The sequence below is a fragment of the Aquibium sp. ELW1220 genome, assembly GCF_030398385.1.
In the GTDB taxonomy this organism is placed as follows: Bacteria; Pseudomonadota; Alphaproteobacteria; order Rhizobiales; family Rhizobiaceae; genus Aquibium.
In genome coordinates, this window is record NZ_JAOAOQ010000025.1 from 1 (window position 1) to 56481 (window position 56481).

The following is a 56481-nucleotide window of genomic DNA, read 5'->3' on the forward strand; positions in this document are numbered from 1 at the left end:
CATGCGCTTCTTCAAGTCGACGCTCCCCGAGAAGTGGAAATCCTTCCGGGACACCGTCAACGACAACTTTCACATCGTCCGACCCGACGAATTTCGGGTTATCGGGTAGACGGGGTATTACTTAATTAGGCAGGTATCGACGCAGTCTACAGGCGTTCCGGATCCGAATTAAGTAAACTGTCCCCGTATTTCCGGCGCGCGAGAACCCCGGGCGGCGGTCGTGCGGGGTGGCGGTCGGGTTCGGCCGAAACGACAAATGCCGCCCGGAGGCGGCATTTTTCGTGGGCGGGTCGGGGGAGGCTCAGTTGAGCCTGGTCTTGACGTCCTGGACGGAGGATTTGAAGAGCTTTTCGGCGACGGTCGCGTCGACCTTGTCGGCGAGCAGCTTGCGGGCCGCGGCGACGGCGATGTCGACAGCGTTGGAACGGACCTCGTTGACCGCGTCGCGCTCGGCCTGGCCGATCTTCTGTTCGGCAAGCGCGGTGCGGCGGGCGACGTATTCCTCGGTCTTCTGCTTGGCCTCGCGGACCAGCATGTCGGCCTCGTGCCTGGCGGATTCGACGATGTCCGCCGCCTCCTTTTCGGCTTCCTTGCGCTTGCGCTGGTACTCCGCGAGAAGCTGCTGGGCTTCCTCGCGCAGCCGGCGCGCCTGCTCGAGTTCGTCGCGGATCTTGCCCGCCCGATCGTCGAGCGACCGGGTGATCATCCCCGGCACCTTCACGTAGACCATGAGGGCGAGGAAGATGACGAGGCCGACGAGTGCCCAGAATGTGGCGTCCATACCCGCTCTCCTATTCCGAAGCCGCGCGCACGGCGGCCGAAACATCGCCCTGGGCGACAGAATCGCCGATCAGGGCCTGAACGATGGCGCCCGCGGTCTCCTCGGCGATCGCCCCGACATCCTGCATGGCCGAAGCCTTGATCTCGGAGATGCGCGCCTCGGCGGTCGCGAGCCTGACGTCGAGCTCGGCCTCGATCCGCTTGCGCTCGGCATCGGCTTCAGCCTTCGCCGCATCGCGCGCCTTCTGGCCGATCAGACCGGCCTTCTTGCGCGCATCCGCCAGTCCCTGCTCGTAGGCGGCGATTGCCTCGTCCGCCTCCTGCTTGAGGCGTGCGGCCTGGTCGAGATCGCCGGCAATGCGGTCGCGCCGCACTTCCAGGATACCTGCGAGGCGCGGCAGAGCGACGCGCTTCAGGAAAACATAGAACAGACCGAACGTGATCGCCAGCCAGAGGATCTGGGAAGGGAAGGTATGGGTCTCGAAGGGCGGAAAGGGTGCCTTGGCATGGCCGTCATGGGCCACCTCGGTGGTGCCTTCGACGACCGCGCCCCCCGCCTGTCCGGCCGGGGCATCCTGGGCAAATGCCGTAGAAACAAACATCATCGCGTCCTGTCAAATCCAGCCGGCCGCGACTGTCGCGGCCGGACGATCCTGCTCGTGCGAGACGCCAGATCTTACGTGAAGAGCAGCAGCAGCGCGATGAGAAGGGAGAAGATGCCGAGCGCTTCCGTCACGGCGAAGCCGAACACGAGACGGCCGAACTGGCTGTCGGCCGCCGACGGGTTGCGGAGCGCACCCGACAGGTAGCTGCCGAAGATGTTGCCGAGGCCGAGCGCGGTGCCCGCCATGCCGAGGCAGGCGATGCCGGCGCCGATCGCCTTTGCTGCTTCTACTTCCATGAAAGATCTCCTTTTTGAAGCCTTGAAGAGGGTCGTTGTTGCCGCGGCGGCAGAGCCGCCGGAACTCAGTGTCCGCCCGGGTGGAGCGCGTCGTTGAGGTACATGCAGGTCAGCACCGCGAAGACGTAGGCCTGCAGGAACGCGACGAGAAATTCGAGACCGGTCAACGCCACGGTCATGAAGAGCGGCAGGATCGACCCGGCGATGCCGAGCGCGCCCATCGAGCTCATCGAGACGATGAAGCCGGCGAAGACCTTGAGCGTGATGTGGCCGGCCAGCATGTTGGCGAAGAGACGGACCGAGAGGCTGATCGGGCGCGAGAGGAACGAGACGACCTCGATCACGACGATCAGCGGCACCAGCAATCCGGGCACGCCGCTCGGCACGAAGAGCTTCAGGAAACCGAGGCCGTGCTTCATGAAGCCGTAGCCGAGCACCGTGCCGATGACGAGGAGCGCCAGCGCGAAGGTGACGATGATGTGGCTCGTCACCGTGAAGAAGTAGGGGAACATGCCGAGCAGATTGGCAAAAAGCACGAACATGAAGAGCGAGAAGACGAAGGGGAAGAACTTCATGCCATGCGAGCCGGCGGCGTCGCGCAGCATGTTGGCGACGAATTCGTAGGAAATCTCCGCGATCGACTGCATGCGGCTCGGCACCAGGCCGCGGTTGGCGGTCGACAGGAACAGGAAGGCACCCGCGCCCACCGCCGACGCGACCATGAAGGCCGAGGAGTTGGTGAACGAGAAATCGAGGCCGCCGATCTCGATCGGCACCCAATTCTGGATCTGGAACTGGTGGATAGGATCGTTTGCCACCGATTACTCCGCCTTGCCTCTGACGCCGAAGCGCCGTTCAGTTCTTGCCGGAATTCCCGTCGTCCCCATCGGGCTTCCGGGTTCCGAATTCCGCCATCATGCCGGCCGACCGCAGTGCGTTGACCACGCCGGCGGCAAATCCGAGCAGCAGGAACACCACGAGCCCGAAGGGCGAGGTTCCCGCAAAATAGTCGATCGCGAAGCCCAGCGCCGCGCCCACCACGATGCCCGCGATGAACTCGCTGGACAGACGCAGCGCATTGCCGACGCCGGCCATGCCACCGGACCCTGACGGCCCCCTGTCGCTGACGACCGGGCGGCGGGCCGTCAAGGCCGCGTCGAGTTCCCTGCGCCTGCGATCGAGATCGTCCGGTCGGGCATTTCCGTCGTCGTCCTGCCCGGGCCTGCTACCGCCGGTCTCGCCTGGCCTCTTCGACATGGCGATCCAACCTCCTGCCCGGTCAATCCTGCACGGACTGCCCGCTTCAAAGTCGGGCGCACCATAGTGAGGGGCGTTCGGGCAGTCAAGCCGATGAACGCCCCCTTTTGGCATGTGCTTTCATTATGAGATTCAATGGGTTAGCCGAGTGCGACAGAACGTCCGCCCGCTTCTCCCCAGGATGTGCGGCGAATCCCCGCCCCTGCGGCCGCTTTCGCGCCTCAGTTCCAGCCGCCGCCATGGGTGCGGTAGAAGACGTGGAGGCCGATCTTCTTCATCTTCTCCATGGTCCCCGCCCAGCGCGGATGGACGTAGGTGGCGTGGTAGTGGGTCGACGAGCCGACCTCGGGGATGAAGATCTTGCCGGCGGTCACCGCCATGCCGACATCGCGGGCCATCGCCCAGTGCGACTGGCTCGCCACGCGGTCGCGGATGCCGTCGCAGGCGAAGGAGAACTGGCAGCGGTTGCGCCAGTGGTCGTTCTGGTAGACGACGCCGCAGATGGTGTCGGGGTAGGCCGGATTGCGGACGCGGTTGAGGATGACCTGCGCCACCGCAGCCTGGCCCTTCAGGTTCTCGCCGCGCGCCTCGAAATAGACGCCGGCCGTCAGGCACTTCTGCTCGGCCTCGGAGAAGACCTCGGGCGGCAGCGGCTTCTTCATCCAGGCATGATCGCCCTCGCCCATCGGCGGGATGAACCGGCCTTCGTTCGGATCCACCTCGCCCTTGAGCAGGGTGGCGAAGGGCGACAGTTCGGCATAGTCGGGCGTGGCCGGCGCGTAGGCCGTGGCGAGGATGTCGGGCCTGTCGTTGGTGACGAGGCTGGCCAGCATGGCCGGGACCGCCGGGTCGGGCTTGCGGCCGACGCGCGGGTGGAAGGCGGCGGCGATGTCGATCTCCTGGCCGAGGATCTTCGGCCGATCGAAGGCCATGACGACTTCCTCGCCGCCGATCGTCGGATGGACGAGCATCGAGGTGCGCTTGAAGACGGAGCCGGCGTTGAAGGATTTCGGCGGCGCGACGGGCGCGACGTTGACGACGCGGCCGCGCTTTTCGCTGCGATTGACGCGGTCTTCGTCCGGCGTGTCGGCGACCGAGCCGTTCTTGGACCGGAAGGCGACGGCGCCGACGCCCGGTGCGGTCATTCCCGCGCCGGAGACCGAGCCGGTGACCGTGGAATCGACGAAACGCATCTCGGCGGCATGAACCGAACCGGCGACCGACTTCTCCAGCACCGCGCCCCAGCGGACGGCGGGCGCCTCGGTGCCGGCGACGTAGCTCGCCATGTCCTGGTAGGCGACGGCGGACGGGAAGCCGAACAGGAATCCGGCACCGACGACGACGATGGACACGAGGGAGGACTTGCGGGGCGGGGCAATGCCTCGCCGCGACTCGAAAACTGGTTTCACCGGGTTACTCTCCAGGACGCCACTCGAACGACACAGAGAGCGACAATGCGGCATTAACCTTGAAGGACGGTTAACGGCGGCAATGTGGCCAGCTCACAGTTGTCCACGGCCGTATCGACGCGCGTTCAGCGTGCGTGCCTGGCCTTGCCCGCATAGGGATTCTCGGGTGCGCGCAGCATGATGCGGATCGGCACGCCGGGCATCTCGAAGCTCTCGCGCAGCCCGTTCGTCAGGTAGCGGATGTAGGATTGCGGCATGGCGTCCGGGCGCGAACAGGAGATGACGAAGCCCGGCGGGCGCGCCTTGACCTGGGTGAGATACTTGATCTTGAGGCGCCGGCCGGCGACCGCGGGCGGCGGATGATGGGCGAGCACGCCCTCGAGCCAGCGGTTGAGCTTGCCGGTGGAAATGCGGCGGTTCCAGACCTCGTGGGTGGAAGCCACCGCCTCCATCAGCCGGTCGAGGCCGCGCCCGGTTTCGGCCGAGACGGTGACGGCGCGGATGCCGCGCACCTGCGGCAGGAGGCGGTCGGTCTTCTCGCGCAGTTCGGCCAGCAGTTCCTGCGGATTGTCGATCAGGTCCCATTTGTTGAAGGCGATGACCGCCGCCCTGCCCTCGCGGATGACGAGATCGGCGAGCTGCAGGTCCTGCTTCTCGAAGGGGATGGTGGCGTCGAGGACGATGATGACGACCTCGGCGAAGCGGATGGCGCGAATGCCGTCGGCCACCGAAAGCCGCTCGAGCTTCTCCTGCACACGCGACTTGCGGCGCATGCCGGCCGTGTCGAAGAGCTTCATCCGCCGGCCGCGCCACTCCCAGTCGACGGAGATGGAGTCGCGGGTGATGCCGGCCTCCGGCCCCGTGAGCAGGCGCTCCTCGCCGACGAGCGCATTGATCAGCGTCGACTTGCCGGCATTCGGGCGGCCGATGACGGCGATGCGCAGCGGCTTGGTGGGATCGTAGGAGGGAACCTCCTCGGCATCGGGATCGGCGATGTCCTCGCCGACCAGGACTTCCGGGACGAAGGCCTCGGGCTCTTCTTCCTCCTCGGGCGGGAAGACGCGTTCCTCGCCGAGCGCGGCGATGATCGCCTCACGCAGGTCGGGCATGCCCTGGCCGTGCTCGGACGAAATCGGGATCGGCTCGCCGAGGCCGAGTTCCCAGCTTTCGAGCATGCCGCCCTGGGCGCCGCGCGCCTCGGCCTTGTTGGCGACGACGACGACGGGCTTGCTTGCGCGGCGCACGATGTCGGCAAAGGCGCGGTCGTTTGGCGTGAGCCCGGCCTTGGCGTCGATCATGAACAGGATCAGGTCGGCCTCGGCGACCGCAAGCTCGGTCTGGGCGCGCATGCGGCCTTCGAGCGAAGCGGCTGCGGCTTCCTCGAAACCGGCGGTGTCGATGACCTCGAAGCGCAGGTCGTAGAGCTTGGCGTCATGCATGCGGCGATCACGCGTGACGCCCGGCGTGTCGTCGACCAGCGCGAGCTTCTTACCGGCGAGGCGGTTGAAAAGCGTGGACTTGCCGACATTGGGCCGGCCGACGATCGCGATCTTGAAGGTCATCGGCTCTCGCTACGACGCATCGCCCGAACCGCGGATCAGTTCGGACATGAGGGTGGCGCGTTCGCGCAGGTTGCGCGGCGCGAGTTCGTCGGCGGAGATCTGCTCGAAGAGCGTCAGCGCATCGGCGCCGCGGCCTTCCTTCCAGGCCGCGAGGCCCAGCGCCTCGCGCGCCGAGTGGCGCAGCGGGTTGGTGTCGGCCGCCAGCGCCTCGACGCGCGACGACACGTCGGCATAGGAGCCGCTGTCGACCAGGATGAGGCCGGCGCGCAGGCGGGCCATGTCTCGGACCGGCGCGTCGACGCCATTGTCGGCGGCGACCGCATCGAACGCGGCGACTGCGGCAGCCTTGTCGCCCTTGGCGTCAAGCACGGTCGCGGCACGCATGCGGGCAAGCACCGGATAGGCGCCGTATCCATCGGCCTGCAGCGCCTCGAGCGCGGCGAGCGCCTCGTCCGGCTTGTCCTGGCCGGCGAGAACGAGGGCCTGCGAATACCGATCGCCCGAAGCGTTCGCCCGGTTGGTGGTCCAGTACTCCCAGCCGACCCAGGCAGCCGTGGCGAGGACGACGGCGACGGCCAGCCCGATGGCGATGGGTCCGAAACGGTCCCAGAGCGCCCGCGCCTGATCCTGGCGCATCTCCTCGTTGACCTCGCGGATGAAACTGTCGTCCGACATCTATTCCAGTACCGTCATTGTGTGGCCCATCCGGCGGACGGGGCTCCCATGCCTGCGCCTTTTATCCGAAAATAGGGCTTATGGAAGGCCAGACGGCAAAATAGGCCGTCATCCGCGCGCCAGCGGATCGGCGCCGAAGAGCCACAGATGCAGGCCGGAGACGAGGAGCACGTAGAGGACGACGCCGAGCGCCACCGCAGCGACGTCCCACAGCACCGGCCCGGCGACCGCCGGCCCCATGTCGCCGCGCCGCTTGAGCGAGATGCGGTCGACCACAGCCCAGGCCAGGAAACCGCCGAACAGCAGGACCGAGGCGAGTTCGCCATTGGCCAGGAGATGGGCGAAGGCCCAGATCTTCACAGAAAGCAGCATGGGGTGCTTCAGCATCTTCTTCAGCTTGCCACCGGGCAGCTGGCTGACGGCGAGCGCGATCAGGGCGAAGAGCATCAGCAGAGCTGCGAGGTGCCTGGTCCAGACCGGCGGGTCGTAGAGGACGGGGCTTTCCGGCCAGGCCAGCGAATAGCCCCAGACGATGAGGACGAGGCCGACGGCCGAGACGATCGAATAGAGACCCCGCCAGCCATTGCCCATCGAGGCCGCCCTGGCGTCGCGCCAGCCGGGCACGACGATGCGGACGGAGTGGATGCCGAGAAACAGGATCAGTCCAAGAACGAGTACGACCATCGGTGCCCCCAAGGTGCCTGGACGGGAACCTATCCCGCCCGCCCCGGGTTTGGAACTGCAATTCGCCGGGCATCCCATGCTCGCCACATTTGCGGGCGACCTCTGCGTCTCCTCCCCCAGCCATCGAGTCGCCCGTCCGCATGCTTCGCCTCCGCAGTCTCCTCGCTTCCCTCCCGCTCCTCGCCACGACGGCGATGGCGGCCGACATGGCGGAGCCGCGCCAGGTCGTGGTGATTTCCTTCGACGGCGCGCAGCACGTGCCGCAATGGAAACGCAGCCGGACCCTGGCGGAGCGGACCGGCGCGCGGTTCACCTATTTCCTGTCCTGCGTCTACCTTCTGGCGCCCGAGCACCGGGGTCTCTACCAGGGGCCGGCGCATCGGGCCGGGCGCTCGAACGTCGGCTTCGGCGGGTCGAAGGCGGAGGTGGCCGAGCGGCTGGGCGAGATCTGGAGCGCGCGGCAGGAGGGCCACGAGATCGCCAGCCACGGCTGCGGCCACTTCGACGGCAAGGACTGGTCGGCATCGGACTGGGCGAGCGAGCTCGCGGCCTTCACCCGCATCGTGCGCGACGCCTATGCGATCAACGGCATCGACGGCGAGCCCGAGGGCTGGCGGCGCTTCGCCGAGAGCGACATAGGCGGCTTCCGCGCGCCCTACCTGTCGACGAGCGAGGCGTTGTTCGAGGCGCTGGCGGACGCAGACATGGCGTATGACGCGAGCGGCGTCTCGAAGGGACCTGCAAAGCCCGCGATGCGCAACGGCCTGCGCCGCTTTTCGCTGCCGATGGTGCCGGAGGGGCCCGCCGCGCGGCCGGTCATCGCCATGGACTACAATCTGTTTGCCCGGCATTCGAATGCCGAGGAGACGGAGGACCGCGACGGCCGGTTCGCGGAGCGTGCCTACCGGGCCTTCAAGGCGGCCTTCGACGAGCAGCACGACGGCCGGCGCCTGCCGCTGCAGATCGGCTACCATTTCACGCTGATGAACGGCGGCGCCTACTGGCGCGCGCTGGAGCGCTTCGCGGAGGAGGTCTGCGTCCTGCCCGACGTCGACTGCATCAGCTACGACGACCTCCACCGGCGGCTCGGCGCGGCCGCCGACGGCTGAAGGCTGCCGACCGCCGGCGGATCACGCCGCCGGCTGCTCCTGCGGCGGGACGCCGGCCTGCTCGCGCTGCATGTAGCGGCGGTCGATCTCCGGCAGCGGCTGGCCTTCCAGCACGGCCTCGAAGGCGCGCAGGCGCTTGTAGACCGACAGAAGCTCGACGATCGTCGGCCAGGAGCTGACCAGATACTGGAACGAGTTGGTGACCTGGGTGAAGGCCGAGACGGTCTGCTGGAAGACGCCGAGCGTGATGGTGCCGGCGGCGACGGTGGGCACCATGATGAAAGTGGCGAAGACCGCATCCGACTGGAGATAGAGATAGCGGGCGACGTCGAAATAGACGTAGTGCGCATAGAGGGTGAAGTAGTTCTTGCGGACGTTGGCGAACAGCTCCGACAGGGTGATGGGCCGGGCGCGGTCCGGGTCGTCCTCGCCATAGACAAGTTCCTTGCGGAAGGCGGCCTCGACCCGCTGGTTGCGGAACTCCAGGCCCGGCAGCTTGATGCCGACGATGGCCAGCAGGAGGGTTCCGAACAGCGACCAGACGATCGCCGCGGTCATGAGCGGCGCCGGAATCTGGCCGACGAAGGGCAGATGGGTGACGTTGGCCGAGAGCGCGTAGAGGATCGGCAGGAAGGCAATCAGCGTCATCACCGCGTCGATGAAGCGCTCCCCCAGCCCCTGGACCGTCGAGGAAAAACGCATCGTGTCTTCCTGAACGCGCTGCGAGGCGCCTTCGATGCTGCGCAGCCGGCCCCAGTTCGCGACGAAATAGTCGTTCATCGCGGTGCGCCAGCGGAAGATGTAGTGGCGGATGAAGAAGACGTTCAGCACCGCAACCGTGATGCCGACGAGCGCCAGCGTCAGGAACTGGACCACGCCGAGATAGAGATCGGCGGTCGAGACCGAACCGGGCGTGCCGAGCGCGCGCTGCACCATGTCGTAGAAGACGCCGCGCCATTCGTTGAGGGCGACCGTCACCTGGACGTTGAAGTGGGTGACGATGACGATCAGGCCGGAGCCGAGGATCGACCAGCGCTCCCAGGGATGCGGCGCGACCGTGCGCCAGAAACTGTAGAAGGCCAGGATGCCCAGGGCGAAGTAGCCGTAGAACCATAGGAAATGCGGCTGCAGGAACCGCGCGGGGCTGATGATCGGCGGCGCGTCGGGCAGGGGCTGGGCGACGCCCAGCCATTCGCCCAGCCGCTCGCCGACGGAAAACCACAACAGGACGAGGACCACGCTCCATCCAAGGGCGGACAGGAAGAACAGCTTCGGCTTCGGGAAGAAGGAAACGAACACGGCGGGGAACCTCGGATGGAAAGGCGGCGGGGCGTCTGTCGGACCATTTCGCGCGATCGCCCGCGCAAACGATGGCCATCCATCGATAACCGTCTTTCCGTATCGCGCAAGTTACAGTTTGGTGGGGATACCGGCCGTCCAGGCGTTCAGCGCGGCGCCCGCCGGCCCGTCCAGGCGATGGCCGCGGCGGCGGCGAGCGCGAGTGCGGCGCCGGCCGAGGGCGCGGCGAAGCTGCCGCTCCAGACGGCGCCGTAGCCGGCGAGGATCGGGCCGACGATCTGGCCGGTCCCGAAGGAGGCCGTCATGAGGGCGAAGACCCGGCGCGGTGCGGCGGCGGCGAGCTGCCGCGCGGCCTGGAGCCCGTAGGCGGTGATGGCGATGAAGGTTCCGCCGAGCAGGATGCCGCCGATGACGGGACCCGAGGGTCCGGAAATCGCGACGCTCGCCAGCACGCCCGCCGCCTCGACGAGGCAGCCGACGGCAAAGGTGGCCGTGAGGCCGATGCGGCGGACGACCTTGCCCCAGAGCCAGACCGACGGCGCGCCGGCAAGCCCGGTGACCAGCCACACCGTCGATTCGAACAGGGGACCCTCGCCGCCCTGGCGCACGATCGCCACGAGGAAGGTGGCCGTGACGATGTAGCCGGCGCCGAAGAAGCCGTAGGCGAGGATGAGGCGCGTCAGCGCGCCGCTTCTCGGCAGGCCCGGCTCGCGCGTCGCGGCCGCGCCGCCGCCGGCCGGGGCCGGGCCGCCGGTGGCGAGCAGGTAGACCACCGAGAAGGCGACGAGCGAGATGACGGCGGCGCCGAGCCAGCCGGCGCGCCAGCCGGCATCGGCCAGATAGAGGCCGCCGGTGAGAAGCGCCGAAATCGCGATTCCGCCCCCGACACCGCCGAAATGCAGCGCCTGCAGATCGGAACGGCCCGTCAGGGCGAGCCGCGAGAAGACGATTGAGCTCATGAAGATCATGACGAAGGCGCTGGCCACGCCTGCGAGGAAGCGCAGGACGAGGAACACCGGGAGCGTGTCGGCAAGGCCCATCCAGGCCAGCAGCAGACAGTTCACGGCGAGCCCCGCCAGCATGAGGCGGCGGTCCATGCCATGCGCCCAGCCGCCCGCCGCCAGAAGCGCGCCGACGAGATAGCCGAGATAGTTGGCCGAGGCGATCAGCCCGGCGTCGGAGACGCTCATGGAGAGCCCCTCCATCATGCCGGGCAGGATCGGCGTATAGACGAAGCGGCCGATGCCCATGGCCGCCGCCATGGCGATCAGTCCGGCGATGGCATAGCGCTGCGGCGCGGCGGTCTCGGGCGTCATGGGCGGAGCATATGGCCTCGCCCGCGACTTGGAAATGCGGCGGAGGCGTCAATCCGGTGGACCAACGCCTCCCGGGCGATCAGGCCGCCTCGGCCGTGCCGCGCGGCTCCGACCGCAGTCCGACGAAGGTGGCATACATCATCAGGAGCAGGAGAAGCGCGAAGGGGAAGCCCGTCGCGATGGCGCTGGCCTGCAAGGCGGCGAGACCGCCGCCCAGCAACAGGACGATGGCCACCAGCCCCTCGAAACAGGCCCAGAAGACGCGTTGCGCCACCGGCGCATCGACCTTTCCACCTGCCGTGATGGTGTCGATGACCAGCGAACCGGAATCCGACGAGGTGACGAAGAAGACGATGACGAGGACGATGCCGATGAGGGACGTGAGACCGGCCAGCGGCAGCGGTTCGAGCATGCGGTAGAGCGACAGTTCCGGAACGTAGTCGATCACGGTCTGCTGCACGCCGGCATAGCCGCCGACGAGATACTGGTCGAGCGCCGTGCCGCCGAAGGTGGTCATCCACAGGATGGAGACGAGCGTGGGAATGAGCAGCACGCAGGTGATGAATTCGCGCACGGTGCGGCCGCGCGAGACGCGGGCGATGAACATGCCGACGAAAGGCGACCAGGATATCCACCAGGCCCAGTAGAAGGTCGTCCAGCCGTGCAGGAAGGCGTCGTCCTCCCGGCCGATCCAGTTGGAGAGTTCGGGCAGCGCGGTGACGTAGTTCCAGGTATTGGTGAAGAAGCCGGACAGGATGGCCAGCGTCGGGCCGAGCACGATCACGAAGGCCAGCAGAAGCACGGCCAGAACCATGTTGAGCTCCGACAGGCGCTTCACCCCCGCGTCGAGCCCGGCCACCACCGAAACCAGCGCGATGCCGGTGATGGCGGCGATCAGGATCACCTTGGCGAAGTCGGTGTCGGGAATGCCGTAGAGATCGTTGAGGCCGGCGAGCGCCTGGGACGCGCCGAAGCCGAGCGAGGTGGCGAGGCCGAACAGCGTGGCGAAGACGGCCATCGTGTCGATGACATGGCCGGTCCATCCACGGATACGCTCCCCGAAGATCGGATAGAAGGCCGATCGCATGGAAAGTGGCAGGCCCTTGTTGTAGGTGGCGAGCGCCAGCGACAGAGCGACCACCGCGTAGATGGCCCAGGGGTGCAGGCCCCAGTGATAGATGGTGGCGGCCATGCCGGCTTCCCGCGCCGCGGCGACCCGGTCGGGCTGGATCACCCCGTCGACCACCGGCGGCGCGATGCCGAGCGGCGGATTGTTGAAGTGGTACATCGGTTCGAGCACGCCGAAGAACATCAGCCCGATGCCCATGCCGGCGGCGAACAGCATCGCGAACCAGCCGGCATAGGAATAGTCCGCCCGCGCATCGGGGCCGCCGAGGCGGACCTTGCCCAGCGGCGAGACGACCAGGACGAGGCAGAACAGCACGAACAGATTGGCCGACAGCATGAAGAGCCAGTCGAAGGTGGAGGTGAGCCAGTCGCGCAGGCCGCCGAGCACGGACGCTGCCTGCTCCCCGAAGACGAGAGCGACGACGACGAAGAGAATGATGGTGCCGGCCGAGATGGGGAAGACTGGGTTGTGGATGTCGAGGCCGAGAAGCTGGACATTGTCCTGGCCCGCTTCGAGGCCGTGCTCCTCGGATGTGGAATCGGTGACTGAAAGGTCGGACATCGCTGCCTCCTTCTTCTTTTTTCGAGCCGCGCGCTGACGCAACGGATCCTGGTATCCGGGCGGGGAAAAGGACCTCGCATCGAGGTGGGGCGAAAGGCACGCCGGGGCGCCCGGATGGGGCGAAGGCAGAGGTCTAGCCCAATTTCCGCCGCAGTTCAAAACCGGATGGCCCGCAAACGACGAAAGCGGCATCCGGACCCGCTTCAGCGCGGCCCATGGCGGGCGACCTGCGGGCGCGGCGCGCGGCCTTCGCAAAGGTTGCGCGGAAACGGAAGGTCGGCCAGCTCGCGCTCGCTCATGGCCGCGATGGCGGGGTGCGCGAGGAGGTCCGCCGACTGGCAGGACGGCAGGCCGCCCGCGTTGGGACGGCGTCCCCGGGCGCGGAGCCCGAAGCGCCGCGCAATCGAGAAAAACTCCAGCATCTTGTGCTCTCCACCTGGATACGCAATGCTTGATCCATATGGCCTTCGTCGCTTCCCATCGATCGACAACTTCTGTCTTCGGATTTAGATTATCTTGATGCGTAACCTGAACAGCATGCACCTGAACGGGCTTCGGGCGGTGGAGACCGTGGCGCGCACGGGCTCGCTGCAGGCCGCCGGCGAGGAACTGGGCGTGTCGGCCAGCGCGGTGAGCCAGCAGGTGAACCGGACCGAGAAGCAGATCGGCAAGGTGCTGTTCCGCCGCACGTCCCGCGGTCTGGCGCCGACGGAGGCGGGCGCGGCCTTCTTCACCCGGCTGTCGGCAGGCTTTCGCGAACTCGACGCGGCGGTGGGACAGGTGCGCCAGAGCAATGCCGACACGCTGGTCGCCTCGGTGGCGCCTTCCTTCGCAACGAAGTGGCTGGTGCCGCGGCTGCGCCATCATTTCGCCCGCTATCCGAACGTGCTGGTGCGCGTGGATGCGACCGAGCGGCTCGTCGACCTTTCGGGTTCCGACGTCGACGTGGCGATCCGCATGGGCGACGGGCGCTGGCCCGGCGTCGACGCCGAGCTCATCTTGCCGCAGCAGGTGTTCGTGGTGGCCGCCGCCGCCAAGGCAGAGCGTATCCGGAGCGTTGCGGACCTGGCGCGCGAGACCTCGATCGATGACGATTCCTCGCGCATGGTGACCTGGGAGCGCTGGTTCGAGGCGGCGGGCGTGGCGCCCGTGCGGCCGCTGCAGGGCGCCCGGCTGAACGACCCGCTGCTGTGCATCGACACGGTGATCGCCGGCCAGGGCATCACGCTCGCCTGGCAGCTGATATGCGCCGACGCGCTGGCCGACGGGCGGCTGGCCGCGCCGCTGCCGATCCGCGCCGACCTCGGCTTCGGCTTCTGGATCTGCACGGCGGCCGGCGCGCGGCCGCCACGCAAGGTGCGCGATTTCATTGCCTGGGTGCGCGAGGAGATGGCCGAGACGGCAGCGCTGCATGCGCGGCTGCCTTCGGGCTGACCGCTCGAGCGCGCGGGCGACCGTCGCCGCGGCCAGGCTTCGCCGCGGGCGACGGCCGCGGTGGAAACCGGCGCGCGGCGGGTCTATGTTCCAGCCGAACCACGAGCGACCGCACCAGCACAGGATCCCTTTCATGACATCGCATCCGCGCGCCGTTTCCGCCTCCATCGACCCCGTCCGGCTCGACCGGCTGGCCGAGGTGGCCGTCAAGGTGGGGCTGCAGCTGCAGCCGGGGCAGGACCTGGTGATGACCGCGCCGGTGGCCGCTCTGCCGCTGGTGCGCCGCATCGCCGCGCATGCCTATGCCGCGGGCGCGGGCATCGTCACGCCGTTCCTGGCCGACGAGGAGGTGACGCTCGCCCGCTTCCGCCACGGCCGCGACGAGAGCTTCGACCGCGCCGCCGGCTGGCTCTACGAAGGCATGGGCAAGGCCTTCTCGGCCAACGCGGCGCGGCTGGCGATCGCGGGCGACAACCCGATGCTGCTTGCGGGCGAGGACCCGGCCAAGGTGTCGCGCGCCAACAAGGCCAATTCGATGGCCTACCAGCCGGCGCTGGAGAAGATCGCCGGCTTCGACATCAACTGGAACATCGTGTCCTATCCCAACCCGTCCTGGGCGAAGGTGATGTTTCCGGGCGAGGCGGAGGACGTGGCGGTGGCAAAGCTCGCCGAGGCGATCTTTTCCGCCTCTCGGGTCAACACCGACGATCCGGTGACGGCCTGGGCCGAGCACAATGCGGCATTGCGCAAACGCACGGTCTGGCTGAACGGCAAGGCCTTCGCCGCGCTGCGCTTCACCGGGCCGGGCACCGACCTGACGGTGGGGCTGGCCGACGGCCACGAATGGCACGGCGGCGCCTCGACGGCGAAGAACGGCATCACCTGCAACCCCAACATCCCGACCGAGGAGGTGTTCACCACGCCGCATGCGATGCGCGTCGACGGCCACGTGTCGAGCACCAAGCCCCTGTCCTACCAGGGCACGCTGATCGACGAGATTTCCGTGCGCTTCGAGGCCGGGCGGATCGTCGAGGCGAAGGCGTCGAAGGGGCTGAACGTGCTGGAGAAGGTGCTCGACACCGACGAGGGCGCGCGGCGGCTCGGCGAAGTGGCGCTGGTGCCGCATTCCTCGCCGATCTCGCAGAGCGGGCTCCTGTTTTTCAACACCCTGTTCGACGAGAACGCGGCGAGCCACATCGCGCTCGGCCAGTGCTACTCGAAATGCTTCCGCGACGGCGCGACGATGACGCCGGAGGAAATCGCGGCCGTCGGCGGCAACAAGAGTTTTATTCACATCGACTGGATGATCGGGTCCGGGGAGATCGACGTCGACGGCGTGCATGCGGACGGCACGGTGGAACCGGTGATGCGCAAGGGCGAGTGGGTGTAGCGGGCACGAGCGGCTTTCCCGCTCGCGCATTGGACGACCGGAGCCGGGGACCACGCATCCGCGAAGGAGCGCTCGCCGGCGTCGGGCGCAGCCCCCCTCACCGTCTCGGGCTACGCCCGATCCACCTCTCCCCCCGGAAGGGGGAGAGGAAGGGCGCTTCGTTCTGCCCGCTACAGATCGGGCCGAAACCGTGCTAACGGCCCCACGAACGATCAAGGAGCATCATCGTGACCGAACCGACCGTGGCCGAGGCCACCGACCGCATCTACGCCTCGCTGCAGGCCGACAATGCCGAACTCGATACCCACATCGCCTCACTCAAGGCCGCAATGGCGCGCGAGGGCGTGAAGGAGGCCGTGTTCGACCCGGAAAAGCTCGCGCAGAACAACCGCTCGGGACGCAAGCTGATGCAGGCGTATTTTCGCCAGCGGGGGGTGAAGGTGGGGTTCGAGAAGGGGTGAGGTCTCGCGCGGGCGTGCCTAGCAATTTCGATTTTTGATAGGCATGATGTGCCAAGCAAAAATCGAAAGTGATAGGCATGATCCCGCTCAGCAGCATCGCGGCGAGCGGAGCGGGTGCCGCTAGTCCAGAGCGGGGGGCGTACCGAGGAATGCGACACTCCGCTTCAGACCCTGCCTGACGATCTCCTTCCAGACGAACGGGCTGCGTCGCTCCATGAAGGCGTCCGTCCACTCTCCCAGGCGCCATCGGTCGAAGTCGAACGTCCGATCGTCCCTGAAGCGCTGCTGGTCAAGACCCAGGCGAACGATCGTCTGCTCGGCATGCTTCTTTTTCTCTTCGTCATTTATCTCAGGGTTGACGTAGATTCGTCCCGCCGCCAATTCCAGGAAGAACGTATCGGCCCCGACTTCGAAGGGATCCATGACGTCCTCGAAGTCTTTCTTCTTCGAATTGATGGTCAGACACGCCAGCCGATAGTTCGACCACTCGTAGGCTAGGCGCAGCCTGCGCGACTTCGGTGCGAAATGCTCGACCGCCGGATTGGCCGCGCCCTTGCGCGTGAAGATACAGCTGTAGGCGCAGACGCCGTCGTAGGCGTTCCAGAGATCATCTGCGCAATGCCTCCAGTAGGGACTGATTTCTACACCCGTGGGGACGGGCGCATCCGGGTCGAGCTTCTTGCGCAGGATCCAGGCGTTGCCGGGCCGGCGGACCCGGACATCGAATTCCGCAGGTTCCGGAGCCGGCCTCACGCGAACCATGTTCAGCGCCTTTCTTCGGAAGCCATGTCGTAAAGGGCCTGCCAGCGCCTCCAGAACGGATCGTTCTCAGGCAGCATGGAGGCAAGACGCATTTCGATGTCCTGAAGCGACTTCGTATCCGCTCCCGCCGCGACGCTCCTCGAAGCCTGCTCGATCAGTTGCTCGGCTTCGCGGCTGCGCGCAGAGGGAAGCCCAAAAGCCTCGCTCGTCAGCCAGTTTGAGACATCCCCCTGCTTGACGAACGGGCGCCGCACGACATCCACGATGTAACGCCCATCGCGTTCCGCGAGATCGATGTCGAACCAGGCGTCCCTCGCCTCGTCGAAAACCGGTTCGACCGACGTGAGGACGAGCGGCGAGTGGGTCGAGGCCAGCAGCTGGGCCTTCGCCTTGCTGCCCACGGCGATGCTCTCGCAGACGTCGATGATGGCCTTCAGGATCATCCGCTGCCATTTCGGGTGGAGGTGGGACTCGATCTCGTCCATGAGGAAAATGATCTCGCGCGCCGGCGCCAAGGAGAGGAAGCGCGCACTTTCGAGATGGTTGTGCCAGGCCCAGACGAGCAGGTATCCGATGGCGACGATGCGTCGCATTCCGGCGGAGAGGAACGTGACGGGGACATCCTGCCCGTAGGGCATCGCAATTGTCGGTACGAGACGCGCGTCGTCCAGGTCGATCCTGGTCGGCTGCCCGGGACGAAGCTGGTCCAGCGCGTCGGGCGACAGCCCTGCGAGGATGTCACAGAGGCGATCGAATTCGGGGGATTTCGTGCTCTGCCAGCTGACCCAGTCGCGCAGCAGGCCGTTCGACACGACCTTGCCGTCGATCTCCAGGCCGTTCCAGATATCCTGCATGGAAAAGTGAAACGCCGGAGGCCGATCGGGGGTCTCGCGACCCTCCAGGTTACGCCAGTAGTTTCTCGCGGGATCCCAGACTGAGAATCCGCCATCCACCCGGGCGTAGAGAACGAGGCCGGGATTGGCGGGACGCCCGGGCCTGCTCGTCCACCGCTGGTCCAGCCTGTCGAATTCGCTCTCGAACGAGACTTCGCGTGACACACTGTCGAAGGAGAAGGCGATCGACGCAGCATCGCCGGACCCGGGCATGGGAATGGCGGGACGACCGGCCCATGTCCTCGTCAGCGCCCACCACGCCACGTCCAGCAGGAAGCTCTTGCCGAGCCCGTTGTCGCCCGTGAAGACATTCAGCCGCTCGGCCAGTTCGAGCCGGACCGACCGGGCCGGACCGACGTTCCTCGTTTCCAGCAGCTTGAGCATGATGGATCACCTTTGCGGAAGCGGCAGTCGCCATCGAACCGCGCCTGCGGTTGCGATCGGCGGAAGCGTGACGGATAGACGAAAGCGGCGCAAGTGCGTTCGCATTGCCTTGACTGTCTTCCCCTACCCGAACACCCCCGCATACACCTCCGGCCTGAACCCCACCGTCAGCCGCCCGTCCACGTCGAGCACCGGGCGCTTCACCATCGACGGCTGCGCCAGCATCAGCCGCTTGGCCTTCTCCGCGTCGAGATCGGCCTTGTCGGCGTCGGGGAGGGTGCGGAAGGTGGTGCCGGCGCGGTTCAGCAGCGGTTCCCAGCCGAGGACGTCGATCCAGCCCTGGAGGCGGGCCTCGTCGAGGCCCTGGGTCTTGTAGTCGTGGAAGGCGTATTCGACGCCGTTCGCGTCGAGCCAGGCGCGGGCCTTCTTCATGGTGTCGCAGTTCTTGATGCCGAAGAGGGTGACGGGCATGGGCGGTTCTCCTGGAGTGGCGGTGAGCGGCCTTCGGAAGCGGCGCGGCGGCGGCAAAAACCCGGGGACAGTTTACTCAATTCGGATCACAGGTGGCGCGGACGGGTCGGACGGCGCCCCGAATTAAGTAAACTGTCCCCGGGTTTCTCGCGCTCAGTCCTTGCTTTGCCAGGCCTTGAAGGCGGCGGAGTGGTCGATGGTGGGGCCGAGGCGGTCGAGGGCGGCCTGCCACCAGCGGTTGGTTTCCTCGACGATCGGCAGCGGCTTGCCCATGGCGTCGGCGAGATCGGCGGCGATGCCGACGTCCTTGGCGAGCAGGCCGAGCGCGAAGCCGGTGGCGAAATCGCCCGAGAGCACGTGCTGGGCGAAGACGTTCTCGGTGGAGAAGTTGCGGCCGGTCGACACGTTCATGATCTCGACGGCCACCTTCGGATCGAGGCCGAAGCGGCCGGCCACGATCAGCGCCTCGGCGACGGCGGCGAAGCCGGCGGCGGCGACGAAGTTGTTGAGCGCCTTCATGGCATGGCCGGTGCCGAGCGTGCCGGTCTCGAAGACGCGGTTGCCCATGGCCATCAGCACCGGGCGCGCGCGCTCCGACAGCGCCGGATCGTCGCTGCCCAGCATGATGGTGAGCGTGCCGGCGACGGCGCGCGGCACGGCGCCCGACACGGGCGCGTCGACGAAGCCGATGCCGCGTCCGGCGAGAAGCGGGCCGAGGTCGCGGCTGCCGATCGGGTCGGACGAACTCATGTCGATCAGCATCGATCCTGGCGCGAGCGCTGCGGCCAGGCCGCCGTCGAGCATGACCTCGCGCACGATGCGGCCCGTGGGCAGCATGGTGACGACGACGTCGCAGGCCGCGCCGAACTCGGCCAGCGTGGCGGCGGAGGCGGCGCCGATTGTGGCCGCGTGGGCCTTCGCCGCCTCGACATTGGCGTCGTAGAGCGTCAGCGGGAAGCCCGCCTTCGCCAGATTGGCCGACATCGGCCGTCCCATGTTGCCGATGCCGACGAAACCGATCCTGTCCATCTCAGGCCCCGATCTCGGTGAGCACGGTCTCGGCGGCGCGCAGGCTGCCGACCATGGCGGGGATGCCGCAATAGAGGAAGGAGTGGATCAGGATCTCGCGGATCTCCTCCTTCGTGACGCCGTTGGCGATGGCGCCGCGGACATGGACCTTGAGTTCCGGCTCCTTGCCGAGGGCGGCGAGCATGGCCAGCGTGATCATCGAGCGCTCGCGCGTGGCGAGGCCGGGGCGCTGCCAGATCTCGCCGAAGCAGATGCGGGTGACGATGTCCTGCATCGGTGCGGTGAAGTCGCTGGCGTTGTCGATCTGCTTTTCGGCGCCGGCGGAGCCGAACATCTTGCGGCGCAGCTCGATCCCGAGATCGTCGGGTGTCGTGGTCATGGTGTCCTCCCATCCGTGGCGCGATGCCGGAGCGGAATCGCGTCGTGGGGAAGACGTAACATCATGGGGTTGCAGCCGAAAGCGCCAGCTGCGAGGACGGCGCGAACCAGAGGGGCGCGGGTGGATGGACCTGCGGAAATACGGGGACGGCCCGAACTCGGAGGGCGCGCGGGTGGCCGGAAATACGGGGACAGTTTACTTAACTCGGGCAGAAAGCATCGCGTCAGGAAGACTGCCTGCGATCCGAATTAAGTAAACTGTCCCCGCATTTCGCGTGGCGCCATGTGTTTCGGCCGGAGGCACCAGATGCAAGGACGGCGAGAACAAGGGGAGCGCGCGGGTGGGCGGAAATGCGGGGACAGTTTACTTAATTCGGGCAGAAAGCATCGCGTCAGGAAGACTGCCTGCGATCCGAATTAAGTAAACTGTCCCCGTATTTCCCCCGCATTTCCTAGTTGCCGAGGATGGCGGGGAGGCGCAGGCCCTGGTCTCGGGCGCAGTCGAGGGCGATGTCGTAGCCGGCGTCGGCGTGGCGCATGACGCCGGTGGCGGGGTCGTTCCAGAGCACGCGCTCGAGGCGGCGTGCGGCGTCGGCCGTGCCGTCGGCGCAGATGACCATGCCGGAATGCTGCGAAAAGCCCATGCCGACGCCGCCGCCATGGTGCAGCGACACCCAGGTGGCGCCCGACGCGCAGTTGAGGAGCGCGTTGAGCAGCGGCCAGTCGGAGACGGCATCCGAGCCGTCCTTCATCGCCTCCGTCTCGCGGTTGGGCGAGGCGACGGAGCCCGAATCGAGATGGTCGCGGCCGATGACGACCGGCGCCTTCAGCTCGCCCTTCGCCACCATCTCGTTGAAGGCGAGGCCGAGGCGGTGGCGGTCGCCGAGGCCGACCCAGCAGATGCGGGCCGGCAGGCCCTGGAAGGCGATGCGCTCGCGGGCCATGTCGAGCCAGTTGTGCAGATGGGTGTTGCCCGGGGTCAGCTCCTTCACCTTCGCGTCGGTGCGGTAGATGTCTTCCGGGTCGCCCGAGAGGGCCGCCCAGCGGAAGGGTCCGACGCCGCGGCAGAACAGCGGGCGGATATAGGCCGGCACGAAGCCGGGGAAGGCGAAGGCGTTGTCGAAGCCCTCGTCCTTCGCCACCTGGCGGATGTTGTTGCCGTAGTCGAGCGTCGGCACGCCGGCGTTCCAGAAGGCGACCATGGCCTCGACATGCTCGCGCATGGAGGCGCGGGCGGCGGCCTCGACCCGCTTCGGATCGGTTTCGCGCGCGGCCTTCCACTCGGCGATGCTCCAGCCCCTCGGCAGGTAGCCGTTGAGCGGATCGTGCGCGGAGGTCTGGTCGGTGACCATGTCGGGACGCACGCCGCGGCGGAAGAGCTCCGGCACGATCTCGGCGGCGTTGCCGAGCAGCCCGACCGACTTCGCCTCGCCGGCCTTCGTCCAGCGGTCGATCATCTCCAGCGCCTCGTCGAGCGAGGTCGCCTTGGCGTCGACGTAGCGGGTGCGCAGGCGGAAATCGATGCGGGTCTCGTCGCATTCGATGGCGAGGCAGCAGGCGCCGGCCATGACGGCGGCGAGCGGCTGGGCGCCGCCCATGCCGCCGAGGCCGGCGGTGAGGATCCAGCGGCCCTTGAGATTGCCGTCGTAGTGCTGGCGGCCGGCCTCGACGAAGGTCTCGTAGGTGCCCTGCACGATGCCCTGGGTGCCGATGTAGATCCACGAGCCGGCGGTCATCTGGCCGTACATGGCCAGCCCCTTGCGATCGAGCTCGTTGAAATGGTCCCAGGTGGCCCAGTGTGGCACGAGGTTGGAATTGGCGATCAGCACGCGCGGCGCATCGGCATGGGTGCGGAAGACGCCGACCGGCTTGCCCGACTGGACGAGCAGCGTCTCGTCGTCCGACAGCGTCTTCAGCGTGGCGACGATCTTGTCGAAATCGCCCCAGGTGCGGGCGGCGCGGCCGATGCCGCCATAGACGACGAGCTCATTGGGATTCTCGGCCACGTCGGGGTCGAGATTGTTCATCAGCATCCTGAGCGGCGCTTCGGTGAGCCAGCTCTTCGCATTGAGCTCGGTGCCACGCGGGCTGCGCACTTCGCGGAGATTGTGGCGGGGGTTGGCGGTCATGGGCGGGCTCCGGCAAGGTCGAAGGCGATGGTCTCGATGGATTTCAGGATGGCGGCGAGGTGCGGCCGCAGGCGCGCGGCGCGGGCCGGATCGTAGGCGAAGGCGTGGTCCGCCAGATGCGTCGACTGGGTCAGCTCCATCTGGATGGCGTGGACGCCGTCGGCCGGGCGGCCATAGTGGCGCGTGGTCCAGCCGCCGCGGAAGCGGCCGTTGAGGATCGAGGTGTAGCCTTCGGCCGCCCGGCATATGCCGATCGTCGCCGCCTCGATGCGCGGATCGCAGGTGGCGCCATTGTCGGTGCCGACGTTGAAATCGGGCAGAACGCCGTCGAAGAGATACGGGATGACCGGCCGGATGGAGTGGCAGTCGTAGAGCACGGCGATGCCATGCAGCGCCCTTACCCGCGCGATCTCGGCCGCCAGGGCTTCGTGGTAGGACTTGTGGAAGAGCGCGACGCGGCGCGCGGTCTCGGCGGCATCGGGTTCCTGGCCCGGCCGCCAGATCGGGTTGGCGTCGAAGTCGATCTCCGGGATCAGCCCGGTCGTGGTCTGGCCGGGATAGAGGCTGGTCCCCGACGGATCGCGGTTGGCGTCGATGCAATAGCGGTGGAAGGTCGCGCGCACGGTGGTCGCGCCGGGCAGCAGGCCTTCGTAGAGGGTGTGGATATGCCAGTCTGTGTCGCGCAGCTTGCGGCCTTCCTCGTTGAGGCGGGCGGCGATGTCGTCGGGCACGTGCGTGCCGGTGTGCGGCAGGCCGAGGATGACGGGCGAGGTGCCGCGGGCGATTTCGACGGGGGTCATGGGGAGATGCTCCGCGTAGGGTGGGCGGGATGAGCCCGCTCACCGGAAGATCGCGCGAGGCACCCCCATCCTGCGGAAGATAGCGCGAGGCACCCCCACCCCTTACCCCTCCCCACAGGGGGGAGGGGGGCGCCGACGCCGCAGAATCCCCCTCCCCCCTGTGGGGAGGGGTAAGGGGTGGGGGTCCTTTGCTGGGTGGGGCTTCTGCCCGATAGAATTCGTTCCCGGTCCATCGGATCTCCTCTCACCCCTCCAGCCCCGGCAGCATGCTCTCGCCGACGCTGGCGTTGAGCGCGCCGGAGCGGACCAGTTCCGCCGCCGCCTCGAGGTCGCCGGCCATGTAGCGGTCGACGTCGAGCGTCGGCACGACTGCGCGGATGGCGGCGTGGGCCTTCCCGAGCAGGGCGCTGGTGGTCAGCGGCGCCCGGAAGTCGATGCCCTGCGCGGCCGTCACCGCCTCGATGCCGACGATGCCGGCGAGGTTGTCGGTCATGGCGAGGAGGCGCCGGGCGCCGTGGCAGGCCATGGAGACGTGGTCCTCCTGGTTGGCCGAGGTCGGCGTCGAATCGACCGAGGCCGGGTGCGCCATCTGCTTGTTCTCGCTCATCAGGGCCGCCGAGGTGACCTCGGCGATCATCAGGCCGGAGTTGAGGCCGGGCTTCTTCGCCAGGAAGGCCGGCAGGCCGAAGGAGAGCGCGGGATCGACCAGGAGCGCGATGCGGCGCTGGGCGATGGCGCCGATCTCGCAGACGGCGAGCGCGATCTGGTCGGCGGCGAAGGCGACCGGCTCGGCGTGGAAATTGCCGCCGGAGACGACCGATCCGTCGGACAGCACCAGCGGGTTGTCGGTGACGGCATTGGCCTCGATCGTCAGCGTGTGCGCCGTCATGCGCAGGATGTCGAGGCAGGCACCGTCGACTTGCGGCTGGCAGCGGATGCAGTAGGGATCCTGGACGCGCTCGTCGCCTTCCAGATGGCTTTCGCGGATCGGCGAGCCGTCGAGCAGGCGCCAGAGCGCGGCCGCCGTGTCGATCTGGCCACGATGGCCGCGCAGGGTATGGATCTCGGGGTGGAACGGGGCGGACGAGCCCATGGCAGCGTCGGTGGACAGCGCGCCGGTGATGAGGGCGGCATTGGCGGCGCGGTGGGCGCGAAACAGGCCGGCGAGCGCCAGCGCGGTCGAGACCTGGGTGCCGTTGATCAGCGCCAGGCCTTCCTTGGCGGCGAGCACGACGGGCGCGAGGCCGGCCTTCTGCAGCGCCGCCGCGGCCGGCATGCGCTGCCCGTCGAGGAAAGCCTCGCCCTCGCCGATCATCGCCGCGGTCATGTGGGCGAGCGGCGCGAGGTCGCCGGAGGCGCCGACGGAGCCCTTTTCGGGGATGACGGGGACGATGCCACGCGCGAGCATCGCCTCGATCAGCTCGACGGTTGCCGGCCGGATGCCCGAAGCCCCGCGGCCGAGCGAGACGAGCTTCAGCGCCATGATCAGCCGCACGATGTCGGCCGGCAGCGGCCCTCCCACGCCGCAGCAATGCGACAGGATGAGATTGCGCTGCAGGGTCGCCACGTCCTCGGCCGCGATGCGCACGCTGGCGAGTTTTCCAAAGCCGGTGTTGATGCCGTAGACGGCCGCCGTTCCGCCGGCGATCTCGGCGATGCGGGCGGCAGCGGCGGCGATGCCGGGACGGAAGGCATCGTCGAGGCGGGCGGGCTCCGGCGAGCGGTAGAGGCGTTCGAGAGTGGCGAGCGGAACGGTGCCGGGGTGAAGGGTGATCATGATGGGACTCCGGCCGCTGATCGACAGCGATCGAACCCTCTCGTTCCTTCGCGCCCCCCTCTGCCCTGCCGGGCGGGGCGAGCCACTTGTCTCGCCCGGCAGGGCAGAGGGGGGCGCGACAGAGCGCTACCGTCATTCATGTTCAACGATCCTCCGAAACAGCGGATTGAACCCGATCCGGTAGGCGAGTTCCGCCGGGTGCTCCACGTCCCAGATGGCGAATTCGGCGCGTTTGCCGGGGGCGATGGTGCCGATCTCGTCGGCGAGGCCGAGGGCGCGGGCGGCGTTGCGGGTGACGCCGGCGAGCGCCTCTTCGGGGGTCAGGCGGAACAGCGTGCAGCCCATGTTCATGGCCAGAAGCAGGGAGGTCATCGGCGAGGAGCCGGGATTGCAGTCGGTGGCGAGCGCGATCGGCACGCGGGCTTCGCGCAACGCGGCCACGGGCGGCAGCCTCGTCTCGCGCAGGAAGTAGAAGGCGCCGGGCAGGAGGACGGCGACCGTGCCGGACGCCGCCATGGCGGACACGCCGTCGCTGCCCAGATATTCGAGATGATCGGCCGACAGCGCGCCGCAGAAGGCCGCAAGCCTGGCGCCGCCGAGGTCGGACAGTTGCTCGGCATGAAGCTTGACGGGCAGGCCGAGCGCTGCGGCCCGGTCGAAGACACGGGCGATCTGGGCGGGCGAGAAGGCGATGCCCTCGCAGAAGCCGTCGACGGCATCGGCGAGGCCTTGCGCATGCGCGGCCTCGAGGCCAGGCAGCACCACCGCGTCGAGATAGGCGTCGGGGCGGCCCCTGTATTCGACCGGCACGGCATGGGCGCCGAGGTAGCTGGTCTTCACGCGCACGGGGCGCAGGCTGCCGAGACGGCGGGCGGCGCGCAGCATCTTCAGTTCGTCGGCGACGGTGAGGCCGTAGCCGGACTTGATCTCGACGGTCGCAACGCCTTCGGCGATCAGGCGATCGAGCCGCGGCAGCGCGGCTTCGACGAGGTCGTCTTCCGACAGGGCGCGCGTGGCCGCGACGGTCGAGACGATGCCGCCGCCGGCCCGCGCAATCTCCTCGTAGGTCGCGCCTTCGAGCCGCATCTCGAACTCGCGGGCACGGCTGCCGCCGAAGACGAGATGGGTGTGGCAATCGACGAGCGCCGGGGTCATCAGCCGGCCGCCGAAAGATTCCGTCTCCACGCCGCGCCAGTCGGCCGGGACGTCGTCCGCGGCAGCGACCCAGGCGATGCGGCCATCATCCACGCCGACGGCGCCGTGTGCCAGCAGGCCGTACGGCGCACCGTCCGGCTGCATGGTCGCGATGGCGAGATCGGTGAGGATACGACGCAAAGGCTCGTCCGATTTTGGCTGTTTTCAATTCCTGCGATCAGGCTATTATGTATAGACATAACGAGTCAAGGGACGACCATGCGATCCATGAAGGACACCGCGTCACCACAGTCGACGCCGTCATCGCCCTCCTCTCGGCCGTCATCCTCGGGCTTGTCCCGAGGATCTGCCGCGGGTTGCGACCCGGGCGCAGCGAGCGATGCGGGCCGTGGCGGGCGCCATGCGGCGGACGCGTCGCAGATCCTCGGGACAGGCCCGAGGATGACGGCGGAGGGGGCATGGAACGGGGCGACAATCCATGCCGCCACGGCGCTCCTGCCCGACGGATGGGCGGATGAGGTTCGCGTGTCGATTGGTCCGGGGGGACGCATCGCGAACGTCGAGACGGGCGCGGCGGCGCTGCCCGGCGACCACCGCGTGGCCGCGCTGCTGCCCGCCCCGTCGAACCTGCACAGCCACACCTTCCAGCGCGCCATGGCCGGGCTGTCGGAATCGCGCGGGCCGTCGGAGCGCGACAGTTTCTGGACCTGGCGGGCGATCATGTACCGCTTCCTCGACGTGCTGACGCCCGACGAGATCGAGGCGATCGCCGCCTTCGCCTTCCTGGAGATGCAGGAGGCGGGATATTCGGCGGTGGCCGAGTTTCATTATCTGCACCACCAGCCGGGCGGGACGCCCTATGACGATCTCGGCGAACTGTCGGCGCGGATCGCGGCGGCGGCGGAGGCGACGGGGATCGGGCTGACCCTGCTGCCGGTGCACTACCAGCAGGGCGGCGTCGACGGGCGGCCGCTGGCGGGAGGGCAGCTGCGCTTCGGCAACGGGCTCGACCGCTACCTCGCCCTGCACGAGCGGGCGCGGCAGATCCTGCGCAGCTTGCCTGCCGACACGGGTCTCGGTACCGCGCCGCACTCGCTGCGGGCGGTGAATGCCGGCGATCTCGCCGCGCTGGCGCAGGCGGCAGCAGGCCCGTTCCACATGCACATTGCCGAGCAGGAAAAGGAGATCGAGGAGACGCTGGCGGTGTTCGGCGCGCGACCGATGGACTGGCTGCTCGACAATCACGACGTCGATGCGGACTGGTGCCTGATCCATTGCACTCACATGACGCCGGCCGAGACCCGGGCACTGGCGGCCACCGGCGCCGTGGCGGGGCTCTGCCCGGTGACCGAGGGCAATCTCGGCGACGGTATCTTCAACGGCGCCGACTATCTGGATGCGGGCGGACGGTTCGGCATCGGCTCGGATTCCAACATCCGCATCTCGGTCGCCGAGGAACTGCGGCAGCTCGAATACTCGCAGCGCCTGCGTGACCGGGCGCGGGTGGTGCTGGCGGGACCGGGCCAGTCGGCGGGGCGGAACCTCTACACGAAGGCGCTCGCCGGCGGCGCGCAGGCGCTGGGGCGGGACTCGGGGGGCGTTGCGCCCGGCCTCTTCGCCGACCTGGTGGCGATCGACACCGCGCGCGACGGACTGCCCGGACTGGCGGCCGACCGTCTGCTCGACGGCTTCGTCTTTGCCGGCTCGAACCGGGCGGTGACGGACGTCTGGTCGGCGGGACGCCATGCGGTTCGCGATGGCCGCCACGTGGCGCGGGACGCCATCGCCGGGCGCTACGCCGCCACCGTCCGCGCGATCCTGGCGCGGCTGTGAGCTCCGTGCGGCGCACCTCCTTCAGGGCCATCAGGGCGGAACTGGAGATGCGCATCTCGAAGCGGCTCTGGCTGCCGGGCGAGACGATCCCCGGCGAGGAGGCACTGGCGGCGGAGTTCGGCGCGGCGCGGGCCACGGTGAACCGCGCGCTGCAGGAACTCGCCCGCGCCGGGCTGGTGGAGCGCAAGCGCAAGTCCGGAACGCGCGTGGCGCTGCATCCCGTCCGCGAGGCGCGCTTCGTCATCCCGCTGGTGCGCGCGGAGATCGAAGCGTCAGGCATGGCTTACGCGTACAGGCGGGTCAGCCGCAAGGAAGACGCCGTGCCGGATGCGGTGGCGGCGCGGCTGGAGATCGCGACGGGCTCGCGCTGCCTGCACGTGACCTGCCTGCATTCAGGCGACGGGCGACCCTACCAATACGAGGATCGCTGGATCAATCTCGAGACCGTGCCGACGGCGGGCGCGGAGAGCTTCGAAACCGTCAGCCCGAACGAATGGCTGGTCTCCAACGCGCCCTTTTCGCAGGCGCGTTTTTCCTTCCGCGCGACGACAACCGACCGGGCGGAGGCTGCGATCCTGGGGCTTGCGGCGGACTCGGCGGTCTTCGTCGCCGAGCGCGTCACCTGGCTGTCGGGACGGTCGATCACCTTCGTGCGCATGCTTCACCCGCCCTCTCACACAATGGTGATGGACATGTAGATCCGACCAACGGCCCCCGCGAAGGGGGCTCGAGGTGTGTGAGGCGTTCAACAGTTCCTTGAGGCATGTCAAGGCAAGGTGTCTGCGGGGCCATTAGGGTTCGATTCTCGACGCGCCGACCTGCGCCGGACTTCGGTCCGAAGCATGCGAATGGAGCAATTTGACGCGTCCCGAAGGGAAGACAAAGGCGGCGCGGAAGGTTAGAACGCCTCCAAGGAGAAAAGACGAATGGACTTCGAAGCCTTTTTCGCCACGAAGCTCGATGGCCTGCGCGGCGAGGGTCGCTACCGGGTCTTTGCCGATCTGGAACGGCAGCGGGGGACGTTTCCGCGGGCGACCCGCCATGTCGACGGCCAGACGCGCGAGGTCACCGTCTGGTGCTCGAACGACTATCTCGGCATGGGCCAGCATCCCAAGGTGATCGCCGCCATGCACGAGGCGATCGACCGCTGCGGGGCGGGCGCCGGCGGCACGCGCAACATCTCCGGCACGAATCACTACCACGTGCTGCTCGAACAGGAACTCGCCGACCTGCACGGCAAGGAAGCGGCGCTGCTGTTCACCTCGGGCTACGTCTCGAACTGGGCCGCACTCGGCACGCTCGGCTCGACGATCCCGGACTGCGTCATCCTGTCGGATGCCGGCAACCACGCCTCGATGATCGAGGGCATCCGCCAGTCGAAGGCCGAGCGCCGCATCTGGCGCCACAACGACGTCGAGGACCTCGACCGCATCCTGTCGGAATACGGGCCGGAACGGCCGAAGATCGTGGCTTTCGAGAGCGTCTATTCGATGGACGGCGACATCGCGCCGATCGCCGACATCCTGGCGGTGTGCGAGAAGCACGGCGCGATGAGCTATCTCGACGAGGTGCATGCGGTCGGCCTCTACGGGCCGCGCGGCGGCGGCATCGCCGAGCGCGAGGGGCTGATGGACCGCGTGACGCTGATCGAGGGCACGCTGGGCAAGGCCTTCGGGGTCGTCGGCGGCTACATCGCAGGCTCGGCGGCGCTGTGCGACTACATCCGCTCGTTTGCGAGCGGATTCATCTTCACCACCGCCCTGCCGCCGCATGTGGCGGCCGGCGCGCGGGCCTCGATCCGGCACCTGAAGGAGAGCCAGATGGAGCGCGCCCGCCACCAGGAGCGGGTGCGCAAGGTGCGCGCAAGGCTCGACGCGATCGGCATCCCGACGATGGCGAACCCGAGCCACATCGTGCCGGTGATGGTGGGCGACGCGGCCAAGTGCAAATGGCTGTCGGACCTCCTGCTCGACAGCCACGGCATCTACGTGCAGCCGATCAACTATCCGACCGTGCCGCGCAAGACCGAGCGTCTGCGCATCACGCCGACGCCGTTCCACACCGACGCCGACATCGACCACCTCGCCGGCGCCCTGTCGGACCTCTGGTCGCGCTGCGCGCTGGCCAGGAAGGTGGCGTAGCCCGAGCGCGCCGCGCCGCGACGGCGACCGTCGAAGGGTTCGAATGCAACGGAGGCCCGGATCTTGCGATCCGGGCCTCCGTGCTTTCAGCCGCCACGCGGAACGTGGTGGGCGCTACTTCACGCCGGTCTTTTGCGAGATCCAGTCGCGAACGCTGGAGACGCGCGTGTAGACGCCATAGGCGTTTTCGTGGCCGCAGGCGATGTTGGAATCGAGCGGGCCTTCGCCCCAGCTGACGATGCCGACCTGAACCGGGCCGCCCTCGCCCGCCATGAAGAGCGGGCCGCCCGAATCGCCGTTGCAGGCGTCACGTGCACCGCTGGTGGTGCCGGCGCAGATCATGTTCGAGGTCAGAGGGTCGCGCATCGTCTGGGCGATCAGCCGGGTGGCCTGGTCGATCCCGTCCTCGGTGATGCGCATGCGGCGGCCATAATCGCTGAGGACGAGCTTCAGGTCGCGGGCATAGATTTCCTTGATGCCGGCATTGCAGGCGTCGTTGGGGAAGAGCTCGAGATCGGCCTGCATCAGCGTGTCGGGAAAGCCGCCATCGGCCATCTTGCCCCAGCCGGTGACCATGGCGGCACCGGCCTGGACGTCTCCCGCCGTCATCCCGATCACGGGCTGGCTGGCCGGCCGCGACAGCCGGATCAGGCCGACATCCTTGTCGAAGGCGCGCGGATCGTAGCCCTCGTGCACGATGACCTCGGCGGCCGGAATGCGCTCGCCATCGACCAGCGCGGTCGCGCCCACGAGAACGACCACGGTGGCCGGATCGACCGCCTGGCCATAATCGTAGAGGCAATGCGCGGCGGTGAGCACCCATTCCGGCGCAATCAGGCTGCCGCCGCAGAACTGCGCATCGAGCTGGGTCGCCGGATCGTCACCGAGATAGTCGGCGGTCAGCAGCGCCACCTGGAACGGCCAGGCGCCGTTTTCCGCCGCGGTGCCGCCGATGACGCGATCGCCCTCGCCGCTTTCCCGCGCCGCCTTGCGTGCTTCCGGGACGCGGCTGATCGGCGAAGCCTCGGGCTTGGCCTGCGGCTCGTCGGCGCTGGCCGGCTCCTGGGCGTTGGCCGTCGCCAGCGGCTTCACGCCGGCCGCCAACGGCGTGATGCCAAGCGCGAGCCCTGCCGCGACCGCGGCTGCGACCGTCCTGTTCATGAGCATCGATGTACCTCCTGAGACTGTTGTCGTGCCCGGACCCCGACCAACGGCGCCCGTCGTTTCGCCATCAAACCCCGGCCGGTGACGAAACGGAAGCGGTTTGTCGGGTGGAATAGTGGAAGATTTGCGGCGGTCTATCGCGATGCTCACGCGAGGGAAGGTTGGAGCGGACAACTGGCGGTGAAGACGGCACAACTTGCAGTCCGTGTCCGGCCGATCACGAATTGGTCATGATTTGACTGTTCTGTGCGATCGCTCAATGGGCTTGGGAGAACTACTTCATGAACAGACTGCATACGACCTTGATGACGGCTGCCCTGATTTCGGCAGTGGCCATCCCCACGACGTCCTTCGCGCAGAGTGTGTCGGGCAATGCCGGTTCCGGCGAATCGCCTCGCGCCTCGATCGAGGGGCCGGACCTGTCCGGCCGCAAGGTCATCGACCGCACGCCGAAGATCGAGGAAGGCGAAGCCAGCCGCGACCTGGCGATGCCGACCGAAGAGGACCTGCGCAAGGGTTTCGTCACCCGCGCCCGGTCCAAGGACGGCTCGGTTCGCGAGATCGCGCCCGATCCGGAACTGATCGAGCAGATCAAGTCCTACATGCAGGGCACGTCGGCGATCGTCGAGAAACCCGGTTCGGCTCTCGAGCAGGAACTCGAGGAAGGCTCGCGCCAGGTCTTCGGCGACGACGACCGCATCCAGATCACCGACACCAAGAAGTACCCGTTCAACACGATCGGGCAGATCTGGTCGAAGAACAGCAAGGGCGAGTGGAGCATCTGCTCCGGCACGATGATCGGCCGCAGCGCCGTGATCACCGCCGCGCACTGCCTCTACAGCCACGATGACGGCGGCTGGCTGTCGGACTACGAGTTCTATCCCGGCCTGAACGGCCAGAACGACGCGCCCTATGGCGGGTTCGGCTTCGTCGACGCCTACATCCTCGAAGGATATATCACCAATTACAAGGGCTTCTACGGTTCCGTGGTGCCGTGGGACCTGGCGGTGCTGATCCTCGACAAGCCGGCCGGCGACACGGTGGGCTGGATGGGCTACGCCACCTACGATCCGGCCTACGCCTTCAACGCCAATATCGTCGGCTATCCGGGCGACAAGCCGGTGAGCACGATGTGGGGCACGGCCTGCCCGGTGGACCCGGCGACGGCGTCGGAGAACAATTTCTCCTACCTGTGCGACACCTATCCCGGATCGAGCGGCAGTTCCGTCTACGAGCTCAACGGTGACACCAAGGAACGCTTCATCGTGGGCGTCAACATTGCCGAGTCGCAGACCGAGAACATCGCGCTTCGCCTCAACAAGCCCTACTTCCAGTGGGTGAACGGCATCGCCAAGGCGAACTGATCCACCAGCTTGGATGAGATTCGGCGGCCGGAGCGATCCGGCCGCCGTTTTCGTTCCGGTTCGCGGTTGCGCGGCGGCCGCGGCTTTGGTTCACTCGCGGCCGGCAGGCACAGCGACGGGGGATGGACATGCGGAAGGCTGGAGCGGCGCGATACGTGGCTGCGGCGGTGCTTGCGCTTTCGGGCGCCTGGGCATCGCCGGGATGGGCTGCCGATCCGGCCGAAGGCACGTGGAGCGAGCGCGTACAGGTGTTTCACGACCCTGCGAACCGTTCGATCGTCCGCAGGACGGTGCGCGTCCGGGACGCCGAGCCCGAGCGGAACCTCGATTTCCTGTGGGAGCCGGAGACGGGTGCCGCAGTGCAGCTCGACGCCGACGGCGCGCTCAGCGGCCGCGGGACGCTGACATGGCGGGTGCGCGGCGCGGCGAGCTACGATCCGGCCGCGGTGTTCTCGGTCTACAGCGGCGAGATGCGCGGCGGCCGTCCTCACGGGCAAGGCCGCCTGGAGCGGCGCTCGGGCGAGACCTCCGAGGGCCTCTGGCGCGACGGCGTCCTTAACGGCCGCGGTGTCCATGTCGATGCGAAGGGCAACCGTTACGAAGGAGAGTTCCGCAACGGCAGGCCGGACGGCGAAGGCCGGTATCTCGCGGCGAACGGCGAGATCTTCGAGGGCCGGTTCGCCGACGGCCTGCGCCATGGCGCAGGAACCACGATCCTGCCCGGCGGCACACGCTATGCTTCCTCCTTCGCGATGGGCGTGGAGACGAGCGAGCGGCCGAGTGCGCTGGCCGACGCCGACGGCGGCGGACTGCTGCGCATCCAGACGGGCGGCGACACCGCCGCGCGCACGGAGTTCTCCGTGACGGTCGACCAGCGCATGAACCAGCTGGGCGAGACGCGCTACCAGCACCTGATGCGCGCCGAAGACATCGCGATCTACCCGATCAGCGATGCGGTCAACAAGGCGTGGAACGGCAATGGCGAGATCGACGAGTACAATCTGGTCTTCCAGGCCGCGGCGGAAGACGTCTCGCCGGTGTTCCTGGAGGGCCAGCTGGCGACCACCGACAATTCCCGCGTGAAGCTGGACGCGGTGCGGATCGAGGTGGCGAGCAGCGAATCCTACCGCAAGCCGATGCTGACCCTGCAGGCGCACAGCGGATGCGTGGGTTTTCGCCCGAGCTTCTCCTTCGTCAATCATGGCTGGGGCGAGGTCGAGGACGCCGAAGTGACCCTGCGGTTCACCGGAGAGCCCAGCTACGAGGACAATCCGCCGCCGCAGCCGGAAACACGGAGCTTTTCGGTACCGGTCGGACGCTTCGACGAGGGCATCGACCTCTCCATCCGCAATGCGCTGATCGAGGCGGGGGTCGACGTGACGGCGCTCGAGACGAAGCGCTTTCCCTGTCCCTCCGACGACCAGCTCGGAATCTGCCGGGGCCAGGTGTTCAACACCGTCGACTTCGGCGAGGTCGCCGGAATGGTGTATGGCGAGGACGCGATTTCGACCCGGGCGGTGGGCGAACTGTCCTACCGCTGGGCCGACGCGGCCGGAAACCGCTATGATTCGACGGAGACCTTCTCCGTCGAGATCCGGCTGGCGCAGATCGAGATCGCGCGCAGCATGGCCGAGTGCGGCGACAGTTTCGGCCTGTCGCCCGAAGCGCTGCGCTATATCGAGGTCAAGCTGCCGCTCGACCAATCCGGCTACGCGATCGACCTGCCGGTGCGCGGCAACAAGACCGTACGCGACTATACCGCGCGTCTCAAGGTCTCGGCCGACCAGAGCTCGGTCCACCGTTTCCAAGCGACAGCGCAGTTCGCGGACGGCAGCGTGCGCCGCAGCAAGCCGGTGACGCTGTTCTACTTCCGGCCGCGCGAGAATTTCTACGCGCCGACGATGCGCCTGCCCGCCTGCTATCTCGAGAACTTCGGTCCGGGCTGCTGAACGGCGCGCCGACCGGTCTCGAACAGGTTCGGCAGCGGCACGAGGCGGGCAAAGAAGGTGCCCTGGGCAAAGCTGCGGATTTCGAGCAGCGCGCCCGAGGCGCGTTCGGCGGACTGGTCGAAGATGAAGTTGCCGAGCGAATGGGCGAGAAGCGTGTCGCCGCCCGACAGCGCCTCGAGTTTCGTGCTCGCCACGTGCGAATGGCCGCCGACGAGCGCGGCGAAGGCGCGGCGCGACAGGTCCTGCGCAAGCTCGCGCTCGCGCCGGCCGGGAGCGGTGGCGTATTCGCTGCCCCAGTGGACGAAGCCGACGAGCGGACGGCTGGCCGGGCGGTCGGGCAGGCGGTCGAGCAGTTGCGGCGTCACGAGGTCGTGGTCGCGCGTGCCGTTCTGGCCGACATCGCTCAGCGCGACGATATCGAGGCCGGCGAGCGGCAGTACGCCGCCCTGCCCGGCATGGGCGATGCCGGCGCCGTCGAGTGCCTGCCGCGTTTCGGTGAGGCCCGCTTCTCCGAGATCGAGCGCATGGTTGTTGGCCAGGCCTGCGGCGACCACGTTGAGCCGCTTCAGCCAGGGAAGCGCGAGTTCGGCCGGCATGGCGAGCGTCATGTCGTCGAGCGATGCCGGGACATTGGGCAGGATCACGCCTTCGAGGTTGACGAGCATCGGACGTCCGGCGGTGCGTGACAGCACGGCCTCGGCGATGGCCTCGGCCGCGGCCTCGTGCAGCAGCATCTCCTGCATGGCGCGGCCGAAACTGGTGTCGCCGGCGAGATAGACCACCTGCGAGCGCGGCCATTCCGGACCCGGCATGTCGTCCGGAAAGCGGCCGTAGAGCACGACCATGTAGCTCGTCGTTTCCGCCACCGGACGGGCGTCGTATTCCTGGCCGTTCTCGTTGGCGACGACGAGGCGGACGGCGCCGCGGCGGCGCTGCAGTGTCTCCTGCACGACGAGGGCGCCGATCGAATCGGCGTGGCCGGGCTGGCTGAGGGCGGCGATCCGATCAAGCTCGCCCGCGGCGAGCACGTTCAGCGTCTGCTGGTCGCGGATGCGCGCCTCGTGGTGCGGCAGGAAGTGCGAGAAGTCGGTCGACTGGACGACGAGCGTGCCCTCGCCGGCAAACGGCGCCAGGATCGCCGCCATCGCATGCCAGTCGCCACGCCGGCTGCGCACGGATACGGCGACCGGCAGCACCGGCATGTCCGGAAACAGCGCGCGCACGAAAGGCAGCAGCGCCTGCAGGCCGTGATCGCGGCCAAAGAGGCAGGAGGCGCCGTCGACCAGGTCGGGACTGGCCCCGATCAGCGCCGCTGCTGCCGCGCGATCGGTCGGGACGGTGCCGAAGACGGTCTCGATGTCGCGCAGCGTGGTGGCGAAGGGCCTGCCGGTGCCGCGGAAATGATCCGGGAAGACGAGCAGGATGCGCTCGTAGGGCGTGCCGGTGGCGGCCTTCAGCCCTTCGGCGATGAGATGCGGCGCCAGAAGATGATGCGGGACGGTGACGCCGGTGAGCGGCGCCGAAGGGGTGACGGCGTCTGCCGCGCGCAGCGCGTCGCGAAACAGCGAAGCCTCGGCATAGATCGAAGGAAAGGCCGCGCCTTCGCCGGCACAGTCCTGCGCGAGACCTGTCGACGGCAGCAGAAGCAGCGCGAGGACTGCGCCCAGCCGGCGCAGCCGCTGCGGCCATGGCCTCACGGCTTCGCCACCACGAAATTGTCGACCTTGGAGATGTAGTACTCCGGCGCCTGGCGCGAGGCGGTGAGCCGGCGCACCTCGCGGTCGACGAAGTCGGCGAGCGACAGGAGCCGGACGCCTTCGCCGGCCGGATCGGCGCCGCCCTTCATGCCCTGCAGCAAGGCATGGGTGAACACGCCATGGCCAAGCTCGGGCAGTTCGGCGGCGGTGTTGTTGGCGGCGGTGGCAGAGAAGACGATGATACGGGCGTCCTCGGCGTCCTTCTCCAGGCGCGGATTGAAGGAATTGCCGGCGTGGCAGGTGTCGACCAGCATCAGCCGGCGGCCCTTGGCGCGCTCGACGGCGCGCTGGATCGTTTCCCAGTCGACCAGCGAGGAACGCTGCCACCGATCGGGCTCGCGCTGGCGCCCGTCGGTCGGGATGAAATAGTAGTCCTCGTCGATGTTGATGCCGTGGCCGGCGACGAAGATGATGGTCGTGTCGTCGGGCCCGGCCTGCGCAAGGAAGTCCTCGATCTCGTCGAGGATCAGGTCCGACTCGGGCTCCATCACGTCGGCGAAGAGCGACGTCTCGCGCGCGGCCCTGGTTTCGGCGAGAGCGTCGGCATTGGCGAAGACCAGCGTCTTCATCTCCTTGTAGAGCGGCCGCGTGCGCTGGTCGACGAGACGGAGGAACTCGGCAGCGTCATCCACGGGATAGGCGAGATTGCAGGAGCGGCCGCCGCAGGCCTGCGGCAGGAAAGGATAGTCCTCGACGCCGATGGCCACCACGAAAAGCGTTCCGGCGGCACGACCGGCCTGCCGCATGCGGCCGATGGCCTTGACGGAACGCTCGGTGAGGTAGCCGAACTCGTTCAGGCCGGCGACGGAGATTTCGTTCTCGCCCGGCCGGACCGGGACCTCAATGACGATGCGGTCGGCATCGCCGCCGGCGACGGCGCGCGTCTCGAAGCCGTCGATACGGCGATCATTGGCCAGCACGGTGAACTCGGCGACGCTGGCGCCGGCCTCGGCCGCGCCGGTGATCTCGACCGAGACGAAGCCCTCGCGCGGGGTGTCGCTCTCGACGACGCGGACCTGGAATTCGGGCGGCTTGCGGCCGAGCAGCCGGTCGAGCTCGGTATCCACGCCGCGCAGCTCGCGCACGGCGGCCCCGGCATCAGCGAGGATCAGGGCGCGGCGGACGATCTCGGGGCTGAACAGGTACTGCTTCAGCTGGCGGGCGCGGACGAAGCGGGCCTCGCTGTCGGGTCCCTGGTTGACGTGCCAGCCGACCAGGGCGTCACCGTCGGGCGAGGAATAGTAGTAGCCCTGCGGCACCCAGACGATGAACTCGCCTCCGGCGAAGAACAGGGTGGCGACCAGCTTGCGCGTCTTCAGGTTCCACAGCTTGAGCGTCTGGTCGTCGCTGCCGGTGACGAGCAGGCCGGCCTGCGGCGCCTCGGCCATGGCATGGATCTCGCCGGTGTGGCTGTCTTCGAGCGTGGTGACGTAGCCGCCCGTCTCGCGATCGTGGATGGTCAGCGTCCCGTCGCTGCCGCCGGTGACGAGGTTGCGACCGTCGGACAGAAGCGTGAAGGCCGCGTGCAGGAAGCCGCTGGACGCGTCGTTGGCAATGCGATGCAGCACCGTGTCGTCGCGGCGGACCTCCAGCACGTCGTTGGCGACGGGGCTGACCGCGCCGGCCGATGCGGCGAGGGACCAGGCTCCCTGCGCATGGATGGCGCGCAGGAACCCGTCGACGTCCTGCGTCGCGCGCGGGCGCTCGAAGAAGCGTCCCTCGGCGGGCAGCGGCATGACGTTGGCGAGCGCCGCCTGGCGGTCGGGGCAGGCCGGCAGGTCCGGACAGGGGTCGTCGCTGCCCCAGGCGATGCCGGTGCCGTCCGCCGTGACGCCGACCGCCATCACCGGGCTTCCGAGCCCCTTCAGTTCGGCGACCGTCTCGCCGGTGGCAGCGTTCCAGACGTAAATCTCCTTGCGCGAACCGCCCGCCGTCGCGACCAGCGTGCCGTCGGGCGAAGACGCGCTCGCCCAGACGGTGTCGTCGTGGCCGGCATAGGCCGCCCCCTCGCCCGTCCCGGATCGCCAGACGACCTGCTCGAACCGGCCGGCACAGCGATAGCCGCAGGAGATGACGAGTGCGCCGCCGGTCCCGGCGAAGGCCAGAGCGCCGACCGCGAAGCCGCGCTGCGGCACCGTTTCGGCAAGGCTGCCGTCGTCCGCGCGCCAGACATGCACCTGGCCGTCATCGGCCCCGGTGGCGAAGAGCGTGCCGTCGGGCGAGACGGCGAGCGCGCGCACCGGCACGTCCTCCAGCACCGATGCATCGGGCAGTTCGAGCGGGCTCATGCCGCCGAGGTCCCAGAGGCGGATGCCGTAGTCTTCCGTGACGGCGGCAAGCCGCGTGCCGCCTGCGGCGAAGGCGATCTTCTCGATGCGCCGGGCATCGCCGTCGAGACGCGTCTCGGGCTGCCAGGCGCCTGCCTCGTCCTTCCTCCACAGGTAGACGAACCCCTCCTGTCCGGCTGCGGCAAGACGCGTTCCGTCGGGCGAAAAGGCAACGTCGTAGACGACCCAGGGATTGCCCTTCAGCACCGAAACGAGACGGCCGCTGCGCAGGTCGAAGAGCCGGACGTCGCCATAGGGCGGACTGTCGCCGACCGAGGGGCCGAACCAGCCGGCAGCAGCGATGGTGGCGCCGTCCGGCGAGACGTCGAGGGCGAAGACCTTGCCTTCCTGACCCGGACCGATCTGGCCGCGGATGGTGCGCAGCGACACGCCCGACTGCCAGTCCCAGACGCGGATGGTCTTGTCGTCGGAGGCCGAAACGAGGAACTGGCCGTCCGGCGTGAAGACGACGTCCTTGACGAAGGCGCGATGGCCGCCGGTGTCGAGATCGAGATGGAAGTCGACCGTCTCCTCAGCACGCAGCGGCACGAAGCCGGTGGCGGCGAAGACGAAGGCCAGCAGCACGACCGTCGCAGCGCGCACACCGAACCGGACGAGAAGCGCGACGGGCTTCATCCTATCCGGCCGCCGGCGCGACATAGTCCTCGATCGGCCTGGCGAAGTTCGGGGAGCCGCGTCGGCGCTCCTGGCGGATGTGGCCGGCGAAATAGCTCCAGAACGACGTGGCGAAATCGCGGAAATAGGCTTCCGCGACGTCGTGCGAGCACAGGCCGCCCTCGACGCAGAAGGAGACGCGGTTGAGGAAATAGACGATGCGGTCGAAGGATTCGCGGAACTCCTCCAGCGGCACCGCGCCGCCCTCGGCCTTCATCGCCTCGATGCCGATGCGTTCCTGGAAGATCGCCAGTTCCCGGGGCGTGGCCGACCGGCCGAGATCGCCGGCAAAACGCGCGTTCAGCTCGGTCAGGCGACGCTTCAGGACGCGTTGCGCATCCTGGTATTCGCGCCGATCCCACAGTTCGACCAGTTCGAGCGTGCGCTCGACCCGCTTCTCCTCGCGGGCCTGCAGGTACTGGACGACGGAGAAGATGGTGCCGAGCACGAGGAGAATCCGCAGCGCATAGCCGCTCCAGGCATAGGAGAGCATGCGCCAGTCGCCGTCGACGAAGGGGTTGGCCTCGCGCTTCTCAACCTCCTCGACCTCGGGAAACGCCTCGCTGCGTTCCGCGAGCCGCCGGGCGGTGGCGGCGATCTTGCCGGGGGCGGCGCTCATTGGCAGCTTCTCAGGTCGATGACGGAGACCGGCGGCTCGACCGCGCCGGGGGTTTCGAGGCGGGTCTTCAGGCAGTCGAGCTGGCGCCGGGACAGGAAGAACTGGAGGTCGGGTTCCGGCGGGGCGGCGGTGAGCGAAGGCAGCGCCTCGATGATGCCCCGCTCCTGTTCGCATTCCGAAAGGTCGACGGCGATGGCGCCGCCGTCGTCACCGGTCGCCAGCACCTCGTATTGCGACAGGAGACAGGTCGCCAGAGGCGGGCTGATGACGACCTCGCTGGCGCAGAGGCCGCAGCTTTCTCCGGCCGACGCCGTTGCGAGCGCCATGGTCCCGACCAGCAGGCCAGCGCCAACCCGAGCAAGACGCATCATCGACGATACTCTCCGCCACTGCGGCCGCAGCGCCCATCCGGGCACGCCTGCGGCCAATGTTTCCGTCAAAGAGCGGACGGGCGCAAGAGCAACCGCCGCAGGGATTTCCGTCAAAGAGGGGGCGGACGCAAGAGCGACCGCCGTCCCGGTGTTCGTCGAAGTGGCGCCGGTCGCAAGAGCGACCGGCGTCCCGGTGTTCGTAAAAGTGGCGCCGGTCGCAAGAGCGACCGGCACCGGGGGCGCCTCACGACCGCGGGATCGTCCGGACCGGGAAGATCGTGACCGAACCGCGCTGCCTCTTTTCGGCCCGGCTCGACGACGGCTTGGCCGCCCGCGTGTCCATGGCCGCCCCCATCGCGTCGAACAGGTCGGCGACGCTCCGGGGCGCCGGGCCGCGGGTCATCGACCGCAGGCCGGCCTGTTCCAGATAGGAGAGGTCGAGCGTCGCCTTCAGCGGCACCACTTCCGACGCCACCGCCACCATCAGTTCCTTGCCGTAGGCGCCCTCGGTGAACTCGATGAACTCGTCTTCGAAGGTCGCCGAGGGCTGCAGCCGCTCCTGGCCCATGAAGGTGATGGAATAGTCGCTGCCGATGTAGAGCACGTTGATGTCGACAGCCGCGCCGCTGTTGTTGGTGGCTTTCACGTGCACGCGGTCACCGGGCTGGCCGACCGACAGGCTGGTCGTCTCGATCGGCATCTCCTCGCCGGTGCCCTGGCGGCGCAGCGTGAAGGTGATGTCGACCTCCTGAGGACCGTAATCGGACCCCTGGCCGATGCGGGCGAGGTTGGTCGCGCGGTAGATGCGAAGGAGATACTGGCCGATCGCGTCGCCGATGGCGTCGACGTCGTTGCTCTCCATCGTGATCGAGGGCGGTCGACGCCCCTCCTCCAGCGACAGCTCGCCCGATTCCGGCAGGAACCAGAGCGTCGGGAGCGTGCTGGCGCCGATGGGGGCGTTCTCGACCTCGGCTTCCGCGATGACGGCGAGGCGGAGATCCGCGGCCGCGCCCGGCTCGACCAGCGCGATCCGCATCGGCCGCGATTCGTCGGCGGCGAGGTCGTCGAGCATCTCGTTGACCATCGCTACACGCTCCGGATGGGACTCCGAGGGAGCCGGGCGCGCGACGGTAAGGGTGAAGTCGAAGCTGGTCTCGACCAGACGGGCATAGGCGCCGGCGGGAAGGTCGCCCAGCGTCTTCACCCTGAGGCTCGTCGCCTGCGGCTCGGCCGGCGCCAGGGCCGCCTCGACCGCGGCGGCTTCCGGCTCTTCGGGCGCCGGTGCCATGACCAGCCGGCTGGAGAAATTGTCGGCGCTCTTCACCTCGAGGAAGCCGATCGCCTTGTCCAGCGTGTCGCCGGCCTTTTCCATGACCGCGAGGCGCGTGCCGGGCACCAGGCCGTTGAGCAGGCCGCCGGCGATGGTGACGCCGCTGCCGGCGAGTTTGACCGGCCATTGCGGAATGAACTCGTCCATCTCCAGGCCGAAGACGGGGGTATCGAGGTCGCCCTCGAAGAGCGGGGTCGTGGAGGTGCGGTTGATCGAGGCGTAGTGCTGGAGCACGCCCTCGGCGAGCTGGCGGTAGGTGACCGACGGGTTTTCCGACAGGCGCGAGAAGATGGTGTGCGTGAACAGGCCGTATTTCGCCGCACCTTCCGCGCCCTTCGGCAGCGGCATCTCGGGCGTCGTCTCGTTGGTCTGCGCGGCGAAGAAGGCGACCATGCCGCCCTTGCGGGTCGACGCCGCGGTGGTCGGCCCGGTCTCGACGGGTGCCTCGCGGGCGAGCACGTCGCGCGTCGACCCGCCCTCGTAGAGGATCTCGGCCGGCATGCCTACCATTTCGGGATCGATCTTTCGTTCCTGGACATCGTCGCCGGGGGCGGCGCGGGTCGCCGTGCCGGAATGGCAGGAATCGAAGACCACCCAGACGAAGGCGCCCTTGTCGCGGATGCGCTCGATGGCCGCGCCGACGGCGTCGTCGACGAGGACGTTCGGCATGCCCTTCGTGCGGTCGACCCAGCGGCCGGTGTCCTTGGGCAGGAAGATCTCGTCCAGGCCGTCGGTCTCGGTCGAGGGATCCGCCGCCGTCTGCTGGAAGCCGTGGCCCGAGAACTGCAGATAGAGGAAGTCGCCCGCCTCCGCCTTCTGCGCCATCGCGTCGAGCGTCTCGACGATCGATGCCAGCGTCGGCTCGCGGCCGCCCTCCACCTCGTCGGCGAGGACCGCGACGTTGGCAGGTTCGAAGGGGACGCGCGACTGGTTGAGGAGGTAGTCGCGGACCATCAGCGCATCGTTGCGCGGCCCGACGAGCCAGGTGCTGCGCGGAAGCTGCGGATACTCCGTCACGCCGACCACGACCGCGTAATTGGTGCGCGCCAGCGCGCTGCCAGCCCATGGTCCGACCAGCGACGCAGCGAAAGCCACGCCCGCGAGAAGCGCCTTCGCGCCAGGTCCATACGTCATGCCGTCATACTCCCAATCCCATTGCCTTGCCCCAACGTTACCATTGGTGTTTCCAAAATGGGGCTGTTTTTAGGAGTATGGGCAATGCCGGCCGCAGGACGACCGGAGACTGGCGGGAACGACGCCAAGGAACGCGGGTCGGTCGTTCAGTTCTCCGGCTTGTAGCCCATCCGGAAACCGCCCCAATGTCTGCCGCGCACGAAGATCGGCGCGGAGATGTCCTTCATCAGGACATAATTGCCGCCGCCCATGTCGCGCCGATAGGTCTGCAGCAGGAAGGGCCGCGTGTTGCGTCCGGCGCCGAGACCGGTGCGGTCGCCGAAGATGCGGTGATTGCGGCAGTTGGCGGCGTTCCACACCGGATCGTCGCCCTGCGGCTGCGAATAGACGAGGTTGTGGGTGGGCAGGTAGCCGTTGCGGTCGATCGCGGCGCAGAAGACGATGCGGTCGTTCAGCTTCAGCACCGGCTCCTGCAGCGGCGGAAGCACCCGGTCGGTGAAGGCGGTGAACCGCGTCAGGACCTGCTCCGGATTGGTGCGCGGGACGGGACGATAATCCTCGTCGAAGAGGTCGCTCAAGGCGATCTGGCCCGTATCGACCGCCGTTTCGAACAGCGCCGTGACCTCCGACGCCTTCTCGCGCACGAGATCGATGAAGAAGGTGTCGGGCGTCTCGATGCCGGATTCGGCGATGAAAAGGATCAGGTTCTCGGAGATGTCGAGGATGGCGGTCGAGCTGTGGCCGGCATCGTCAAGCTTCGCGTGGCAATCCTTCGCCATGCCGACCAGCTTGCGCAGTTCGTCGCGGACGTTGGAGCTGGAGCGGATATTCGACTGCACCGGGTCGGACATGCCGACGATGCGGTCGGTCAGCGTCTCCACGCTGGTGACGAGCGACTGGATGGTGCGCGTGGTGTCCGCCGCCTGGCCGGAGGCCTCCATGGCCGCCTGAGCGGTCACGGCGCTGCGCCTGGACTGGGAGAAGAGTTCGTCCAGCGTGCCTTCCAGCGAGCCGAGGCTGACCTCGTTCTGCTTGGCGAACATGCCGATCTGGTCGGCCAGAGCCTTGACCGCCGCGCCGATGACGGCGAACCCCTTTCCGGCATCGCCGAGGCGGGCAGCTTCGATCGACGCGTTCAGGGCGACGAGCTGGGTTTCGCGCGCAATCTCGTTGATCGAGGCACTGGCCGAGCTCACCTGGCGGATGGTCTCGGAGACACGGGCCAGCGATTCGGTGAAGGTGAGCACGCCCTTGCTCAGCGCTTCGAGCTGCTCGACGGAGTTGCCGATCGTCCTGGCGACGGTATCGGCGCTCTCGGACAGCACGGCGCGGGTGGCCTCGGCGGAGGACTTCGCCACGTCCATGCTCTCGGCGAGCCGCCTGTTGGCCTCCCCGGTCTGCCGGGCGGAAGCGACGACGGCGCGCAGCGAGTCTTCCTGCGCGCGGCCGAGCTTGACCATGTCCTCGACGAGACCGGCGATGCCTGCGATCTCGAGACCCAGCCGGCTGGCGCGCGGCCCGATGTCGGAGATGTCGGTCGCCATCGGTGATGCGACGGCCCGCTCCGGCTCGATGGCGAAAGTAACGGCGTTCATGGAAGCTCCCCGGCGATTACGGAAAGTTGTACAACCACCGGACTTTCGGAAACGTTAACCCTGATTGCAGCGCATGCGATCGTCCGTACCGGCCCCGCCCGAACGCACGGCGGCGATCGTGGCCCGCGGCATCCGGCGCGGGCTTGCGGAGCGTCCGCGGCTGGCGCAAAAGGGTCGAAATGCCGGTCGGGCTCATCGCGCCTGCGCCGGCAAGGAACAGGATGCGCCGAATGAACGACAGGAGCACGCTGACCCGCAACCAGCAGCTCGTGCTGGAGAAGCTGGAAGCCGCGCGCGGTCCGGTGAGCGCCTATGCGCTGCTCGACGGCCTGCGCGGCGAGGGTTTCCGCGCGCCGCTGCAGGTCTACCGGGCGCTCGACAGGCTGACCAAGGCGGGGCTGGTGCACCGACTCGAGAGCCTGAATTCGTTCGTGGCGTGCTCGGAGCACCACCACCACGCCGATTCCCTGACGGCCTTCGCGATCTGCGAAAAATGCGGCCAGGTGGCGGAACTCGCCGACCCGTCGATCGGCAAGCAGCTGGGCGACTGGGTGTCCGGCACAGGCTTCCGGGCGAGCCGCGCGGTGATCGAGTTCCGCGGGCTCTGCAAGGACTGCGCGGCCGCGGACAGCTGATCACCGCGGCGACCGTGCCGCCGGACCGTCGCCTTCAGCAGGCGACGGCGAGCCGCTTGTCGTCGTTCGGGATCTGGATGTCGATCTCGAGCGTCGAGGTGGTCTTGCCGCGGTCCATCGTGATCTGCACCTGGTCCTGGTCGATCTGGATGTGCCTGCCGATGACGGCCATGATCTCCTCGCGCAAGATCGCGACGAGATCGGGCTTGTTGCGGTTGTTGCGCTCGTAGGCGAGCAACAGCTGCAGGCGTTCGCGCGCGACAGGCGCGCTGGCACGGCGCTTGAAGAGCGATAGGAGTGTCATGCCGCCTTCCTTCTGAACAGCCGGTCGAAGAGTCCCCGCTTGTCGAACGGAAGCACGACCGGGAGGTTTTCGCCCTCGAGGCGGCGTGCCGCGTCCATGTAGGCCTTGGCGGCCGGGTTGGTGGGTTCGTTGAGCGTCACCGGCGCGCCGACGTTGGAGGCGCGCAGCACGCCCTGGCTTTCCGGAATGATGCCGAGCAGCGGCACCGACAGGATTTCGAGAACGTCGTCGATGGCAAGCATTTCGCCACGCGCGGCGCGTTCGGCATCGTAGCGCGTGACCAGCACGTGCTTCTTCAGCTCCTCGCCGCGTTCGGCCTTCATCGTCTTGGAATCGAGCAGGCCGATGATGCGGTCGGAGTCACGCACCGAGCTGACTTCCGGATTGGTGATGATGACCGCCTCGTCGGCGAAGCGCATGGCGAGCTGGGCGCCGCGCTCGATGCCGGCCGGGCTGTCGCACAGGACGTAGTCGAAGACCTGGTTCAGACGCGCGATGACGTCGGCCACGCCCTCCTCGGTCAGCGCGTCCTTGTCGCGGGTCTGGGAGGCGGCAAGCAGGAACAGCGTGTCGATGCGCTTGTCGCGGATCAACGCCTGCGAGAGCTTAGCGTGCCCCTGGATGACGTTGACGAGGTCGAAGACCACCCGGCGCTCGGCGCCCATGACGAGATCGAGGTTGCGCAGACCGACGTCGAAGTCGACGAGGGCGACGCGCTTGCCGGTCTGTGCGAGCGCGGCACCCAGAGCCGCCGTCGAGGTCGTCTTCCCGACGCCCCCCTTGCCCGACGTGACCACTATTACCTTGCCCATTTCGGAGGTTCTCCAGTCCTGACTATTTGAGGGGTGCGACGACGAGCGCGCCGCCGTCGAGGAAGGCCTGGACCGCTGCGCCACGGTGCCCGGGTTCCATGTCCTCGGCGGTGCGGTACCAGCCATTGACCGCGACGAGCTCGGCCTCGTTGCGGCGGCAGAAGATGCGGGCCTGGTCGTTGCCATCGGCGCCCGCGAGTGCGCGTCCGCGCAGCGTCCCGTAGACGTGGATCGAGCCGGAAGCGACGATTTCGGAGCCCCAGGAAACGTCGCCGAGGACGATGACGTCGCCGTCCATGTGCACGATGGAACTGCCGGAACGGACCGGCGTGTCGACCGTCAGCGTCCTGCCGGACTTCGCCTGAACGGGCTTCTGCCCGGCGGCCGGCTCGGCCTCGGCGGACGGAGGCGCAGCGCGGGCGAGGAGGCCGTCGAGCGTGGCCTCGCGGGCGCCCGTCAGGAGCGGTGGCAGGTCGTTGCCCGCCGCGCCGACCTCGATGCCCTCGATGGCATAGACGCGGATGCCGCGCGCAGCGAGCGCCGCGACGAGCGCCACGACGTCGTCGGTCGCTGGCTTCAGGGCGGCGAGATCGAGCACGACCGGGCGGCCGGCGAAGAAGCCCGGCGAGTTCTCGATCCAGCGGTCGAGGCCGTCGATCCATTCGCCGAGCGGCGCTTCGGGCGCCAGCGCGAAGGCCACGAAGGACCGGGCGCGGAAGCGGATGGCTTTCTTTTCGATAGGGGCGGCGCTGGTCACCGAGTCGATTCCTTACTGACCGTTAAGGAATGGAGCCGCCGTGGTTAACAAGTGGTTAACGCGAGGGGGGAGCAGCACGCAGATGCGGCTGCCGGGGGCCTGATCCAACGGCAGGGCCTGCTCGCACCGCTCGCGGAGCGGAAGATTCGCGGCACGGGCCAAACGAGGCGGATGGCATCCACCGGCCTTTCGGGGTGCCATGAACATTGAGGACTTGATTACAAACCAACTGGTCGGTATTAAACACGGGACTTGTCCGACGGAGGTTCCCCCTGGCCCGCCCCGCAAACCCGCAAACGCGCACGCGCCTGCTCGAGGCCGCGACGAACGTCATCCGCGCGCAGGGCTTTGCGGCGACGACGGTTGACGACATCTGCAGGGCGGCCGGGCTGTCGAAGGGTTCGTTCTTCCACCATTTTTCCTCGAAGGAGGATCTGGCGATCGGCGCCGCGCAGCACTGGGCGGAGATGACAGGCGCACTCTTCGCGGCTGCGGACTACCACGCGCCCGCCGACCCGCTCGACCGGCTGCTCGCCTATGTCGACCTGCGGCGGGATCTCGTCCAGGGGACGCTGCCGGAGTTCACCTGCCTCGTCGGGACCATGGCGCAGGAAGCCTACGAGACCGCACCGGACATTCGCGAAGCCTGCTGGGCGAGCATCCACGGCCATGCCGGGACGCTGGTGGCCGACATCCAGGCGGCGATCGACGACCGCGGGCTGTCGCCCGACTGGACCGCCGAAAGTCTGGCGCTGCACACCCAGGCGGTGATCCAGGGCGGCTTCATCCTGGCCAAGGCGAGCGGCGAGACGCGGCATGCGATCGAGGCGATCGACCATCTCAGGCGCTACATCGAATGCCTGTTCGGCGTTCGCCCGCAGAGCGGGAACGGCATCAACGACGGGAAAAAGGAAGGAACGAACCCATGACCACCGAACCGAAACACGTGCTCACGCTGAAGCGTGTCATCGACGCCCCCGTTGCCGCGCTCTGGCGCTGCTGGACCGAGCCTGACCTGCTGAACCAGTGGTTCTGCCCCAAGCCCTGGTACGTGACCGACAGCCGCGTGGACCTCAGGCCCGGCGGCGAGAGCTTCAACGTCATGAACGGGCCGAACGGCGAGCGCTTCGAGAATCGCGGCGTCTATCTCGATGTGGTGCCGCAGGAGCGGCTGGTCTTCACCGACGCCTTCCTGCCTGGATGGATCCCCTCCGACCGGCCCTTCATGGTCGGCGAGGTGCTGTTCGAGGATGCAGGCGACGGCCGCACGACCTACACCGCCCGCGCCATGCACTGGTCGGAGGAGACCATGAAGGAACACGAGGCGATGGGTTTTCACGAGGGGTGGGGCAAGGCCGCCGACCAGCTCGCGGAACTGGCAAAGACACTCTGAAACCGGGAGGAGAAACCGATGGAACCGACGATCTACCTGAACTTCAAGGGCAACTGCCGCGAGGCGATGACCCTCTATGCCGAGACGCTGGGCGGAACCGTGCTCGGCGTCTTCACCAATGCCGAGGCGCCGGCGCCGGAGGAGCGGATGCCGGGCGGCGACGACCTGGTCATGAACATGTCGATCCGGCTCGGAAGCGCCACCGTGATGGCGTCCGACGCGCCGGAGGAATGGTACTCGAAGCCGCAGGGCTTCTCGGTCTCGATCACGCCGACGTCGATGGAGGAGTTCGACCGCATCTACGCGATCCTGGCGAAGGACGCCGAGCGGATCATGATGGCGCCGGCCGAGACCTTCTGGGCCGACCGCTTCGCCATGTTCACCGACCGCTTCGGCACGCCGTGGATGCTGATCATCGAAGGCTCGAAACGCGCCACCTGAGGAGGACGCCATGACGGAGACCCCCAAGGTCCGCACCTGCCTCTGGTTCGACGACCAGGCGCTGCCGGCGGCCGAGTTCTACTGTGGGCTGATCCCCGGCAGCCGCATCGGCCATATCGGCCGGCATGCGGAGGGGCAGCCGATCGCCAAGGCCGGAAAGGTGCTGTCGGTCGAGTTCACGCTGGCCGGCACGCCCTACCAGGCGCTGAACGGCGGGCCGCACTTCACGCTGAGCGAGGCCGTGTCGATTTCGGTCTCGACTGCGGACCAGGCCGAAACCGACCGGCTGTGGGCGGCACTCACAGCCGACGGCGGGGCGGAGAGCCGGTGCGGCTGGCTGAAGGACCGCTTCGGCCTGTCGTGGCAGATCGTGCCGAAGCGCGCGGTGGAGCTGTTCACCGGGCCGCAGAGCGCCAAGGTCTGGCCGGCGCTGATGCAGATGCGGAAGATCGACATCGCGGCGCTGGAGGCGGCGGCGGGGTGAACGAACCCGCTTGCCCGTGCGCGGCGGAGAGGTTGCGGATAACAGCCGTGCGCATCCCAGATCCGCTGAAACGCCTATCTTTTGATATGCAGAAAGCGTCAAAATGCATATCAATAGATTGACGCTCAAGCGACTCTCGCCTATTTCTTGATAGGCAAGAGTGTCGACGCCAAAGGGCGAGCGGGCAATGACTGTCAAGACCACGGCCAGGAAGCAGTATTCACAGATCGTCGACCGGATGGCGGAACGACTGGCGACGGCGGCAACGCCTCCCGAAGGGTGGCTCACCGTGCTTCGCAAAGCGCTCGGCATGTCGGGCTCGGACGTCGCAGCACGCGCGGGGGTCAGTCGAAATGCGGTCTATCAGGCCGAACGCAACGAACGCGACGGCGCCATCACGATCAACCAGATGCAGAAGCTCGCGCAGGCGATGGGCGGACGCTTCGTCTATGCGATCATTCCCGAAGAGGGCAACGCCGACTCTCTCATCCGTGCCCAAGCGCGCCGCAAGGCGGAGGCCCGGGTGCAGCGCGCCAGCGCTCACATGGCTTTGGAAAAGCAGTCGCTGACCAGCGCCCAGACGGCGCAGCGCGTCGACGACCTGACGGACGAAATGCTTCGCGACGCACCGTCCGACTTCTGGAAGTCCAATGACTGACGATCCGGATGGGGCGACGCCGCTCGATCCGGACGAAAGGCACGGCCTCAGGTTTGCACATGTCACGACACGCGGCGAGCTTGACGAGCTCGAACAGGCGAACATCGAGCAAGGGCTCGCCTGGATCGCGCGACGCCGCGGGGGATCCATCTTCGATGACCGCTTCGTCCGAACCTTGCACAAGCGTCTCTTCGGAGACGTCTGGGCCTGGGCGGGCACGTATCGCCGGACGGAGAAGACCATCGGCATCGATCCGCTGCACATCCCCGTGCAGCTTCGCATGCTGCTCGACGACGCGCGCTACTGGGCAAAGAACAGCGTCTATCGTCCGCTCGAAGCTGCGGCGCGCTTCCATCACAGAATGGTGCAGGTTCATCCATTTCCGAATGGCAATGGCCGACACGCCCGGATTGCCGCCGACATCCTCCTTCAAGATGCCTATGCGCACCCTCCCGTAGCATGGTCGATCGGGTTTGATCTGCAGGCCCACCATGCGCGCCGAGAAGCCTACATTGCGGCGCTTCGCGCGGCCGACGCCCGAGACTACAGCCCTTTGCTGGCGTTCGTCGGCGCAAGGGATTCGTAGCGATGCGGAAACCGGGCGGTCATTGGTACCCAGCCCTCAATGCGCCTCGTCCCAGTTGCTTGCCGCCCTGGCATCCACCCGCAGCGGCACACGCATGGCGACCGCCGGCATGGCGGCGTGTTCCATGACGTGGCGGATGACGGGGATCGCCTTGTCCACCAGGCTCTCGGGGGCTTCGAAGATCAGTTCGTCGTGCACCTGCAGGAGCATCTCGACGTCGGACAGGCCTGCCTTGTCCAGCTCGTCCTCCATGCGAACCATCGCGCGGCGGATGACGTCGGCGGCCGAGCCCTGGATAGGCGCGTTGATGGCGGCGCGCTCGTTGAAGGCGCGCACCTGCGGGTTCGAGGCGCGGATTTCGGGGTAATGCGCGCGGCGGCCGAAGATGGTCTCGACATAGCCCTTGTCGCGCGCAATCGCCTTGGTCTCGTCCATGTAGTCGCGGATGCCGGGGAAGCGCTCGAAATACTTCCTGATGTAGGCGCCGGCCTCCTCGCGCGGGATCGACAGCTGGTTGGCCAGCCCGAAGGCCGAAATGCCGTAGATGATGCCGAAATTGATCGCCTTGGCGCGGCGGCGCACCTCGCCCGGCATGCCCTCGACCGGCACGCCGAACATCTCCGAGGCCGTCATGGCATGGATGTCGATGCCGTCGGCGAAGGCCTGGCGCAGCTGCGGGATGTCGGCGACATGGGCGAGGACGCGCAGCTCGATCTGCGAATAGTCGGCAGAGATGAGCTTGCGGCCGGGTTCGGCGACGAAGGCGGTGCGGATCTTGCGGCCTTCGGCGGTGCGGATCGGAATGTTCTGCAGGTTGGGCTCGGATGAGGAGAGCCGGCCCGTCGAGGTCGACGCCATCGAATAGCAGGTGTGGACGCGCTTCGTGTCGCGGTTGATGAAGCCCGGCAGCGCGTCGGTGTAGGTGGATTTGAGCTTGGTGAGCTGGCGCCAGTCGACGATGCGGCGCGGCAGATCGTGGCCCTCGGCGGCGAGATCCTCCAGGATGCGCGCGGAGGTGGACCACTGGCCCGTCGCGGTCTTTGTGGCGCCGGCCAGTCCCATCTTGCCGAAGAGGATGTCGCCCAGCTGCTTGGGCGAGCCGATGTTGAAGCGCTCGCCTGCGAGCTGGTAGATCTCGTCCTCCAGCGCGGCGGCCGCCTGCGCGAAATCGCCCGAGAGACGCGACAGGATCTGGCGGTCGACGGCGATGCCGCGTCGCTCCATGCGGCCGAGCACGTCGATCAGCGGCCGCTCCAGCCGTTCGTAGACCGAAATGAGGCTCTCTGCGACGAGGCGCGGCTTGAGCAGGCGCCAGAGCCTGAGCGCCACGTCTGCATCCTCGGCGGCATAGGTGGTGGCGCGGTCGATGTCGACCATGTCGAAGGTGACGGCCGACTTGCCGCTGCCCGCAACCTCCTTGTAGGCGATGCAGGTGTGGCCGAGCCAGCGCTCGGCCAGCTTGTCCATGCCGTGCCCGCCGGTGTTGCCGCTGGAGGAGCCCCCATCGAGCACGTAGGACATCAGCATCGTGTCGTCGAGCGGCGCCATGGTGAGGTCGAGCCGGTCGAGCAGCACCCAGTCGTACTTGATGTTCTGGCCGATCTTCAGCACCGAGCGGTCGACGAGCACGGGGCGCAGCGCCGCCAGTGCCGCGTCGAAGGGAATCTGGCCCGGCAGCCTCTCGCCGCCGCCGAGCAGGTCGCCGGTGCCGTTGCGGTGGGCGAGCGGCACGTAGGCGGCCTTGCCCGGGCGGGTGGCGATGGAGAAGCCGACGAGTTCCGCCTCCATGGGATAGAGCGAGGTGGTTTCGGTGTCGATCGACAGAACGCCGGTCTCGCGGGCATCGGCCAGCCAGTCGAGCAATGTCGCAAGGTCGCGGATCGTGACGTAGGCGGAGCGGTCGATCGGCGTGGCGAGAGCCTCGGCCGCGCGGGCGGCAACGAGATCGGCAGGGGTGGGCGCACCGGCCATGGCGGGGGACGATCCCGCCGGGCTCGGCTTCGGCTCGCCGCCGGCCGTCAGGCTTCCGCCGGGCGGATCACCGGCTCCGACGTCGGGACCGTGCGCGTCTGCGCCGCGCTGGACTTCGATCTCGGCGGCATCGACGGCGGTCGCGTCGGCATCCGTCGCCTCGGCGACGCGGCGCGTGAGCGACGTGAACTCCATCGCCTTCAGGAAGCCGATCAGCTTCGGGCCGTTCGGCGGCTGCAGCGTCAGGTCGTCGAGCCCCTCGGCGAGCGGCACGTCGTTGCGCAGCCGCACCAGCTCGCGGGAGATGCGGGCCTTGTCGGCGTTCTCGATGATGCTCTCGCGGCGCTTGTTCTGCTTGATCTCGGAGGCGCGGGACAGCAGCGTGTCGAGATCGCCGAACTGCTCGAGGAGCTGGGCTGCGGTCTTGGGCCCGATGCCCGGCACGCCCGGCACATTGTCGACGGAATCGCCGGTCAGCGCCTGCAGGTCGATCATCTTCTCGGGCGGCACGCCCCATTTCTCGATGACCTCGGGCACCTTGATCTCGCGGTCCTTCATCGGGTCGTACATCGAGACGGTCTCGCCGACGAGCTGCATCAGGTCCTTGTCGGAGGAGATGATGGTGGTGTCGGCGCCGGCCTCGCAGGCGAGCCTGGCATAGGTGGCGATGATGTCGTCGGCCTCGAAGCCCTCCATCTCGATGCAGGGCAGGTCGAAGGCGCGGGTGGCCTGCCGGATCAGCCCGAACTGCGGCACGAGGTCTTCGGGCGGGGCGGACCGGTTGGCCTTGTATTCGGGGTAGAGCTCGTTGCGGAAGGTCTTCGAGGAATAGTCGAAGATGACGGCGAAATGCGTCGGCACGACGCCGACATCGGTATCGCGGGCACTGACCATCAGCTTCCACAGCATGTTGCAGAAGCCGGAGACGGCGCCGACCGGTAGCCCGTCCGACTTGCGGGTCAGCGGCGGCAGTGCGTGATAGGCGCGGAAGATGTAGCCCGAGCCGTCGACGAGGAAGAGATGATCGCCCTTTTTCATGGGCGAAGGCTTAGCGCGGGAACCGGGCGAAATCCACGCGAAACGACGCGGCCGGCACATCCCTCCCGCCACGATGTGACGGGCGCGCGGCCTCCGGCGGTTGAATCCGCGGTCGGCACGTGGCATAGACGGGTCACCAGCCGGACCGAGCGCCGCGTGGACCTGCCTCCACAGACCGCCCTCTGCTCCGCAGCGCCAAGGCGCGGGCACGTTCACGAATTGGTTACGAAGATGTAATCTTCGCGCCCTTGAATCGCCACGATCGAAATCCAATTTTCATGTCATCGGAAGTTGCTTCCGAGTTCGGTCAAAGGCCCGTCCCCCGCCTCGCCGAACAGCGCGGCGGCCTCATCCCCCCCTCTCCGGGCCGCCGCATTTTAAAGTCCGGCCACCGTGGTAGTCCCCCTCCACCACGGTGGCCGATTTTCGTTTCGGGAACCCCTACCGGCCTCAATTCGACGGATACTGGATGCAAGATCGAACCGACGCCCGCAAGCGACGTGCGCTGCTGCTGTTCAACCCCGGTGCCCGGCGCGCGGCAGAGGGATTCGGTGCGGTGATGCCGCGGCTGGTACAGGGCGGGCTCGCCGTGACCGTCGAGCCCTTCTCGGCGCTGCCGGAGCTCGCGCGCGACATCGTGCGGCTGCGCGAGACGGCGGACCTGATCGTGCTGTGCGGCGGCGACGGGACCATCGCGTCCGGCGCCATGGCGGTGATGGAAAGCGGCCTGCCGCTGGGCATCATCCCGATGGGCACCGCCAACGACCTCGCCCGCACGCTCGACATTCCCATGGACCTCGAACAGGCCGCCGACGTGATCGTGTCGGGCGCCACGCGGCGCATCGACGTCGGCTCCGTCAACGGCCATGCCTTCTTCAACGTCGCCAGCATCGGGCTCTCCGCCGACCTGGCGCGAAAGCTCGACGCCGGGCTGAAGAAGCGCTGGGGCCGGCTCGGCTATGCCATCGCCGCGCTGCGCGTGCTGTCGCGAAGCCGCCGCTTCGAGGCGACGATCACCGAGAAGGACTTCGAGACACAGGTTTCGACCTATCAGATCGCGGTCGGCAACGGTCGCCACTACGGCGGCGGCAACGTGGTGGAGGAAAAGGCGTCGATCGACGACGGCTATCTCGATCTCTACAGCCTGGAGGTCTCGAACGTGTGGAAGCTGGCCGCCATGATGCGGTCGTTCCGGGCCGGGCGGCAGGGCCTCTGGAGCGAGGTGCGCACGGCCAAGTGCGTGCGCTTCGACGTGGTGACGAGGCGGCCGATGCCGGTGAACACGGACGGCGAGATCGTCACCGCGACGCCGGCCCGCTTCATGGTGCATCCGGCCGCGGTGGAGGTTTTCGTTCCGAAGACCTGACGTCGCGCGCGCCGACCGCTTGTCCAAACACCCCCTCCCCTTTCGGTCGCCCTTGCAGTAGGGTCGCGCCTCCTTTCCAGAGTGCATTCGCGAGCGTCCCGCCATGACCGTTCCATCCTCCGTTCTCTCGGCTCTCGATTCCGGCCTGCCCGGCAGTCTCGATCGTCTGTTCGAACTGTTGCGCATACCGTCGATCTCGACGGACCCGGCCTATGCCGGCGACTGCCGCAAGGCGGCGGAGTGGCTGGTGGAGGACCTCGTCTCGATCGGCTTCACCGCCGGCGTCCGGGATACCGCCGGCCATCCGATGGTGGTGGCGCATCATGCGGGTGCCTCGGCCGACGCGCCGCACGTGCTGTTCTACGGTCATTACGACGTGCAGCCCGTCGATCCGCTGGAACTCTGGGAGGACGATCCCTTCGCGCCCGCCGTCAAGACCGGGTCATCGGGCCGCAAAATCATCACCGGTCGCGGCTCGGCCGACGACAAGGGCCAGCTGATGACCTTCGTGGAGGCCTGCCGCGCCTGGAAGGCGGCGACGGGCTCGCTGCCCTGCGCCGTGACCATCCTGTTCGAGGGCGAGGAAGAGTCCGGCTCGCCGTCGCTGAAGCCCTTCCTCGAAGCCAATGCCGAGGAGCTGAAGGCCGATTTCGCGCTGGTCTGCGACACCGGCATGCTGGACCACGAGACGCCCGCGATCTCGACCGGCCTGCGCGGCCTCGTGGGCGAGGAGATCGTGGTGAAGGCGGCGAGCCGCGACCTGCATTCGGGCCTCTATGGCGGCGCGGCGGCCAATCCGATCCATATCCTGTCGACGATCCTCGCCGACCTGCACGACGCGGACGGCCGCGTCACGCTCGCCGGTTTCTACGACGGCGTCGACGAGACGCCGCCGGAGATCCTGGCCGGGTGGGAGAAGCTCGGCAGCCGGGCCGAAGACCTGCTGAGCGACATCGGCCTGTCGGTCCCCTCCGGCGAAAAGGGCCGCTCGATCCTCGAACTCACCTGGGCCCGGCCGACGGCGGAAGTCAACGGCATCACCGGCGGCTATACCGGCAAGGGCTTCAAGACCGTGATCGCCGCGGAAGCCTCGGCGAAGGTGTCGTTCCGCCTGGTGCACCGGCAGCAGCCCGAGGCGATCCGCGCCGCCTTCCGCGCCTTCGTGCAGGAGCGCATCCCGGCCGATTGCTCCGTCGAGTTCCACAAGCATGGCGGATCGCCGGCGATCCAGCTGCCCTACGACTCGCCGCTCCTGATCAAGGCGAAGCAGGCGCTCTCGGACGAGTGGCCGAACGAGACGGTGATGATCGCGATGGGCGGCTCGATCCCGATCGTCGGCGACTTCCAGTCCTTGCTGGGCATGGACTCGCTGCTGGTCGGCTTCGGCCTGCCGGACGATCGCGTCCATTCGCCGAACGAGAAATACGAATTGTCGTCGTTCCAGAAGGGCCAGCGGTCCTGGGCGCGCATTCTCGGCGCGCTGGCTGCCTGAGGAGAACAGAATGACCATCCGCTTCCACAAGCACGACCTGCCGGATCTCTCGAACTACGCCGTCGACGCGGTCGCCATCGACACCGAGACACTCGGCCTGAAGCCGCATCGCGACCGGCTCTGCGTGGTGCAGATCTCGCCCGGAGACGGGTCGGCCGACGTGATCCAGATCGAGCGCGGCCAGACCGAGGCGCCGAACCTCGCCAGGCTGCTGCGCGATCCGGGGATCACCAAGATCTTCCATTTCGGCCGGTTCGACCTCGCCGTGCTGTTCCACAACCTGGGCGTCATGCCGCAGCCGGTGTTCTGCACCAAGATCGCGTCGCGGCTGACACGCACCTACACCGACCGGCACGGGCTGAAGGACGTCTGCCAGGAGTTTCTCGGCATCTCGCTGTCGAAGCAGCAGCAGTCGTCGGACTGGGCGGCGGAGATCCTGTCGCCGGAGCAGCTCGAATATGCCGCCTCGGACGTGCTGCACCTGCACCGGCTGCGCGAAGCACTGACGGCACGGCTGATCCGCGACGGCCGGGGGTCGGA

The 56481-nt window shown here is 67.9% G+C and carries 52 protein-coding genes (1 of these 52 only partly in view); 19 read left to right on the top strand and 33 right to left on the bottom strand.

Annotated elements, in window-relative coordinates:
* Window positions 1-301: 301 nt before the first annotated feature.
* From N1F91_RS20065 to N1F91_RS20105, 9 genes are all read right to left on the bottom strand, one after another.
* A complete protein-coding gene (locus N1F91_RS20065; RefSeq protein WP_289994918.1) occupies window positions 302-781 on the bottom strand; it encodes a F0F1 ATP synthase subunit B in 480 nt (159 codons plus the stop codon).
* Between the two features lie 10 nt (window positions 782-791).
* A complete protein-coding gene (locus N1F91_RS20070) occupies window positions 792-1382 on the bottom strand; it encodes a F0F1 ATP synthase subunit B (RefSeq protein ID WP_289995016.1) in 591 nt (196 codons plus the stop codon).
* Between the two features lie 74 nt (window positions 1383-1456).
* Window positions 1457-1681, bottom strand: a complete 225-nt coding sequence (locus N1F91_RS20075; RefSeq protein ID WP_126701177.1) for a F0F1 ATP synthase subunit C — start codon at window positions 1679-1681, stop codon at window positions 1457-1459.
* A 65-nt stretch (window positions 1682-1746) separates the two neighbouring features.
* Window positions 1747-2499, bottom strand: coding sequence for a F0F1 ATP synthase subunit A (locus N1F91_RS20080; RefSeq protein WP_289994921.1), 753 nt, complete (start codon window positions 2497-2499; stop codon window positions 1747-1749).
* Window positions 2500-2536: 37 nt separating this feature from the next.
* Window positions 2537-2938 carry an AtpZ/AtpI family protein gene (locus tag N1F91_RS20085; protein WP_289994922.1) on the bottom strand — a complete coding sequence of 134 codons (402 nt, stop codon included), beginning with the start codon at window positions 2936-2938 and terminating at the stop codon, window positions 2537-2539.
* Window positions 2939-3159: 221 nt separating this feature from the next.
* A complete protein-coding gene (locus tag N1F91_RS20090; protein ID WP_289994923.1) occupies window positions 3160-4347 on the bottom strand; it encodes a cell wall hydrolase in 1188 nt (395 codons plus the stop codon).
* A 125-nt stretch (window positions 4348-4472) separates the two neighbouring features.
* On the bottom strand, window positions 4473-5909 hold the full coding sequence (der, locus tag N1F91_RS20095) for a ribosome biogenesis GTPase Der (RefSeq protein ID WP_289994924.1): 1437 nt from the start codon (window positions 5907-5909) through the stop codon (window positions 4473-4475).
* Between the two features lie 9 nt (window positions 5910-5918).
* Window positions 5919-6584: a tetratricopeptide repeat protein gene (locus N1F91_RS20100; protein ID WP_289994925.1), complete on the bottom strand. Its 666-nt coding sequence runs from the start codon at window positions 6582-6584 to the stop codon at window positions 5919-5921.
* Between the two features lie 108 nt (window positions 6585-6692).
* Window positions 6693-7268, bottom strand: a complete 576-nt coding sequence (locus N1F91_RS20105) for an NnrU family protein (protein WP_289994926.1) — start codon at window positions 7266-7268, stop codon at window positions 6693-6695.
* A gap of 140 nt (window positions 7269-7408) precedes the next feature.
* Here N1F91_RS20105 and N1F91_RS20110 point away from each other — a divergent pair, with 140 nt between their 5' ends.
* On the top strand, window positions 7409-8377 hold the full coding sequence (locus tag N1F91_RS20110) for a polysaccharide deacetylase (RefSeq protein WP_289994927.1): 969 nt from the start codon (window positions 7409-7411) through the stop codon (window positions 8375-8377).
* 21 nt (window positions 8378-8398) lie between these two features.
* On the opposite strand, the gene sbmA is transcribed toward N1F91_RS20110, so the two are convergent.
* From sbmA to N1F91_RS20130, 4 genes are all read right to left on the bottom strand, one after another.
* Window positions 8399-9676, bottom strand: a complete 1278-nt coding sequence (gene sbmA, locus N1F91_RS20115) for a peptide antibiotic transporter SbmA (protein ID WP_289994928.1) — start codon at window positions 9674-9676, stop codon at window positions 8399-8401.
* Window positions 9677-9822: 146 nt separating this feature from the next.
* Window positions 9823-10992 carry a YbfB/YjiJ family MFS transporter gene (locus tag N1F91_RS20120; RefSeq protein ID WP_289994931.1) on the bottom strand — a complete coding sequence of 390 codons (1170 nt, stop codon included), beginning with the start codon at window positions 10990-10992 and terminating at the stop codon, window positions 9823-9825.
* A 79-nt stretch (window positions 10993-11071) separates the two neighbouring features.
* Window positions 11072-12682 (bottom strand): BCCT family transporter, encoded by a 1611-nt coding sequence (locus tag N1F91_RS20125; protein ID WP_289994932.1) that lies wholly within the window; start codon window positions 12680-12682, stop codon window positions 11072-11074.
* A gap of 203 nt (window positions 12683-12885) precedes the next feature.
* Window positions 12886-13104, bottom strand: coding sequence for a hypothetical protein (locus N1F91_RS20130; RefSeq protein ID WP_289994933.1), 219 nt, complete (start codon window positions 13102-13104; stop codon window positions 12886-12888).
* A gap of 97 nt (window positions 13105-13201) precedes the next feature.
* On the opposite strand from N1F91_RS20130, the gene N1F91_RS20135 reads away from it, so the two are divergent.
* From N1F91_RS20135 to N1F91_RS20145, 3 genes are all read left to right on the top strand, one after another.
* Window positions 13202-14116 carry a LysR substrate-binding domain-containing protein gene (locus N1F91_RS20135; RefSeq protein WP_289994934.1) on the top strand — a complete coding sequence of 305 codons (915 nt, stop codon included), beginning with the start codon at window positions 13202-13204 and terminating at the stop codon, window positions 14114-14116.
* Window positions 14117-14249: 133 nt separating this feature from the next.
* Complete coding sequence (locus tag N1F91_RS20140; RefSeq protein WP_289994936.1) at window positions 14250-15506, top strand: aminopeptidase; 1257 nt, start codon at window positions 14250-14252, stop codon at window positions 15504-15506.
* A gap of 227 nt (window positions 15507-15733) precedes the next feature.
* On the top strand, window positions 15734-15967 hold the full coding sequence (locus N1F91_RS20145) for a hypothetical protein (protein ID WP_289994938.1): 234 nt from the start codon (window positions 15734-15736) through the stop codon (window positions 15965-15967).
* Window positions 15968-16087: 120 nt separating this feature from the next.
* Here N1F91_RS20145 and N1F91_RS20150 read toward each other — a convergent pair whose 3' ends face one another.
* The 9 genes from N1F91_RS20150 to hutI all read right to left on the bottom strand — a co-directional run bounded on the left by N1F91_RS20150 (window position 16088) and on the right by hutI (window position 25889).
* Window positions 16088-16729, bottom strand: coding sequence for a hypothetical protein (locus N1F91_RS20150; RefSeq protein ID WP_289994939.1), 642 nt, complete (start codon window positions 16727-16729; stop codon window positions 16088-16090).
* A 2-nt stretch (window positions 16730-16731) separates the two neighbouring features.
* Window positions 16732-18006: an ATP-binding protein gene (locus tag N1F91_RS20155; RefSeq protein ID WP_289994940.1), complete on the bottom strand. Its 1275-nt coding sequence runs from the start codon at window positions 18004-18006 to the stop codon at window positions 16732-16734.
* A gap of 123 nt (window positions 18007-18129) precedes the next feature.
* A complete protein-coding gene (locus N1F91_RS20160; protein ID WP_289994941.1) occupies window positions 18130-18477 on the bottom strand; it encodes an ArsC family reductase in 348 nt (115 codons plus the stop codon).
* 153 nt (window positions 18478-18630) lie between these two features.
* The gene (locus N1F91_RS20165; protein ID WP_289994943.1) at window positions 18631-19506 is read right to left on the bottom strand and encodes an NAD(P)-dependent oxidoreductase; all 876 of its coding nucleotides are present in this window, start codon (window positions 19504-19506) and stop codon (window positions 18631-18633) included.
* Window position 19507: 1 nt separating this feature from the next.
* On the bottom strand, window positions 19508-19885 hold the full coding sequence (locus N1F91_RS20170; RefSeq protein WP_289994944.1) for a carboxymuconolactone decarboxylase family protein: 378 nt from the start codon (window positions 19883-19885) through the stop codon (window positions 19508-19510).
* A 451-nt stretch (window positions 19886-20336) separates the two neighbouring features.
* A complete protein-coding gene (gene hutU / locus N1F91_RS20175; protein ID WP_289994946.1) occupies window positions 20337-22013 on the bottom strand; it encodes a urocanate hydratase in 1677 nt (558 codons plus the stop codon).
* Window positions 22010-22813 (bottom strand): N-formylglutamate deformylase, encoded by an 804-nt coding sequence (gene hutG, locus N1F91_RS20180; RefSeq protein ID WP_289994947.1) that lies wholly within the window; start codon window positions 22811-22813, stop codon window positions 22010-22012. The genes hutU and hutG overlap by 4 nt, the downstream gene beginning before the upstream one ends.
* Before the next feature lie 244 nt (window positions 22814-23057).
* A complete protein-coding gene (gene hutH / locus N1F91_RS20185) occupies window positions 23058-24593 on the bottom strand; it encodes a histidine ammonia-lyase (protein ID WP_289995018.1) in 1536 nt (511 codons plus the stop codon).
* A gap of 129 nt (window positions 24594-24722) precedes the next feature.
* Entirely contained in the window at window positions 24723-25889 is a 1167-nt protein-coding gene (gene hutI, locus N1F91_RS20190) for an imidazolonepropionase (RefSeq protein WP_289995019.1), read from the bottom strand.
* Between the two features lie 297 nt (window positions 25890-26186).
* On the opposite strand from hutI, the gene N1F91_RS20195 reads away from it, so the two are divergent.
* The 3 genes from N1F91_RS20195 (at window position 26187) to hemA (ending at window position 29719) form a co-directional block, all read left to right on the top strand.
* Window positions 26187-27578, top strand: coding sequence for a formimidoylglutamate deiminase (locus tag N1F91_RS20195; RefSeq protein ID WP_289994948.1), 1392 nt, complete (start codon window positions 26187-26189; stop codon window positions 27576-27578).
* Window positions 27579-27583: 5 nt separating this feature from the next.
* Window positions 27584-28276: a GntR family transcriptional regulator gene (locus tag N1F91_RS20200; RefSeq protein ID WP_289994949.1), complete on the top strand. Its 693-nt coding sequence runs from the start codon at window positions 27584-27586 to the stop codon at window positions 28274-28276.
* Window positions 28277-28504: 228 nt separating this feature from the next.
* Window positions 28505-29719, top strand: a complete 1215-nt coding sequence (gene hemA / locus N1F91_RS20205) for a 5-aminolevulinate synthase (protein ID WP_289994950.1) — start codon at window positions 28505-28507, stop codon at window positions 29717-29719.
* A 114-nt stretch (window positions 29720-29833) separates the two neighbouring features.
* On the opposite strand, the gene N1F91_RS20210 is transcribed toward hemA, so the two are convergent.
* Window positions 29834-30886, bottom strand: a complete 1053-nt coding sequence (locus N1F91_RS20210) for a serine protease (protein WP_289994951.1) — start codon at window positions 30884-30886, stop codon at window positions 29834-29836.
* A gap of 278 nt (window positions 30887-31164) precedes the next feature.
* On the opposite strand from N1F91_RS20210, the gene N1F91_RS20215 reads away from it, so the two are divergent.
* Window positions 31165-32247 (top strand): serine protease, encoded by a 1083-nt coding sequence (locus tag N1F91_RS20215; RefSeq protein ID WP_289994952.1) that lies wholly within the window; start codon window positions 31165-31167, stop codon window positions 32245-32247.
* A 128-nt stretch (window positions 32248-32375) separates the two neighbouring features.
* Window positions 32376-34196 carry a hypothetical protein gene (locus N1F91_RS20220; RefSeq protein WP_289994955.1) on the top strand — a complete coding sequence of 607 codons (1821 nt, stop codon included), beginning with the start codon at window positions 32376-32378 and terminating at the stop codon, window positions 34194-34196.
* On the opposite strand, the gene amrB is transcribed toward N1F91_RS20220, so the two are convergent.
* From amrB to N1F91_RS20250, 6 genes are all read right to left on the bottom strand, one after another.
* Window positions 34166-35893, bottom strand: a complete 1728-nt coding sequence (amrB, locus tag N1F91_RS20225) for an AmmeMemoRadiSam system protein B (protein ID WP_289994956.1) — start codon at window positions 35891-35893, stop codon at window positions 34166-34168. The genes N1F91_RS20220 and amrB overlap by 31 nt on opposite strands.
* On the bottom strand, window positions 35890-38916 hold the full coding sequence (locus tag N1F91_RS20230) for a caspase family protein (protein ID WP_289994957.1): 3027 nt from the start codon (window positions 38914-38916) through the stop codon (window positions 35890-35892). Before N1F91_RS20230 ends, amrB begins: the two co-directional genes overlap by 4 nt.
* A gap of 1 nt (window position 38917) precedes the next feature.
* A complete protein-coding gene (locus N1F91_RS20235; RefSeq protein ID WP_289994958.1) occupies window positions 38918-39574 on the bottom strand; it encodes a hypothetical protein in 657 nt (218 codons plus the stop codon).
* Complete coding sequence (locus tag N1F91_RS20240; RefSeq protein ID WP_289994960.1) at window positions 39571-39945, bottom strand: hypothetical protein; 375 nt, start codon at window positions 39943-39945, stop codon at window positions 39571-39573. The genes N1F91_RS20235 and N1F91_RS20240 overlap by 4 nt, the downstream gene beginning before the upstream one ends.
* 244 nt (window positions 39946-40189) lie before the next feature.
* On the bottom strand, window positions 40190-42409 hold the full coding sequence (locus N1F91_RS20245; RefSeq protein WP_289994961.1) for a caspase family protein: 2220 nt from the start codon (window positions 42407-42409) through the stop codon (window positions 40190-40192).
* Between the two features lie 146 nt (window positions 42410-42555).
* Window positions 42556-44004, bottom strand: coding sequence for a methyl-accepting chemotaxis protein (locus tag N1F91_RS20250; RefSeq protein ID WP_289994963.1), 1449 nt, complete (start codon window positions 44002-44004; stop codon window positions 42556-42558).
* A gap of 230 nt (window positions 44005-44234) precedes the next feature.
* Between N1F91_RS20250 and N1F91_RS20255 the strand changes: the two genes are divergently transcribed.
* Window positions 44235-44639 (top strand): Fur family transcriptional regulator, encoded by a 405-nt coding sequence (locus tag N1F91_RS20255; RefSeq protein WP_289994965.1) that lies wholly within the window; start codon window positions 44235-44237, stop codon window positions 44637-44639.
* Window positions 44640-44673: 34 nt separating this feature from the next.
* Here N1F91_RS20255 and minE read toward each other — a convergent pair whose 3' ends face one another.
* The 3 genes from minE to minC are packed head-to-tail and all read right to left on the bottom strand — an operon-like array spanning window position 44674 to window position 46512.
* Window positions 44674-44943, bottom strand: coding sequence for a cell division topological specificity factor MinE (gene minE / locus N1F91_RS20260; RefSeq protein ID WP_289994967.1), 270 nt, complete (start codon window positions 44941-44943; stop codon window positions 44674-44676).
* Window positions 44940-45755, bottom strand: coding sequence for a septum site-determining protein MinD (gene minD, locus N1F91_RS20265; RefSeq protein ID WP_289994968.1), 816 nt, complete (start codon window positions 45753-45755; stop codon window positions 44940-44942). Before minD ends, minE begins: the two co-directional genes overlap by 4 nt.
* A 22-nt stretch (window positions 45756-45777) precedes the next feature.
* Window positions 45778-46512, bottom strand: coding sequence for a septum site-determining protein MinC (gene minC / locus N1F91_RS20270; protein WP_289994970.1), 735 nt, complete (start codon window positions 46510-46512; stop codon window positions 45778-45780).
* 272 nt (window positions 46513-46784) lie between these two features.
* Between minC and N1F91_RS20275 the strand changes: the two genes are divergently transcribed.
* From N1F91_RS20275 to N1F91_RS20300, 6 genes are all read left to right on the top strand, one after another.
* Window positions 46785-47441 (top strand): TetR/AcrR family transcriptional regulator, encoded by a 657-nt coding sequence (locus N1F91_RS20275; protein ID WP_289995020.1) that lies wholly within the window; start codon window positions 46785-46787, stop codon window positions 47439-47441.
* Complete coding sequence (locus N1F91_RS20280) at window positions 47438-47905, top strand: SRPBCC family protein (protein WP_289994971.1); 468 nt, start codon at window positions 47438-47440, stop codon at window positions 47903-47905. The genes N1F91_RS20275 and N1F91_RS20280 overlap by 4 nt, the downstream gene beginning before the upstream one ends.
* Window positions 47906-47923: 18 nt before the next feature.
* The gene (locus N1F91_RS20285) at window positions 47924-48346 is read left to right on the top strand and encodes a VOC family protein (RefSeq protein ID WP_289994972.1); all 423 of its coding nucleotides are present in this window, start codon (window positions 47924-47926) and stop codon (window positions 48344-48346) included.
* A 10-nt stretch (window positions 48347-48356) separates the two neighbouring features.
* A complete protein-coding gene (locus tag N1F91_RS20290; protein WP_289994973.1) occupies window positions 48357-48830 on the top strand; it encodes a VOC family protein in 474 nt (157 codons plus the stop codon).
* Between the two features lie 187 nt (window positions 48831-49017).
* Window positions 49018-49488, top strand: coding sequence for a mobile mystery protein A (locus N1F91_RS20295; RefSeq protein ID WP_289994974.1), 471 nt, complete (start codon window positions 49018-49020; stop codon window positions 49486-49488).
* Window positions 49481-50074, top strand: a complete 594-nt coding sequence (locus tag N1F91_RS20300) for a mobile mystery protein B (RefSeq protein ID WP_289994975.1) — start codon at window positions 49481-49483, stop codon at window positions 50072-50074. Before N1F91_RS20295 ends, N1F91_RS20300 begins: the two co-directional genes overlap by 8 nt.
* A gap of 36 nt (window positions 50075-50110) precedes the next feature.
* Here N1F91_RS20300 and polA read toward each other — a convergent pair whose 3' ends face one another.
* Window positions 50111-53083 carry a DNA polymerase I gene (gene polA, locus N1F91_RS20305; protein ID WP_289994976.1) on the bottom strand — a complete coding sequence of 991 codons (2973 nt, stop codon included), beginning with the start codon at window positions 53081-53083 and terminating at the stop codon, window positions 50111-50113.
* A gap of 469 nt (window positions 53084-53552) precedes the next feature.
* Here polA and N1F91_RS20310 point away from each other — a divergent pair, with 469 nt between their 5' ends.
* From N1F91_RS20310 to N1F91_RS20320, 3 genes are all read left to right on the top strand, one after another.
* Window positions 53553-54449 (top strand): lipid kinase, encoded by an 897-nt coding sequence (locus tag N1F91_RS20310; protein ID WP_289994977.1) that lies wholly within the window; start codon window positions 53553-53555, stop codon window positions 54447-54449.
* Between the two features lie 103 nt (window positions 54450-54552).
* Window positions 54553-55941: a dipeptidase gene (locus N1F91_RS20315; protein ID WP_289994978.1), complete on the top strand. Its 1389-nt coding sequence runs from the start codon at window positions 54553-54555 to the stop codon at window positions 55939-55941.
* Between the two features lie 10 nt (window positions 55942-55951).
* Window positions 55952-56481 carry the 5' portion of a ribonuclease D gene (locus N1F91_RS20320; RefSeq protein ID WP_289994979.1) on the top strand. Its footprint extends 88 nt past the window's final position, so the window shows 530 of its 618 coding nt (coding positions 1-530); the start codon lies at window positions 55952-55954; its stop codon lies beyond the right edge, outside the window.

What these genes read in the sequence shown, in the direction of transcription:
- N1F91_RS20070 (WP_289995016.1), bottom strand. Translation starts at nt 1,382, where the DNA reads ATGTTTGTTTCTACGGCATTTGCCCAGGATGCCCCGGCCGGACAGGCG.
- N1F91_RS20310 (WP_289994977.1), top strand. Translation starts at nt 53,553, where the DNA reads ATGCAAGATCGAACCGACGCCCGCAAGCGACGTGCGCTGCTGCTGTTC.
- N1F91_RS20290 (WP_289994973.1), top strand. Translation starts at nt 48,357, where the DNA reads ATGACGGAGACCCCCAAGGTCCGCACCTGCCTCTGGTTCGACGACCAG.
- N1F91_RS20285 (WP_289994972.1), top strand. Translation starts at nt 47,924, where the DNA reads ATGGAACCGACGATCTACCTGAACTTCAAGGGCAACTGCCGCGAGGCG.
- N1F91_RS20155 (WP_289994940.1), bottom strand. Translation starts at nt 18,006, where the DNA reads ATGCTCAAGCTGCTGGAAACGAGGAACGTCGGTCCGGCCCGGTCGGTC.
- N1F91_RS20250 (WP_289994963.1), bottom strand. Translation starts at nt 44,004, where the DNA reads ATGAACGCCGTTACTTTCGCCATCGAGCCGGAGCGGGCCGTCGCATCA.
- N1F91_RS20085 (WP_289994922.1), bottom strand. Translation starts at nt 2,938, where the DNA reads ATGTCGAAGAGGCCAGGCGAGACCGGCGGTAGCAGGCCCGGGCAGGAC.
- N1F91_RS20255 (WP_289994965.1), top strand. Translation starts at nt 44,235, where the DNA reads ATGAACGACAGGAGCACGCTGACCCGCAACCAGCAGCTCGTGCTGGAG.
- N1F91_RS20170 (WP_289994944.1), bottom strand. Translation starts at nt 19,885, where the DNA reads ATGACCACGACACCCGACGATCTCGGGATCGAGCTGCGCCGCAAGATG.
- N1F91_RS20125 (WP_289994932.1), bottom strand. Translation starts at nt 12,682, where the DNA reads ATGTCCGACCTTTCAGTCACCGATTCCACATCCGAGGAGCACGGCCTC.
- polA (WP_289994976.1), bottom strand. Translation starts at nt 53,083, where the DNA reads ATGAAAAAGGGCGATCATCTCTTCCTCGTCGACGGCTCGGGCTACATC.
- N1F91_RS20150 (WP_289994939.1), bottom strand. Translation starts at nt 16,729, where the DNA reads ATGGTTCGCGTGAGGCCGGCTCCGGAACCTGCGGAATTCGATGTCCGG.
- N1F91_RS20210 (WP_289994951.1), bottom strand. Translation starts at nt 30,886, where the DNA reads ATGCTCATGAACAGGACGGTCGCAGCCGCGGTCGCGGCAGGGCTCGCG.
- der (WP_289994924.1), bottom strand. Translation starts at nt 5,909, where the DNA reads ATGACCTTCAAGATCGCGATCGTCGGCCGGCCCAATGTCGGCAAGTCC.
- N1F91_RS20235 (WP_289994958.1), bottom strand. Translation starts at nt 39,574, where the DNA reads ATGAGCGCCGCCCCCGGCAAGATCGCCGCCACCGCCCGGCGGCTCGCG.
- N1F91_RS20065 (WP_289994918.1), bottom strand. Translation starts at nt 781, where the DNA reads ATGGACGCCACATTCTGGGCACTCGTCGGCCTCGTCATCTTCCTCGCC.
- N1F91_RS20280 (WP_289994971.1), top strand. Translation starts at nt 47,438, where the DNA reads ATGACCACCGAACCGAAACACGTGCTCACGCTGAAGCGTGTCATCGAC.
- hutG (WP_289994947.1), bottom strand. Translation starts at nt 22,813, where the DNA reads ATGACCCCCGTCGAAATCGCCCGCGGCACCTCGCCCGTCATCCTCGGC.
- N1F91_RS20245 (WP_289994961.1), bottom strand. Translation starts at nt 42,409, where the DNA reads ATGACGTATGGACCTGGCGCGAAGGCGCTTCTCGCGGGCGTGGCTTTC.
- hemA (WP_289994950.1), top strand. Translation starts at nt 28,505, where the DNA reads ATGGACTTCGAAGCCTTTTTCGCCACGAAGCTCGATGGCCTGCGCGGC.
- minE (WP_289994967.1), bottom strand. Translation starts at nt 44,943, where the DNA reads ATGACACTCCTATCGCTCTTCAAGCGCCGTGCCAGCGCGCCTGTCGCG.
- N1F91_RS20165 (WP_289994943.1), bottom strand. Translation starts at nt 19,506, where the DNA reads ATGGACAGGATCGGTTTCGTCGGCATCGGCAACATGGGACGGCCGATG.
- N1F91_RS20195 (WP_289994948.1), top strand. Translation starts at nt 26,187, where the DNA reads ATGACGGCGGAGGGGGCATGGAACGGGGCGACAATCCATGCCGCCACG.
- N1F91_RS20075 (WP_126701177.1), bottom strand. Translation starts at nt 1,681, where the DNA reads ATGGAAGTAGAAGCAGCAAAGGCGATCGGCGCCGGCATCGCCTGCCTC.
- hutI (WP_289995019.1), bottom strand. Translation starts at nt 25,889, where the DNA reads ATGCAGCCGGACGGTGCGCCGTACGGCCTGCTGGCACACGGCGCCGTC.
- N1F91_RS20315 (WP_289994978.1), top strand. Translation starts at nt 54,553, where the DNA reads ATGACCGTTCCATCCTCCGTTCTCTCGGCTCTCGATTCCGGCCTGCCC.
- N1F91_RS20135 (WP_289994934.1), top strand. Translation starts at nt 13,202, where the DNA reads ATGCGTAACCTGAACAGCATGCACCTGAACGGGCTTCGGGCGGTGGAG.
- N1F91_RS20160 (WP_289994941.1), bottom strand. Translation starts at nt 18,477, where the DNA reads ATGCCCGTCACCCTCTTCGGCATCAAGAACTGCGACACCATGAAGAAG.
- N1F91_RS20105 (WP_289994926.1), bottom strand. Translation starts at nt 7,268, where the DNA reads ATGGTCGTACTCGTTCTTGGACTGATCCTGTTTCTCGGCATCCACTCC.
- N1F91_RS20300 (WP_289994975.1), top strand. Translation starts at nt 49,481, where the DNA reads ATGACTGACGATCCGGATGGGGCGACGCCGCTCGATCCGGACGAAAGG.
- N1F91_RS20215 (WP_289994952.1), top strand. Translation starts at nt 31,165, where the DNA reads ATGAACAGACTGCATACGACCTTGATGACGGCTGCCCTGATTTCGGCA.
- N1F91_RS20240 (WP_289994960.1), bottom strand. Translation starts at nt 39,945, where the DNA reads ATGATGCGTCTTGCTCGGGTTGGCGCTGGCCTGCTGGTCGGGACCATG.
- N1F91_RS20140 (WP_289994936.1), top strand. Translation starts at nt 14,250, where the DNA reads ATGACATCGCATCCGCGCGCCGTTTCCGCCTCCATCGACCCCGTCCGG.
- N1F91_RS20110 (WP_289994927.1), top strand. Translation starts at nt 7,409, where the DNA reads ATGCTTCGCCTCCGCAGTCTCCTCGCTTCCCTCCCGCTCCTCGCCACG.
- N1F91_RS20220 (WP_289994955.1), top strand. Translation starts at nt 32,376, where the DNA reads ATGCGGAAGGCTGGAGCGGCGCGATACGTGGCTGCGGCGGTGCTTGCG.
- N1F91_RS20100 (WP_289994925.1), bottom strand. Translation starts at nt 6,584, where the DNA reads ATGTCGGACGACAGTTTCATCCGCGAGGTCAACGAGGAGATGCGCCAG.
- minD (WP_289994968.1), bottom strand. Translation starts at nt 45,755, where the DNA reads ATGGGCAAGGTAATAGTGGTCACGTCGGGCAAGGGGGGCGTCGGGAAG.
- hutU (WP_289994946.1), bottom strand. Translation starts at nt 22,013, where the DNA reads ATGACCGCCAACCCCCGCCACAATCTCCGCGAAGTGCGCAGCCCGCGT.
- N1F91_RS20130 (WP_289994933.1), bottom strand. Translation starts at nt 13,104, where the DNA reads ATGCTGGAGTTTTTCTCGATTGCGCGGCGCTTCGGGCTCCGCGCCCGG.
- N1F91_RS20295 (WP_289994974.1), top strand. Translation starts at nt 49,018, where the DNA reads ATGACTGTCAAGACCACGGCCAGGAAGCAGTATTCACAGATCGTCGAC.
- N1F91_RS20230 (WP_289994957.1), bottom strand. Translation starts at nt 38,916, where the DNA reads ATGAAGCCCGTCGCGCTTCTCGTCCGGTTCGGTGTGCGCGCTGCGACG.
- N1F91_RS20120 (WP_289994931.1), bottom strand. Translation starts at nt 10,992, where the DNA reads ATGACGCCCGAGACCGCCGCGCCGCAGCGCTATGCCATCGCCGGACTG.